This is a genomic window from Pontibacter sp. SGAir0037, from assembly GCF_005491705.1.
GTDB lineage: Bacteria > Bacteroidota > Bacteroidia > Cytophagales > Hymenobacteraceae > Pontibacter.
This window is the reverse complement of record NZ_CP028092.1, coordinates 2,824,346-2,882,016: the sequence shown is the minus strand read 5'-3', so window position 1 is coordinate 2,882,016 and position 57,671 is coordinate 2,824,346. Positions and strand designations below refer to the sequence as shown.

The following is a 57,671-nucleotide window of genomic DNA, read 5'->3' as shown; positions in this document are numbered from 1 at the left end:
ACGACTCTGATAAAAGTAATGATGCTATCATATATGGGAATTTTGTACAGAGACTAGGTTTTAGCAGTGGTGGGTTCGCGCAAGATATCAGAATTGTAAATGTTGAGACCAATGAAATTCTCAGCTTTCGTGTGAAGCCGACATTCAAATCAGCCAAGGAAAATACTTTTTGCTTTTACATAAAGCCTGGAACTTATAAGATACTTAATTATTGGTGGACTCAAAGTAAGTGGTATGGGGGCAAAATTTTTACAGAATATATTTTTAAAGGAGTAGAATCGTCGAAAGTTGCTGACGAATTAAAGAAAGGACAGGTTCAGCAAGCTGACTTAGAACAATACTCATTTACAATTGCGGATAATGCTGTTTATTATCTTGGTACCTGGCATTTTGATAAAGAATTGGTGTCGTTCAGCAATGAAAAGGAAGAACTTGATAAAGCTATGCAGGCAGAATATCCAAACATAAACACCAAGCAGGCAAAAGTAGAGATACCGGAATAATAACAGAGTCTAACAATTATACCACAGCTGAGGACCTCGCGTGCTGTTTACCTGAGAGACTTGTAAGTTATCAATCTAAAGGTGTTGTAACGCTAGCAAAAATATTGTTTTATAGCTATTTTGATGCAGGTTTAACCTGTTGGAGCATACGCTTAATGCTGCAATAGTTTAAGATCAAAGCTATACCTGACAAGAAACACATGGCAAGAAAAATCGTCTGTATACTGGTGAGTGTGGCTCTTGCTTCATGTGAGGCGGGAACTGAAAATACGGGGTCAGTGGCAGAGGCCACACCAATTGTTGGTACCTGGCAGTTGCTGAATGGTACCCTGATTGAAAACGGTGATACAGTGATAACAGACTATACCGGAGACAAATCTTTTATTAAAATCATCAACAACACACACTTTGCCTTTTTACAGCATGACCTGAACCAGGGAAAAGATTCTGCTGCTGTTTTTGTGGCTGGCGGAGGTACCTACAAGCTAGAAGATAGTGTATATACCGAACATTTAGAATACTGCAGTGCAAGAGAGTGGGAAGGGAATGACTTTACGTTTACCATCTCCATTAAAAATGACACACTTCTGCAATATGGCATAGAAAAGGTAGAAAGTGCAGGCGTAAACAGGCTGAACATAGAGAAGTATATCCGGGTAAAAGAATAGCTACTATAAAGTATAAACCCTTCTCCATCTGAGCGTACATGTTTGCATCCCTTTCCAGACATCAAATGAATATATTTCCGGTAACCGAATCGACACTCTCGGCATCTCATCTCGGGCAACTGCTGCAAAACAACTATCACCTCAGTTCCGGTGCTGTATGTAAACTGATCAGAACCGGAATGAATCACCTGTACCTGGTGACCGACGGAGGCAACAGGTATGTTTTTAGAGTATATACATTTGATTGGCGTACCAGAGAAGAGATATCGGAAGAAGTACGTCTGTTGCACTACCTCAAACAGCAACACCTTTCTGTTTCTTATCCGATTGCCGATGCCAGAGGAGAGTACCTTCAGGCAATACAGGCACCTGAAGGCTTAAGGTTTGGAGTACTCTTTTCGTTCGCAGAAGGTAAAAAGAATGCAAAGTTTAGCCAGCAGCTAAGCTACCTGATTGGAGTTGCCATGGCGGGTATACATCAGGCTACAAAAGACTATAACCTAAATCGGGTTAGCTACACTTCCAAAACTTTACTTACCGATGCATACCAGACTACAGCAGCTTTCTTTGGTGCTGGTTCAGAAGAGATGGCTTTTGTGGAGAAACTGACAGCTTACCTGGTCGGGGAAGCTGAAAAGGTAGAGCAGGAGCAGGTGAGGAAGGGTGCTGTGCACCTGGACATGTGGTTCGATAACATGCACTTTGAGGGTGAAAGCAGGGTTACCATTTTTGACTTCGACTTTTGCGGGAATGGCCTGCTGTGTTACGATATCTCCTATTTCTTATTTCAACTCTACCATACAAACCTGGACGAAGCAGCCTATGAACTTAAAGCAGAAAGCTTCCTGAGCGGGTATGAATCTGTGGTGCAGCTATCTAACGAAGAAAGGCGGCTTTTGCCTACGGCCTGCCTGAGTGTGATGCTCTTTTTCCTGAGTATGCAGTGTAAAAAGTTTGATACCTGGTCGAATATTTTTCTGAATGAAGATCATCTGAAAAGATTTATCGGCTCTTTGAAAAAGTGGATAGCTTTCCATCAGCTGGAGGTTGTATAAAGTGCCTCAACAGAAATATTTACTTGGAAGGCTCTTTTAAGTCATTGATAATTATATATTTGATGGTTGCTGCAAACAGTCGGTACTATACATAACGTAATTTATGTTCGAAATAATAGACCTGAGCCAGGAGATATTTTCCGGAATGCCTGTTTATAAGGGGCTACCGGAAGTAAAAATAACAATGCACAGCTCGCACGAAGAGTGGGAGGGAATTACAAACTCTGATATTGTTTCGCCAAGTGTAAACAGGCTGGAACTGGGGGAGCATACAGGTACGCATGTGGATGCTCTAAACCACATGGGCCGTCAAAACAGGGGGCAATCTATCGAAACTATGCCGCTTTCTATGTTTTATACAGAAGGTATCTGCCTCGACTTTTCACACAAAGGCATCAGAGAATTAATAGAACCATCTGAAATAGAAGAAGCCTGTATAAAAGCTGGCGAAGAGATAAAGAAGGGTGATACGATTCTGCTATATACCGACCATTACCGAAAGGCGTTTGGGGAGGAAAATTGGATCAACGGTCCAGGTGTAAGTCCTGCGGCAGCGCGCTGGTTAGGCAATCAACATATCGCTGCCTTTGGAGTGGAAACCATGTCGCCCGGCGTTTCCGGACTAGGTAATAAAGAAGTGCATGCAATCTGTGGCGAACTTGGTTTTACCCACTATGAAAACATGATCAACCTGCACCTTCTGGTAGGGCGCGGTCGGTTTCGCTTTATCGGCCTGCCTTTAAAAATCAGAGGAGGTACAGGTTCTCCCGTAAGAGCAGTGGCTGTATTTGAGAGGTAATCAGGCTTTGTAGATAGCCACAACTGCTTCTTCATTGTTTTTTCTGTAGCCACGGTACATGCCTGCCGAATTGAAAGGTAAGGCAACAGCGCCTGTGGTATCTATGGCAATTAAACCGCCTTCTCCACCAAATTTTACCAGTTTGTCGCTTACTACATGTTCACAGGCCTGCTGCAGGCTATACCCTTTGTATTCCATCAGGCAGGAAACGTCGTAGGCAACTACCGCCCGAATAAAATATTCGCCGTGGCCGGTGCAGGAAACAGCGCAGGTGGCATTGTTGGCATACGTACCGGCACCTATAACCGGAGTATCTCCAATACGATTGAAGTTTTTGTTCGTCATGCCGCCGGTTGAGGTAGCAGCTGCCAGATTACCCTTTACATCGAGGGCTACTGCTCCGACTGTTCCGAACTTTTTACCTTCTCCGGTTTCCGGTTCCACGGTATGGTCTAGCATGAACCTGTCAGAATCACGGACTTCCCGCCATTGGTCGTAACGCAAGGCATCAAAAAAATACTCTTCCGGCTCAAAGGCAATACGGTGCTTCCTGGCGAATTCTTCCGCCCCGTGTCCGCTTAAAAACACATGATCGGAGTGCGTAATAATGGCTCTGGCCAGTTTAACAGGGTTCTTGATATTGTAAACACCTGCCACGGCACCGGCTTCAAGCGTTTTGCCACACATGATAGAGGCATCCATTTCGTGCTTGCCTTCTTTGGTAAACACAGAGCCTTTGCCTGCATTAAAGAGCGGACAATCTTCTAGTAGCTGTACCGCCTGTTGCACTGCATCCAGCGCATCGCCACCTCCTGCCAGTATAGTATAACCAGCACTCAGGGCATCAGTCAACGCTTTTTTATATGCTTTTTCTTTATCTGGCGTCATAGAGGAAGGAGTAATTGTGCCTGCTCCTCCATGTATGGCAATAGAAAATTTATTCATCGGCCTGTATGTTAACTGCAATTATGAATTACTATCTTGTCTCAGCTCTCCAGATATTGCTATACTTCCAGAATAAGAACTCATAACTCTTAAAAACCCTCTACGCCTTCTTTTGTCGTACTGTTGGTTGAGACAAAAAAAATTATGGTTTTTAAACCTTTCGTCCTCAAACCTGAAGCTAAAATTGAGTATCTTTGTTATTATACTTACAATTAAAATTAGTTAATTATGTCGTTTGATATCCAAGGAAAGCTGTACGAATCTTTTGAGGAGCAACAAGTTAGTGATAAGTTCAGAAAGCGCGAATTTGTGCTGGAGATTCCTGACGGTTCTTATACTCAGTATGTTAAGTTTCAGCTAACGCAGGACAAGTGCAGCCTTCTTGACCAGTACAAAGCAGGTGACGAAGTAAAAGTAACATTTAATTTAACAGGCAAGCCATTCGTGAAAAATGGTACTACCATGTACTTCACTAACTTACAGGCATGGCGTATCGAGAGTGCCTCTAACCAGTTTGGCGCACCGGCCGGAGCACCTGCTCAGGCAGAAGCAGCCCCATCTTTCTATAGCAGCGATGCAGACAATGATCTGCCATTCTAAATAAACGATACGAAAAGCGAGCCTAGCTCGCTTTTTTTATGGCATAGATTTTTAACTCCATCAGCATCAACTCTCTCTGCCTACAGGCAGAATGAATAAGTGGCCCGCTTAAACTTTTATAGCTCATCTTCCGAATGATAGAATAAGAAGCAATGGTTTTAGGCGTTAAGCTTTAGATATCGCTTTCATTTTACTTGTATTCTATGGAAGAACTGCAGCGCCTTATATTGCTTGGAGAGAACGATAGGGTAGATTTTAAGCAGCGCGTTACACAACCCGAAAAAATAGCCAGAACAATGGTTTCTTTCGCCAATACAAAAGGCGGAATTATCCTGATCGGGGTAAAAGACAATGGCCGCATCAGCGGTGTAGATCCCGAAGAAGAAAAGCATACCCTGGAGCTGGCGGCTAATTTCTACTGCGATCCGCCAGTGGCTATGCTGTACGAAGAGGAAGAAGTAGATGGGGCTACGGTGTTAAAAGTGATTATCCCGGAAAGCAGGTATAAACCACATTTTGCAAAAGTAAAAGACGACGACTGGCGTGGCTATGTGCGGGTAAAGGATACCAGTGTGCAGACGAGTAAAATGGTAAATAAGGCGCTGGAAGTGGAGGAGGAGCGGGCAGAATTGCTGCCCCTGGACAGGCTTGAGAACGCTGCCATTGAATACCTGCAAACGAATCCCCGCCTCACACTCCGGCAATATATGAAACTAGTGAATATTTCCCAGCGCAGAGCCTATCGCATTTTGGTAAAGCTGGTGATACATGGTTATCTACGCCTGCACGATAAAGAAAAAGAAGAATTTTATACGTTGAGCTGAGGCTTAACTTTCAGATCTGCTATCGCCGCGAAGCATGGCTTCTTCGTCCTTAAAGAATTCCCGCGTCTCTATATTATAGATGTTGCCTTTGGCAAGAACATGCATCACCATGTTTTCGATCGCAACCGGTTTGCCAACCTCAACATCCTTAATATTGGTATAGCCAACACTGTGTCCATCTACAATTACAACTAGGTTAGAACCAATTGTTTCAATAATATGCCCTTTACTGATGAGTACTCCGGTGTCTTCTCCCAAACCGATGCCAATGGTTTTCGGGTGCATTACCACCGATTCCATTAATCTGCCGAACCGGCCCCGGGCAATAAAATGAGAATCGATGATTACTTCATCAATAAAATTCAAGCCTTCCCCAATTTTAACAGAGCCTCGTAACAGCGACTCAGTAGAGCTGCCACCCTTGATCATCACCTCTGACATGGCCATAGCGCCTGCACTGGTTCCTGCTATTACAAACTCTTCGTGCCAATAGCGGTTTTTCAGGATATCCAGAAATTCTGTATCACCAAAAATTCGGGTGAGCCTCGATTGGTTGCCTCCGCTAAACATAACCGCATCTGCCTTCCTGATCCGGTTCAGGTACTCCGAACTGGCTGCATCTGCTTCGTTCCGGATGTGCATCATGTGAATGTGTTGTGCACCCAGTATGGCAAAGGCCTCTGCATACCGTTCACCTACTTCTTCCGGAATCATAGAGGCTGTGGTAATTACTTCTATAACAGGATCCGAAGAAGGTATTTCATTTAAAAATCGCTTGAGAATGCCAAGTTCAAAAAAATCGAGGTAATACTTATTTTTGGACTTCGGGTTTGGGTAAGTTCCTTTGTCTTCATTTCCGCCAACAGCTATTAGTTTTCCTTTTGGTTCTCTCACTTGTTATGCTATTCTGAATTTGTTGTATAATTTTTACCGGCCAATAAAAGCGCTACTTCTATTAAAAGTAAATCTGCAGCTTATAGCAGGCATACCTGTTTCAAGTAATTACGTTGCGTTTAGCCGCAGTGGTGCCAAAGGCTTCTGCTGCTTTTACGTAAGCGGCTGCACCTGTAACTAAAAGTACCGCTTGTAAATTAGTTTATATAGATAATATTATATTGGCATGTTGGTCAACTATAAAATTAAGGCTGTTTACCTGATTTTATTTAAATTTTTTAACCAACCTTAGAGCCTGCCGTATAGAAATTTCACAAGCTTAATACAAAAACTATTGTTCGATAAACCTTTCCAAGCTATGAAACTTAACAATTTAAATGACCTTTTTCTTCATGAATTAAAGGATCTCTATAATGCAGAGCACCAAATCACAAAAGCACTTCCAAAAATGATGGAACAGGCTTCTTCTGATAAACTTCGTTCTGCTTTTGAGATGCATCTGGAGGAAACAAAATCACAGATTGAGCGCTTAGAGAAGGTGTTCGACATACTGGGAGAAAAAGCATCCGGCGAAAAGTGTAAAGCCATGGAAGGCATTATTCGTGAAGCCAGCGATATGATGAGCGAAGATGCTGACCCTGCTGTAATGGATGCGGCGCTGATAGCTTCGGCACAACGTGTTGAGCATTACGAAATCGCCGGTTATGGTACGCTTTGCACTTTTGCGAAGCAGTTAGGGATTGATGGTGAAGCCATTGGTTTGCTGGAGTCTATTCTAAGCGAAGAAAAAGACACAGACATGAAACTGACTCAGATTGCAGAGTCTTCTGTAAACACGAAGGCAGAAAAATAATCTTTCAAAATATCAGGAACGAAACTCTGTGCTTTCGCCTGGCTCTACCCAGCAGGTATGAAAGAAACAGGGTTTTGTTCACATAAGAAAGGCTGGTACACATTTCGTGTACCAGCCTTTCTTGCTTTAAAATCATGAGATAGATGGTTTAAGTATTGCCCTGTTTTATCTTAACAAAAACGAAAAGAAGGAACATTTTTCTAAACCTACTGCATTTGAATCTGCTCGTATAGTAGCATATAAGTTTAAGCGATAAATATGAGCAGTCAAATTATAAAGAGTACGATAGCAGTTGGAAAAGGCAGGCGTTATAGCGTAGCGCAAGCTTTTATCAGGTATGTGTCCGGGTTTGTGTTCTTGTTTGTGGCAACACATTGCCGGCAAGCACAGGATATCAAAGCTTTTACAGAAGCTACTTACAGGCTGGAAAGTGTTGAGGATGTGCAGCTGAATGGGGTAGATATGGAGCAAAGGCTTCAGACAGGGCAAAGGCTAACGGCAACCGAGCGCGATAGTTTGCTGCTGACTTTAACAACAGACCGCCTGCGCCTAAGTGCTCGGCTAAGCCTGCATGTGGCGCTACAAGAACCTGGTGAAGACAGAAGCCTGACTGTTACCAGCCTGAGATGGCTGCTGCAGGTAGATGGCGATGACGCACTCACAGGTATAGTAGAGGAGACGATGGTGCTGCAGGAAGGACTTAATACAATACCCATTAATACACCTGTACTGCTAACCCAGGAAGAAGGGCAGCCTAATTATGCTGGCCTGAACAGATTAATTACCCTGATAGCACAACAGGGAGATATCAGGCAAAACATCACTTTCAAAATAAAGCCTACTGTAAAAACACCAGTGGGAAACATAGAAGCTCCAAATTACATAACAGTATCTAAACCAGCAGGTAGTTGAGGTGAGACCTCGTATAGGGCAAAAATACAGCCCCTTTTGCTTAGGCTTGCTTATAGGGTTGCTCTTTGCGTGTTGGCTGTTGAAGGGCAACAGACGATGAGGGAAATAACATGCCGAGCAATAAGCCTGCCATGCTGCCTGCCAGTCCGTAAAGCATAGGATTAATGGCGGTATCCAGGTACAGGGCCAGGAGCCAGGCACCCATACCTGCAAAAATAGAAAAGATGGCAGCGGCAGAAGTGGTTCTTTTCCAGTACATGCCTGCCACCAGCGGCACAAACAGGCTTACCAGGCTCAGGGCAGACGATTCACTTACCAACTCATAAATATTGCTGCGCATTAATGCCATTGCCAGCGAAACCAAAGCTACTAAAAGCACACTCAGGCGCGAGAGAAGAAGCAATTGCTTGTCCTTGTTGATTTTCAGTAATGGGCGCAACATGTTCTCGCTTAGAATGGAGGCAGGGGCTAAAATACCACCGCTGGCCGAGCTGATAATGGCTGAAAGCAAGGCCCCGAAAAAAAGCACTTTCACCCATAAAGAAGAAAAGCCAAGTATCAGGCCTGGCACCAGTAGCTGGGCGTCCTGCTCCAGCAGTTCCGGGTGTAGCGTTTTGGCATAAAGGGCCAGCAGCAGCGGCAGGAAGGCTACGGTCAGGTATAGAAAACCGGCTCCTATAGAGGATGCAACAGCCACACGCTCCGTGCGGGCCGACATTACCCGCTGAAACACATCCTGCTGAGGGATAGAGCCTAAGCCAATGGTAATCCACATGGCAAAATAGTTCAGCCATGTCACAGGACCGGCAGCGCGGGGCGTAAAGTCAAAGAAATTGGCTGGCAGTTGCTGCGTAAGCTGCTCAAGCGGCGTTTGAATAAGCAATGTACCTGTAATCAGGAGAAGGCCACCTATGATCATGAGCATCTGCACAAAATCGGTAATAGATACTGACCACATGCCACCCATAAACGTGTAGCCAACTACTATCAGGGAGCCACATATAATACCTGCCATTGTCGAAAGTCCGAATACCTGGTTAAGTACAATACCGAGCGCTACCATTTGCGCGGCTATCCAGCCAAAGTAAGAGATAACCATGAAGAACGACGAGATAAGCTCTGTGCTCCGGTTAAAGCGTATGCGGTAATAGTCGCCTATGGTAAGCAGGTTCATGCGGTAAAGGCGTTTGGCGAAGAACAAACCCACCAGCACCAGGCATAAGGCAGCTCCGAAAGGATCTTCTATCACACCCAGCAGCCCATGCTGAGCAAACTCCGAAGAAGCTCCTAACAACGTTTCGGAGCCAAACCAGGTAGCAAAGACAACAGCAGTAGATATATAAAATGGCAGCTTCCGGCCGGCCAGCAAAAAGTCCTGTGTGTTATGAACTCTTCTGGAGGCCCAGTAGCCAATACCAACATTAACAAGCAAGTAAAGCAGGATGAAAAGTGCCAGCATAAGATTTTCTTTATCCTGCGAAAATAAAGATAAATCTAACTTATGCCGGCATTGCCTGCCATCATACTTTTACCGGCGCACCTTTTCTGGCCGATTCGTAAATAGCCATCATCAGCCTGATGTCGCGCAGGCCTTCTTCGCCGGGTGTTTTAGGCTGTTTGTTTTCCAGGATACATTCAGACATGTGGTCTATCTCCAGGGAGAACTGGTTGTCCTCTTTTATCTTGCGCTGCTCTTCTGCATCTTTTGTAGCAACATGCATATTATGTTCATAATAATCAGTTGCCGGGTCCAGGTCGAGGCGGGCATCGGTACCAAAAACAGAAAAGCGCTTGGTTTCGTGGTAGCTGTAGCCGGAGGATAAATTCGCCTGTACGCCACTTGGGAAACGGAGCATAAAATTCACCCGGTCTTCTACTTCTTTAAACCTGGGGTCTTTCGGATCGGAGTAGATCATTGCCATTACCTCTTCAGGTTCTTCGCCTGTTATATAGCGGGCTGCCTGGAGGCTGTAAATGCCAATATCCATCAGCGAACCACCGCCAGCCATTTTTTTCTGGGCACGCCACTTATCGCTAGGCTCCTCCGGCTTCAGGTGGCGGCCATGTTCGGAGGTGATCAGGCGTAGTTTTCCCAGTTTTCCCTCTCTGGCCATTTCTATAGCTTTCAGGTTATAGGGTTCGTATTGGGCGCGATAGGCAATCATAAGCTTCTTGTTCGCCTTTTTGCAGGCATCTATCATCTTCTCACAGTCTTCCACAGAGGTGGCCATTGGCTTTTCGCACATAATGTGCTTCCCCGCCTGTGCCCCACGCACAGTGTATTCGGCGTGCATGCTGTTGGGCAGTACGATGTAAATAACATCTACCTCAGGGTTATTACGAAGATTGTCATAATTCTGGTAGTTATAGGTGTTCTTTTCAGCTATGCCATATTCTGTAGCGTATTTCTTTGCTTTTTCGGCATCGCCACTCACCAAGGCTACCAATTTAGACTTTTTACATTGTGAAAAAGAAGGCATTAGTTGCTGCGTCGCAAATTTGCCGAGGCCAACAATGGCCCACCCTACTTTTTTCTCTGGTGCTATCATACCTGATGATTGATTTTGTGCCCTGGCTTCAGAGCCTGTTATAGATGGAACAAGGCTGGCTATGCCTGCTGCTACAGCGCCATATCCTGCCTTCAGCAGAAAGGTTCGTCGCTGGTTTTCTTTGCTTGGTTCTGACTGTGGCATCTTAATAGTACGTTTAATTCAAAAGAATAACGTGGTAGCGGAATCCGCAGTTGCCGTTAATGTGCTGCTAACGATAGAATTGCAGGTATAAAAGATTCTGTGTTGTTCGTACCGGCTTTTTACCCCGCAGGTATTTTTGGCAAAATACTTGCATATAGTTTCATACATCCGGTAAAGCATTTTTCGTTTAGAAAGATGACGGACATTTATAAAAACAGGGAAAGCAAATATGACATACATGAAGAAACTGGCATTTATGGTGGCGCTTGTAGTTGCTCCTCTTTTAGCATCTGCGTTACCTGTAGCAACAACGGCCGACGCATACGAGGCTATAAGACCCGCACCACGAGATATCATAGATGAAATTATTGAAGTAGTTGGCCTAAAACCAAGGTTCGAGCTAAGGGCAGCAAACATAGAGAATGCAGCTGCGGTAGTATATAACGGCAAACGTTATATACTCTACAACGAGCAGTTCCTGAATTCGATAAACAATGCCGTCAGAACCGACTGGGCAGGTGTAAGTATACTGGCGCATGAAATTGGGCATCATTTAAATGGCCATACTTTATCACGTACGGGCAGTAATCCGGCCGACGAACTCGAGGCTGATGAGTTCTCTGGTTTTGTGCTGCGAAAAATGGGGGCGAGCTTAGAAGATGCACAGGCAGCCATTAAACTCTTGTCAGAAGAAAGAACCTCCAGTACACACCCGGGCCGCAGCTACCGTTTAGCGGCTATCAGCAAAGGCTGGAGCAGTGCCGATGAGCAGATTGTAGCCAGTGCCGGCCAGACAGGTAATGCCCTTCGCCCTTCACAGGTAGCTTCCAGGGCTGCAAAGCCGGAGGTGTCGGAGCCGGTAGCAGTGCAGACACAGCGCACCGATAGCCGCCAGGTATTGGACAGCAAGTATATTTTGCGAAAAGTTAACTTTTCGGCAGCGCCAAACGAGCAGTTCTTCCTGACAACACGCATGCACCTGGTACATGTAACCAAAGACGGGCTGAAAGTAATTGGCAAGCTGGCGCGCACCAATAGCCGGGAGGTGCCTTTTTATTTTGAGAGTGATTACCTGAACGCTCTTTTCATAACAGATAAAGGAGTGCTTATTAATAAAAACGGGCAGCGGGTTGGCTATTTAAGCTAATATGCTGCCTGGTTCCATCTGCAAAGGCAGGCACTCGCTTGCAGTTAGTAGAAAGTGCTTATCTTTGATTCCTGTATAAAGGAGGAAATTTTTTCCAGCCTGTTTTGTTTACAAAAAATGATGAATAAAAAGATTTTTATATACCCGCTTTTGTTGCTCCTGGTCCTGTTTAGTGCAGCCTGTAGTACCAAGAATGATGTTGATGCCTTCAGAGATGCAACCTATAGTTTAAGTGGCATAGACGAAATGCGCCTGAACGGAATTAACCTGCTGAATAAAAAGCGGGCAGAAGACTTTTCTTTCGGGGATGCCGCTGTACTGTTTTCTGCCATCTCCGAAAATAAGTTATCAGCCTTTTCTAAGATCGGCTTAAATGTAGAGCTTGGCGAAGGAAGTAAAGATCGTACCATGACAGTTACACAATTGAAGTGGCAGCTACTAGTAGACGGACAGCATACTTTAAGCGGCCTGATTAATGAGCCGGTAGAACTGCACGATGGGCTGAATACGCTTGCTGTAACTACTCCCATTGTGTTTGCCCAGGAAAACGGTCGGGTAGACTTTAACAGGATTATTCAGCTGGCTACTTTGCTTTCGCAGGAAAATAAAGAAAACAGGCCAGCTATATCGCTACAGATCAAGCCTACCATTCAAACTTCGGTAGGGCCTTTTGAGTTGCCTCGTTTTATCAGCATTAACAAATAAGAAAAGCCAGGTTTTACCTGGCTTTTTTGTTGAGATACCCTTGCAAATTCTTTTAGGTAGATTAGGCTAAAATATCTAATTTGGAAGCCATATAAAATAAAGTATTGTTACCTGTAAAAAGCCTTTAGCTCCGTTTTCTGCTGGTTTAGCAATTCTTCGCAACCTATACCTGTCAACTAACCCGATACTAAAACTCTTTTACCTTATGAGCAAAAAGCTGTTTGTTTTATTATTTCTGGCTATACCCTTTGCAGGACTCGCACAAAAGGCGGTACTGAAGCCACAGCAATTATTACAGGATGTGAAGGTGCTTGCTGCCGACTCGATGGCGGGCAGGCGTAGTGGCACTGAGGGTAACCGTATGGCGCAGGCTTACATTGTTTCCAGATTTAAAGAGATTGGCCTGAAGGAGTTTAAGGGCACTTATGAGCAGCCTTTTAAAATTGATTCAAAGCGGGTGGTAGTAGATAAGGCCACTAACCTGATCGGCTATATTCCCGGCAAATCAGATAATGTAATTGTGATCTCGGCACATTACGACCATATTGGCACTAACAAGGGAGAGGTATTTAACGGGGCCGACGATAATGCCTCTGGTGTGGGGGCTTTACTGGCTGCGGCAACTTATTTTAGGCAGCACAAGCCCCGGCACACACTCATTTTTGCAGCTTTCGATGGAGAAGAACTTGGCCTGCAGGGCGCAAATGCTTTTCTTGAAAGTGCTCCGGTGCCGCTTCAGCATATACTGCTGAATGTAAACATGGACATGCTCAGCATTAACAGCAAGGGCGAGCTTTATGCCAGTGGCACGCATCATTACCCTTTCCTGAAACCTCTCCTGGATAAAGTTGCACCGAGAGCCAAGGCAAAGCTGGTGCTGGGACACGATAAGCCTGAGCAGGGGCACGACGACTGGACCAACCAGTCAGACCACTACCAGTTTCATAAGCGCCAGATTCCGTATGTTTATTTCGGTGTGGAAGATCATCCGCATTACCATAAGGCAACCGATGAATTCAGCAATGTAAATGCAGCTTTTTATCCGGATGCTGCTGCCCTGGTTATCGATTTTATTAAGCTGGCAGATGCCGAACTGGATAAACGGAAGCAGTAGCTTTTACTTTATTCCCGATACTCTATTAAATACCTGGTATAAAACATTAAAGCTATTGTACTGAAGGCTGTACGATAGCTTTATTTGTTTACGTTCTGGAGCTGTGGGTATTCTCATCCTGCTATCTTTTCAGGGATAAGTATATTATCTTTTTTTTATATAAGCCGTACTATCTGTAGAAGACAAAGGTGCTACATCTTTGTCTGGCCTGAAAGCTGCACCAGTATGTGTATGTCTCTTTCTTCGTTATGTAAAGTGTAATTGCTTCTGTCAGGAGCTTCAGGTACTACCTTTTACTTTATAATCTATTGATATTATGGGCAGGAAATGCTTTGTTTTCCTTCTGGTTTTCCAATTATTTACTGTATTACCTGTTGCTGCGCAGTCGAGTTTCCTGCGGAAAGTTGGCCGAAGCAATATACCTGAGCAAGGGCTGGTGCTATATGCCGGAGTAGGGGCGACAGGGGTAAAAAGTGATATATGCGGCAGCTTGCCATGCAACAATATTGGGCCTTATGTGAGCCTGGGAGCTTTGTATAAAATGACGAGCACCTGGGGAATAAATGTAGAGGCAAATTACCTGCGCCTGGGCGCGAAGGAGAAAGTGCCTGAACTGAATGTTGCTTTTCAGAGCGAAGTAATTGAAGTGTCTGGTTCTGTTATTATTAATTTGCTGGATAGCTATAGCGGCTCCGGCAATTACAGATCTTCCAGAAAGCGCTTTGTTGTACCTTATGTAAAAGTAGGTGGAGGCTTTATATACTATACAGCCACTTCATACCCGAGTGAAAGTAGTAGCCTGAACGAATCCGGAATGACCTATGATCCTGAGCGGAAGTATCCTGCCATTGCGGGTGTAGTACCCTTTGGAGGCGGGCTTCGGTTCAGATTTTCTGATTATATAAGTGTGGCGCCTGAGTTGATGTACCACTATACCACATCTGATTACCTGGACAATATAGGACCTCGCATTATGGCTGGAGGGAAATCAGATCATTTTGCTATTGCTGCGATCAGGGTAATGTATACGCCCAGCAAGATCAACGATATCTTCTCAAAAAAGAGATAAAGAAGCTGTTATTTTTAAGTTCAACTACTGCTACTGCCTGCCGTATTGTAATGCAATAAGGCAGGCTTTTGTATGTAAGGGCCTGTAATGCATAAAGAACAGGATAACAGATGAGATCTACAGACAAAAGAAATTTATGGTGGCTGGCTGCAGGAGCAGGAGCTTTGCTGGCTGCCAGGGCCATTTCAAGAAAAGCCAAAGCCTACAGCTTTAAAGGGAAAGTTGTACTGATAACAGGAGGTGCCAGAGGTTTTGGCCTAGTTATGGCAAGGCTGCTGGCTGCCGAGGGTGCAAGGCTGGTGCTATGTTCCCGCACCAGGGCACAACTCGAAAATGCCCGGCTGGAATTGGCCGGAAACGGTGCCGATGTGATAATAGAAACCTGTGATGTTTCTATAGAAGAGCAGGTAAAGGGCATGATTGAGAAAGTAGAAAAAGAGTTTGGCCCTATTGATGTGCTGATCAATAATGCCGGGATGATTCATGCTGGTCCGGTGGCAGAGGTTACCGTGGAAGATTTTAAAGAAGCAATGGATGTGCATTTCTGGGGACCTGTGTATACAACGCTTGCTGTACTACCCGGCATGAAGAAGCGTGGCGGCCGTATTTTAAATGTTTCCTCTATCGGAGGTAAGGTTAGTGTACCGCACCTGCTCCCATACAATGCAAGTAAGTTCGCTTTGGTAGGGTTATCAGAAGGCTTTAGAGCGGAGTTGAAACAGTACAACATTTTGGTTACTACAGCCACTCCCGGACTGATGCGTACAGGTAGCACTGGACAGGCTTTTGTAAAAGGCCAGCACAAGAAAGAATATGCCTTGTTTAAGATACTGGACTCAAGCCCGCTTACATCTAACAGTGCAGAGCAAACGGCACGCACTATTTTAAATGCGCTGCGCCATGGCGATGCTCAAGTAACTACTACACTGCCTGCCAAAGCTGCAGCCCTGCTGCATGGCATTTCTCCCTCAGTTACAACAGATCTACTTTCGCTCGTAAACAAGGTGCTACCGGGAGAGGGTGGCATTGGTAAAAACAGGGTGAAAGGGTCTCAGAGCGAGTCGGCCTTATCTATGTCTGGTTTAACCTCGCGTACGCAAAAAGCAGCACAGAAAAACAACGAGTAAGAAACCGGAAATTGAATAACACAATTTCATGTTAATTTTGGGTATGCAGATGGAGCCGCTGGTAGTACAGCTGCAATGGCATAACCTGCCTTATGAGAAATTTATGTAGAATATGCAGATAAAAAAACGTGAAAGAGCTTACGATGGCTTTTTTAAAATCGACAAATTAACTGTGGAGCAGGATGGGCAAAGCTTTGTGCGGGAACAGTTTATTAGAGGAGAAGCGGTAGCCGCCTTGGTCTATCATACAGGGGAGGGTAAGTACATCCTGACGAAGCAATATAGGGTTGGCCCCGAATCTGATCTGATAGAGATAGTGGCCGGCATGGTGGATGAGGGAGAAGATCCTGAGAAAAGTATCCGGCGCGAAGTGGAAGAAGAAATCGGGTTTGCTATCGATAAACTGGAATACATCTGTTCCTTTTACTCTTCACCCGGGGGCATTACCGAAAGAGTGCTCCTGTATTATGCAGAGGTTTCGCATCAGCATAGCAGCGGAGGAGGGAAGGATGAGGAAAACGAGCAAATCGAGATTATCACCTTTAGTCCGAAAGAGCTACAGGAACTGGTAACAGAAGATGCCAAAACTATTATTGCGCAGCAGTGGCTGCAGTTAAAAAACAGATAAAATAAAAGTGCCTGCGCTATAACAATCGCAGGCACTTTTACAGTTGCCGGTTCTAGTTGCGCATATCACGCATCAGGCTGCGGGCATCTGCCGTGCCTTCTAATGTCAGGTACTCTGCCTGCAACGAGCGGATTTTAAGTTTATCACCGCTGGAAATGTTACCTTCGAGCTGCCGCCTGCGCTGGTTTAGCTGGCTGTACACATGGTCTACATAATCCCAGTCGCTATCCGACCAGTTCTGGCGCTTTGTCCGGACTGCGCCAATAAAAGTTAAATAAGCTTCCCGCACATTCTGAGTAGTAATGGACCCCGGAGCAGCATATTCCCGGAGCAACTGCTCTTCCCACTGGTTTACTTTCTGTGGGTCAAGGGGTGTTTGCTGGCGGCGCTCCTGCCTTTCTTCCCATTGGCTGTAGCGGTCTTTCAGGCGCTTATACTCTTCTTTCGATTCGGTGGTCAGGCTGTCGAAGCCTTGTTCGATCTGTGCATTACGTTCGCGCAGCTTTTCCCTTACCTCTGGCCAGTCAGCCCGAATGGCTGTGTCTGCACGGTCGGTTTTTTCGTTCATCCAGGCACGAAGCTCTTCCAGCCTGTCCTGTGCAGTTTTTCCGGTCTTCATCACCGATACGGTATCTTCATCTGAGTGAGGGTCTACTGTTATTTCCCGGTTCTCAGAAGCCGGGTTTCCATCACAGCTTATCATACAGCAGACAACAGCTAATATGGCTGCTGATTTAAGTACATTGTATATAGTGGGTAGCATAGTGTTTCTGTTATTTATCAATCTTTTCCTTACGTATTGCAGGCTTACAAGATACTAAGCAGGTCAATCAGTGGTTTATCTTTGTTGATGCCGTCGCCTAACAAGAAGTTAGAATTAACAGTTACCGGCAACTTCCCCCTGGCGGGTATGTCTCCGGCCAACAATTTGGCGGCTGCTTCCTGGGCGTGAAAGTGAGCCTGGTATGCTACCAGTAACACCCGGCTTTGCTCGATGCCAGCAAATTGGTTGAGTGCATAGGCGTTGTCAAATAACGTAATCAGGGCTTTATTGCCTGCCGCCAGTTCTGTAACCAGCGCCGCAGCTTCTTTTGAGTATCCCAGGTTATTGCTGGGTCTGGTACTTGGGCCATATAACGCGACAACTACCAGGTCAAAATTGCGGAGTTGTTGCCGGAGTTTCTGGACTTCCTTCGCATTCGCTTTCCGAGAAATGATAAAATCTGTAGTGGTATACTGCCTCTTGAAAAAGCGCTGGAAAGCGGTTGGGCGCACAGCGCCAAACGAAACAGTGGCAATCCTGGTGTTTCTGCGTTGTTTAACCGGAATACTGTTTTTAGCATTGCGCAACAGCGTTAGCGATGCCTCTGCCAGCGCTCTGTTGGTACTGTCAGCCACAGGTGGGTTCAGGTCCTCGTAAAGGTTGTTGAGGTCGATAGGCTTATACTTATCCAGGCCTACCCATTGCTTGGCAGCCAGCATACGTTTGCAGCGCCTGTCTATTTCGGACTGCGTTAGCTCACCTCTGGCAATGGCTTGCTTTATTTCTCTGATAGCACGGGGCACACTGTTCAGGCGTTCGAGTATATCGTTGCCAGCCTGCAGGGCACGGGCCTCAGCCTCGCCGGGCGGAAAGTACTTGGTTACACCCTTCATGACCATGGCATCTGTGAAAATAAGCCCTTTGTACCCTAATTCCTGTTTCAGAAGCCCCGATACAATAGGTTTGGAAAGGGTAGAGGGAAGGTTACTGGTAGAGTCGAGTTGTGTAATGTGCATGTGTGCCACCATCATACCTCCTATGCCTTGCTTTATAAGCTCTCTGAAAGGATAGAGCTCCAGCGAATCCAGCCGCTCCCTGCTATGCGGAATAATAGGGAGGTCGTAATGCGAGTCAATATCTGTATCTCCGTGCCCCGGAAAATGCTTGGCGGTGGCAATGATGCCGTTATCCTGCATACCCTGCATGTAAGCCAAGCTTTTGGCAGTCACAGCCAATCTGTCTTCTCCAAAAGACCGGTAGCTGATAATGGGGTTAAGCGGATTATTATTGATGTCAGCAACAGGAGCAAAATTAACATGCATGCCCAGCCGCTTAAATTCAGAAGCCACTTCGGCACCCATTTTATAGATAAGGCCATTGTCTTCCAGGGCACCTAACTGCATCTGGAAAGGGTACTGTACAGTGCTGTCGAGGCGCATGCCCACACCGGTTTCTGCATCCATCGAAATAAGTAAAGGCACTTTTGAGGCAGCCTGAAACCTGTTGGTAAGCTTTGCCTGCCTGACAGGGCCCCCCTGGAAAAAAATAATGCCGCCAACCTTATACTCTTTAATGAGGCGCATCACATCGGCTTCGTAGCCAGGGCCTTTATCAGAAAACGCTTCGATGATGATAAGCTGTGCAATTCGTTCGTCCGGCGTTAGTGTTTTGAATACAGAATCTACCCAGCGGGAAGGGCTCTCCAGTGCCTCTATGACATTGGCCGGAGGATGGGTGGCATACGTTTCTTCTGGTGGAATATATTGCTGCTGCTGACCGGCCGTAGCTGTTGGTGCTTGTTTGTTATCGGCCCCGTTACACGAAAATAAACTAGACGCCAGTAAAATAAAACCTGCCTTTAATAATAATGTATATTGCCTGTTCAGAAGGAGGTGCCAGTGGTCCATTTGTATTGTAGAAGCTGAATGCCACATGTAATACTTGCTTTAAATTAATTTGTTGTGCCTCTTTGCTGCCCGCAGCTTTACATCAGCAAAGCTGCGCCGGAGGAAATGTAACGTACGAAATTTTAAACGGCAGGTATTGTTTTAGTAGAGATCTGCATGCACCAGAATAATAATGAAGGAAGAGAATTCTCGTTTTGCTTATAGTTTTTTACCAGGAACATTGTTTGTTCTGCTTCTTTGCCTGATCAGCTTTCTTACTTATCTCACTGATGCTGACCTGGTATGGTTAGGTGTATTACCACGCCACTTTTTTGGACTGATAGGCATCGTGACGGGGCCACTGGTACATAGCGGTCTGACGCACTTGCTATCAAATGCTTTTCCGTTGGTATTACTCTCAGGCTTTATTCTGTTTCAGTACAGAAAAACAGCCGGGCAGGTATTTTTGCTGGTGTATGTGCTAAGCGGTGTGCTCACCTGGTTTATTGGCAGGCAGGCCTATCATATAGGTGCAAGTGGAGTGGTATACGGGTTGGCCGGTTTTCTTTTATTTAATGGCCTGATCCGGCGCGACAGAGGATCATGGGCTGTATCGCTGGCGGTGCTGTTCTTATACGGCGGGCTGTTCTATGGCCTGTTCCCGAACGAAGAGCGCATCTCCTGGGAAGGGCATATAGGCGGAATGATAGCAGGACTGGTGGCTTCTCTGGCAACCGATAGCCGGCAAAAGACTACACCGGCAGGTGAGCCTGATGAACCGGCCAGCAAACTAAACCTGAACCATCCGCACCTGAGCAGTACTCTTGGTGCAGCATACAACAATATACACATTATTTATACCATTACCTCTTCATCTGAAAAGCCGAAAGTTATATATGCCGGTTCTGCCGGCCCGGAAGAAAATACCACGACGAATATCATAACCCCTGCTTCTCCTCCTGCGTCATAAGTACATATTGTTACGATACCTTATGACAGAAAATAAAGGAGAAACCAAGCAGAGCAAATGGCCATTAGTCTTAACGGGACTCATTCTTGTTGGCTTAGTAGCGTCTTATTTTTTTATACCGGCTTTTCAGGAAACCATAAGGGAGGGATGGCAGGTAATGACCAGCGGCGAAGAAGAACGGATCTCGGAATGGGTAAATCAGTTTGGTTTTTGGGGGCCTTTCTTTATTATATTAGCTATGGTGGCGCAAATGTTTCTGCTGGTAGTAAATGTCGTATTATTGATGCTGGTTGCCATTCTTGCCTATGGGCCAATATGGGGTTCGCTAATTGCTATCGTAGCTGTACTGGTGGCTTCTACCATTGCTTACCTGATCGGTCATGGTTTAGGAGAAGCGGGGGTGAGCAGGTTAATTGGCAGTAAAGCAGAGAAAAAAGTAGAAGGCTTTGTGGAAGAGTATGGCATATGGGCGGTAGTTATTGCCAGGATTTCCCCTTTCCTTTCGAATGACGCTGTAAGTTTTGTGGCAGGTCTGGCGGGTATGGGATACATCAAGTTTATAAGTGCCACACTGGGCGGCATTATACCGCTTACGGTGTTACTTGCCTGGCTGGGAGAGAATAACGACCGTTTAAAATCAGGTTTAATTTGGGTTTCGGCTGTTAGCCTGGCTGGGTTTATTGGCTATGTGCTGTACGACAAATACGTTCGGAAGAAGGACTAAGAAATGCTGTTTATATGTCCGTTTCTAAGCAGAGCAGGTGAAAAAAATCCAACCCGTTTTAGCAAAATCTTAACAGCACATTTTGCCTGAAATAAGGCTCCCTGAAAAAATATTTTAAGAAAAATAACCTCATATGCACAACCAGTTATATAGCCTCCTGTGCATTTTGAGTAAACAAGCCTATATATAAGTAATTCCTGCCTGGAACAAGAGCTGAAAAAAGAATTGTGCTTTAATTTCAAATATTTGATAATCAAATACTTGTAATGAGATTTAACAAAAAGAGCTGCAATAATTCTAGTAACCAGCCGCAGCCACCTGTTTACCTATATAGTTAAAGATTTATTTTGAATTTTTAAATAATATTTTGCAGAATACTTATTGCATCTGTTTGTATTAAAATATTTGATTTATATGCTAGAGGAGTAACATAGTATAACTCTTTCAATTAAGTTCCGTTTAAGCGGTTTATTGTTTTAAAAATGATGTTCCACTAAACGGATTGCCTATGTTAAAGTATAAATTACTAGCGACTGCATTTTCCATTTTTGTGGCCTTTGCTGATGAGATTTCAGCATTTCAAGCAGAACCTTCTGAACCTAAAGCAGAAAATATTGAACTAGAATGGCCCCCTAATGATGTTGAAGAACCCCCTGTTGATAAAGCCCCTGCCACTTTTACAGTTTCTGCTTCAGTTTACTACCCGGAAGTAGGCCAGACGCAGGGAGATCCCTTCACTACGGCAGACGGATCCAGAATCAATAAAAAGAACCCCGGCAAACACCGTTGGATAGCAGTCTCGAGAGATTTGCATAGCCGCTGGGGTGGCGATATAGAATACGGTGATTCTCTGTGGGTAACAGGTATTTCAGATGAACTTGATGGACTGTATATCGTAAGAGATACCATGCACAGAAGAATTAAAAACAGAATTGACATTTTAGTTGGCCGTCAGGATGGGGTGATGGGCTTCTGGAATGAAGTGAAAGTAGCTAAGCTTGATTAGCAGCCTCAACAGCCTCTCTCATTTCCCCTTCATCTCTAACTTAAAATACCTCTCCGTTTTGCCATTGGTGTAGATAATCCATTAATTTGAAGATTAAAGGTATGATGATGTCTATAACCAGAGAAGAAGCACAAGCTTTGCTTCAGCAAATGACAACAAGTGAAAGTCTTCTGCGCCACGCTCGTACTGTTGAGCTGGTTATGAAAGCCTATGCAGAAAAGTTAGGAGAGGATTCACAAAAATGGGGAATAACCGGCCTTTTACATGATGCCGATTACCAGGCCTATCCGGAACAGCATCCGAAAGTTATTGTAGGGTTGCTCGAGGAAAGAGGCGAAACGGAAATGGCCCATGCCATATCGGCGCACTATACAAAATGGGGCGTATCTTACGATACCTCGTTGGATAAGGCGCTGATAGCCTGTGATGAGATAACAGGCTTTATAGTAGCCTGTGCCCAGGTAAGGCCAGCCAGGCTGAGCGGACTGGAAGCTAATTCTGTTCAGAAGAAACTGAAGCAAAAAAGTTTTGCCGCATCCGTTGATCGTGATGAAGTACGCCTGGGAGCTGAACTTTTCGGGGTGGAGCTGAAAGAGCATATCGCCTTTATTATACAGGTGTTGCAACAGCACCAGGAAGAGCTTGGCTTAGAACCCCAGCTTCAGGGAGAGGCATAACAAAAGCGGCTGCCTCCAGAGGAAAGGTAGCCGCTTTTGTTATAATCCTGCATCAGGTATAAGGTTTGGTTAGCTCAGGTGCTGTAGTATCTTAAAACCTCCAGCCCTTCTTTATTGTCACTGGCCTCCACTACTTCATCTATCACGGTTTGAATTTCTGCTTCAGACCAATTCTCTTTTTCAGCAGCTTTTACGAAATCGTTCAGGGCCTCGAAGCGTGAAGCGGCAGGAGCCAGATTCATTTTTACTTTCTTCTTGATTTGCATGTCTGTTGTTTTGCCAATTAGTATTGGTTCTGATAGCTCTGCTCCTGGGTACTTCTGGACGGATTACTCTGTGCTTCTTTAGGTACACCCATTTTCTCTTCCCGCCTTTGCTGGTACTGTGCAAACTGCTGTGGAGTAAGCACATCTTTGATTTGTGAAAGCCTTGTCTGGCTGATCACATCCATCTGTTGTGCAAACTGCTTGGGATCTGTTTTATACTTTAGTCTGGCATCTTCCACCTGCTGCATGCTCAGCAGGTTAATAGACTGCACCTTTTTAACCTGGGCAGCAGTTAAACGAAGGTTCTTTGCCATGCCGGCTGTTAGTTCTTCGGCCCGTTGCTCCAGAGATTTAGAGGTCGTTTGGGTTGCCTGTGTGTTGGGGCCTTGTGCATACGAGGCAAAGGCTATAACGGTAAAAAGTATAGCAAACGTTAACTGTTTCATAAGCTTATTCTTGTTTTCACTCCTACTGCAAATTCTGTTCCTAAATAACAGCACTAAGCTAGCTTAGCTGCATAAGTGCGGGTGTTGTTTTTTAGATCAAACTTTATTGGGTTACGATTCGCTATGGAAAAAGACTTTGTAAAAGTGCATGCCTCGTTCTTCGTCGAACCCACGCTCTACATACTGCTCACTTTGCTCCGGATTGTAGCCGCTAAACTTAATTTCTATCTGTGTGTCCAGCTTTATAAAATTTCTGAACTTCCGTTTCATATTACGCACCGTATTTTTGTTGATGGCAAAATCCTGGAAACCTTCAATGTCTCTTTCCTCAGCAAAAGCCTGGCTATAGTTCTTGAATCTTTCTGCCGACTCAGGCTCATCGATCACGCTGCTGGTAAATTCTTCCAAATTGAAGTTATCGTTCTTGGAGAAGTAATCTACGGAGCGGCTGATAAAATCTATTTGTTCTTTTTTACTTTCACTTTTTGCAAATACTTCTTCTGAAAAGTCTTTGCAAAGGTTTAAGTACGTTTTTGTATTAAAGTTGGTGTCTTTAATTTCAGCAACGCCCAAAAAATCCTCTTTCCAGAAAAGGGCATCGGTGCTGTTCGCATCTACCAGTTTTACACGGTACCCATCTTCTGCTTCGGTATTAAATATCAGGCAGCCTTTGTCTACGCTTTTCAGGTTGATGCCTGCATGGTAGCTCATGCTCAGGTCGCCGCCAGCTTCTTCAAAAGAGAGGAAGTTATCTTTGTTTTCTGATTTGAAAATGCCAATGGCATCCACATAGTCTTCTTCCATTAAGCAGCCTGAAAAGTAAGCTACGTATAGCTCTCCGCTTTTTACCTTCGGATGGTCAGACTGCTCATACAGGTGGTTGAGAATATGTACAGTATAGGCATAAAATTTTTCCGGTTCGTTAAACATGAGCGTGGCATATGCAAACAACTCATTTAAAGCCAGATCAGAGGTGTGCGTAAAGCGGAAGTATTCTTCTTGTTTGAAAGGAGATAAGAAGTAGCCTAAGAGTAGCTGGCTAAGCTGCTCATCGCGCAGGTCTACCAGATCTTTTGCTATCACAACGCCTTCTTCTTTCGATTTATTTCCTACCCGGTGTACTGCTAATGTATTCAGGCGAACCTGTACTTTTTCGTTCATACTTTAATTTTCAAAACTGCTATAGCAGCCCAGAACTGCTATAGTTGCAAAGGTAAGGGAGCAGAATCATAATGTTAAAGTTTTTATTGATCAGGAACTGTTGCAACATGCAGAATATAGGTTGCTAAAAAATAAGCGCTTCTTCTTCAGCAATATACAATGATGTGTATACAGCTATTTCCACTGATTTAAATTTCTTGGCACGGTTTTTACATAACTCTATGTAAGCGGCGCGGCTTAAATTGAACAAGTTAAATGGAGGAAGTCATGAAAAAGATATTTTTACTTATAGCGGTGGTGCTAGGGATTGCAGCAACTAAAGTGAATGCACAGGACCAGCCAGTTCGCTTTGGGATTAGAGCAGGTGTTAACTTAGCCGACTGGCAAGGAGAAACAATGACAAGTGTTACAGATCTGATAGAATTATCTGACGGAGCCGTGAGCCGCAGCATGCGCGAAGGCTTTCATGTGGGTGGATATGTAACAATACCTGTATTACCAGGATTTGAAATTGAACCGGGCTTACTGTACTCTCAGAAAGGAACGCGTATTACAGGTACGTTGCCTATAGAGCAGGTTGACTTTTTAAATGCGAGAGTTAATATAACCAATAAAGCTGAGTATATCGATTTACCGGTGCTAGCTAAATTATATGTGGCCGATGGGCTGTATCTGTTTGGAGGCCCGCAGTTCTCTTACCTGGTATCCAATAAAGTAAAAGTACAGGCAGGTGCTCTTGGTTTTAACGCGTTGAACCGTGAGTGGGATATGAAAAGCGGTTTCCGCGAATTTGATACCGCCTTAACAGGTGGTGCAGGCTACCAGTTTACAAATGGTCTTAATTTAAGTGTTGGTTACGACCATGGTATGAGTACTGTAGATCAGAATGGAAACTTCAATACCTATAATCGTGTTGTTAAGGCATCAGTTGGATTCACATTCTAAGCTGATGTAGATAGTTAAGTGTTTTAGTGATAAAACCCGGTTGCTGCCCTGGCAGTGGCCGGGTTTTTAATTTACAGCATAATGCCACTCTGGACGCACAGTCGGTAGCCTTGCCCGTGCAGGTTTACAATCTCTACAGAAGCATCCTCTTTTAAATATTTCCGAAGTTTGGCAATATATACATCCATGCTGCGGGCGGTAAAGTAGCTGTCTTCATGCCAGATGCGCTGTAAGGCTGTTTCCCGTGGCAATACATCGTTTATATGCTGGCAAAGCATAGCCAGTAGTTCAGATTCTTTAGGCGAAAGCTTCTGTTCCTGCCCTTTAAAAAAGAGTAAGCGTAGTTTAGGCTGAAATGCATACTTCCCGATTCTATACTCCGATTGTTCTGTTCTAACGGCTGGTGTTCCTGTTTTGCGGTTAAGTACAGCTTTAATTTTGTAGAGCAGTACTTCAGAATCAAAGGGTTTGGTTATATAATCGTCAGCCCCGATCTTAAAACCTTCCAGCATATCCTCTTTCATGGTTTTGGCAGTCAGGAAGATCAGGGGCACAGCAGGGTTGAGCTTCTTTATTTCTCTGCCGAGTGTAAAACCGTCTTTTTCGGGCATCATCACATCCAGGATGCACAGATCATAGTCGGCTTTACGAAATGCTGTAATTCCCTGGCAACCGTCTTTGCAGAGCGTAACATCATAGTCGTGTAGCTCCAGGTAATCTCGCAGCACAATTCCGAAGTTCGGATCGTCTTCGGCCAGCAGAATTTTTTGGATAATTTCAGCCATAGGTTTTATAGGTATGATGAGGTGTAGACTAAGTAAAGGAATTTAAGGCAGTTGCCTGGTTAGCTCAACGGTAAATAAATTTCAAACCTGCTGCCTCTGCCTGGTTCGCTCTTAAGTTTAATGTCGCCGTGGTGCGCCTGCACAATAGCTTTTACATAGCTAAGGCCTAAGCCAAAGCCCTTTACATTGTGCAGGTTGCCTGTAGGTACCCTATAAAATTTATCGAATACACGCTGCTGTGTATCTTTCGTCATACCAATGCCCTTGTCCTCTACTGCAATCAGAATGCCGCCATTAATGTTCTGCGTACTCAGATTTATTTCAGGACTGCCGGGAGAGTATTTGTTAGCATTGTCGATCAGGTTGCAGATCACATTATATAAATGCACCTCATCCGAACGTAGCTCGTGTTCCAGGGCGTTCAGTTGCATCGAAATATGCCCAAGCCGCTGCTCTATCTGTAAGTTAATGCTTTCAATAGCTCTTATAATGAGGGTATGAACATCAACTTGCTGCAAATTCATTTTAAACTCGTTTTTTTCGAGCAACGCAATCTGCAGTACATTCTCTACCTGTGCATTCATGCGCTTGTTCTCTTCCCGGATAATGTTGGTATAGTACTTTATCCTTTCCGGTTTCTCATAAACCTTTGGATTGGTTATCGAATCAGTGGCAAGTGAAATGGTGGCTATAGGAGTTTTAAACTCATGTGTCATGTTATTGATAAAGTCGTTCTTCATATCAGAAAGCTTCTTCTGCTTGTAAATAATATGAATGGTAGTGCCAAAGGTGGCAATAATTACAAGTGTGAACAGGCAGGAAAGCGCCATCATACCCCACAGCGAGCGGAGGGCATAAGTTTTACTCTGTGGAAAATATATACCTAAAGCGTCTGACTTGTCAAATATGTCATTCGGAAATAAGCTGGCGCTGTAGCTATGCGTAAGATCGGATTTGGCCAGGCGCTCCACATGTTTTACAGCAACCGTATCCTGGTTGTTTGAAACTATCCAATAGCCAAAGTCCAGGGTAATGCCCTTGTTCTGTAGTTCAGTTTTTAAAATACCAGGCAGTTCAGTAAGGTTTAAGCGCTTTTCCAGTGGAACATCTTTTACCACATATTCCACCACCATCTTTTGAGCTACATCAAGAAGCTTGTCTTTCTTAATATCAACTCTTTCGATACTGGCTACGTTTTTCTTCAGGTTTGCCAGCGTTGGATTTTTCAGTTCTGAGGCTGGCTTAGTTATAAGCACAGGCGTTGCTGTTGCCTTTTTTATAGATGGTTCAGGGCGTGGTGCCGTAGCTCCCTGCCAGAAAGTAACGCCGGCACCGGGTGTGTTTCTTTTACCATGCACATAAACAGGAGGTACAAGGCCTTTCTGATAAATTAAAATACTGTCTGCGGATACGCGTATAGAAGCAATGTCGTCTGCTTTAATACGCTCAAAGAATTCGATATGCTTTAAGCTGTCCAGCTTGGTGGCCATGTGGCGCAGTGTATCAAAAGAAAACTGAATAAGCCTGTTGTTGATCTTTAAGCGATTGTTTTTTCCGTTGCTGAGCAGGCTGTCCAGTTTGGTTGATGTTAAAGGAATTTGCCTGCCCTGAAGGCGGTTAAAGAAAATGGTATCGGACTGTACTACTCTGAAGGTTGGCTCTTTTCTTTCTGCCTGAGCAGGAGAGGCTGCTAACTGCCTTACCCCGCGTAAAGATAAACTTCGTTGTGCAAGCGCTGAATCAGCGCGCGCGGTGCCCATGATGATTACCTGATCCGTTGCACCATTTGCTTTATCGGGTGTAAAAGTACTATAAGTAGTAATAATCTCTTTCCCGTTGAGCTGCTTCAGCACCGTTGTTGATTGTGAGCTCTTTTGAGGAGCCGTGGCTTGTTTGGGTGGGGCTTGTGTGGGTGTAATCTGTGCGGCAGGTTTTGGTTTGGTTTCGGTTTGCGTTGGTTTTACCTTAACAGGCGAAGCTGGTTTGGGTGCTGGCACAGTGGAGGAATCTTCGAGCGAAGCCATCTGGTTGGTAACCACCGATACTGCTTCGTTTGTCTCCAGTTTTTCCACTACTTTGGCTAGCGCCTCATTCACGCTCCGGTCAAACTGCTCCTGCTTTACTTCAATGGCATTGTTAATCCAATACAGCTGCAGCCCCACTACGCCCAGTAGTGAGATGCTCATCAGCATGATTACTCCTATAATGGTATACTTATTCACAAACCAAATTTACATTATTTGCTGCGTACTTTTAATTTTTTAACTTTTCTTTAACCTTCTGGCCTTAAGGATGCTGTAGTAGTTTATATGTGCCTTTCGTGGTCTGATTCAGGCAAGGCAGTATGGGCAGGCAGACACATGTGAGATCCGGCTTTTCGCTTGCTAAAACCTTACATTAGCTAATTTCAGGCGTAGCTGATAAGTATAATTTAGTGTTCGCCATGGCTTTTTTGAGGCGATGTATCGTACATATTTTAATGCGCTGAAATAATTTTTTAAATAACTGATATTCAATACAATAAAATGAATATTTAAAGTCATTTTTTGCACTATTTGTGAGCTGACTATGTTTCTAATATGAACTAAAACACTGAAAGCTAAAGAGAATGAATCAACCAAGTAAAGAAACAAAAGTGCTGAAACGTTCAAAAATTGAAAGCTATGATATAGCAAAGTCTGATGAGACGATGCACCTGGCTGTTGACCTGGCTAAATTCATTAAAGAGAATAGGTTATACCAGAACATACAAGGCAAAGAATATGTGAACGTGGAAGGCTGGCAATATGCGGGTGCGCGTTTGGGTATTCTGCCTGTGGTGGAGCACCTGATCAATATCAGCACAGATGATGAAATTAAATACCAGGCGAAGGTTAACCTGCTTGATTTGAGAAGTGAGCAGGTGGTAGGGGCAGGTTTTGCGATTTGCTCTAACCGTGAGCAGGGTAAAAAGTACTACCAGGAATTTGCTATTGCTTCTATGGCACAAACCCGTGCTATTGGTAAAGCTTACCGTAACATACTGGCCTGGATTATACGGGCTGCCGGTTATGAGCCTACTCCTGTAGAGGAAATGGATTATAGTGGCAACGAGCCGGCTAAAGTAGAACAGCGACAGGTAGAGCCATCTGAAAAGAAAGCAACTATGAGGGCTGCATCTGCATCTGCATCTGCGAAGGAGGTTGAAGCATCAGCTCCGGCAGCAGCGGCAGAAACTCCTGCAGTAAAATATGCTTCGGCGAAACAGAAAGAGGAAATCATACGCCTGTTAAACAACCCTGTGATTACACGCCAGGAGAAAACTAAGATGTTGCTTAACATCAACAGGCTTGACGAAGAACGTGCTTCCCAAGCTATAGAGAAACTGAAGAAAGTAATAGAAGAGCGGGAAGACGGACAGTCGGCCGCAGCTTAAGGAACATGTGTACAAACAAGAAGGCCCGCTACTGTTTAGTGGGCCTTCTTGTTTGGGCGGTATAGCAACCGAGGCGGCTGTATGTGCCGCTACACTGGCACATCTCAAAAACAATTATAGCTTTTCAACAACCAGTTTTACCTGTTTGGGAGCATTATCCTGGCCTGTGCCCGGAAATGGGTTAACTTCTAACAAGGTAAATTGATAGGTGACATCTGCAAATTCTATAGCTGTTTGAGCTGTTGCTTCTATTGATGCAGACTGGCAATCTCCGGTGCAGAGCAGCAGTTGTTTGTTTTCTCCTTTCTTATCAGAAGCAAACAGCTTTACAGAAGCATAGCCGGCCCAAATACAGTTCGAATTAGCCGGGCATCTGCCATCTATAATTTCCTGTACCTCCAGCGACAAGGCAGCCTGGCCATTCGCACCCTTTAAAATAGCCTTGTCGCCTTGCCCCATGTTAAATTCCTTACCCAACTGCAGGTTTTTTAGGTTGCTGTAGGTGTCTGCTTTTCGGCATTGGCAAAAAAGTAAACACAAGAATAGCGGAAGTAGTATTGCTTTCATACATGGTGGTGGGTTTGTTTATAAGATACTTTAAGATATAAATTGGTTGCACAGGCTGCAAAGTTTTAAAGGATATTCGTTCTGGTTTAAAACGGAAGCAAGTAATCTTATAGCGTAGGAACAGCACAAGCAGCTAAAAATTAGGTGTTTTTAATTTGATAAGCTATATTCATACCATCTATAAAACCCCTAAATTATGAAAAAGATACTATTATGGCCCTGCCTTCTGGCGCTGCTGTTTACCTGCTGCTACTTTACAGAAAATGATGAGCCGGTTGCTGCTAAAGAAGATAAGATCCTGGTTTTTTCTAAAACAGTCGGTTTCAGACATGAATCAATTCCGGCAGGTGTGGCAGCTTTAAAGAAGTTGGGGAAAGAGCACCAGGTACAGGTAAGTGCTACAGAAGATGCTGCTGTGTTTAATGCTGATTCTTTAAGCCAGTATAAAGTTGTTGTTTTTTTAAGTACAACGCAGGATGTGCTGAACGATAAGCAGCAGGCTGCCTTTGAAAACTATATCAGAAAAGGAGGTGGATTTGTGGGTATACACGCTGCAACCGATACTGAGTATAACTGGCCATGGTATAATAAATTAGTGGGAGCATATTTTGTAAGTCATCCTGCTACTCAGAAAGCCGCTATCGATGTAGTAGATCATACCCATGCTTCTACCAAAGCACTTCCTAAACGCTGGGAACGTGTTGATGAATGGTATAATTTTAAAGATATGAACCCGGATGTAAAGGTTTTGGCCAAACTGGATGAAAAATCTTATAAAGGGGGCGAAAATGGCGACAACCACCCGATTGCCTGGTATCATGAGTTTGACGGGGGCAGAGCTTTCTATACTGGTTTAGGTCACACAACTGAAAGCTACAGCGAACCACTCTTTTTGCAGCACATCTGGGGCGGAATTGAGTACGTTATGGGAAAATAAAGTGGTGGTATCCGAAGACATGAAAAGCAGGCAAAGCGCCTGCTTTTCATGTTTATCAGAATCGCTTTCTTCCTGAAAATGTTCTTGCTTTCGTGCCTGCCGCCGTTAGTCCTTTTAATGTACTCACCTCCTCAGTAGTCAATTCTCTGTATTCACCTGGTTGTAGTGCAGCGAGTGTAAGTGGGCCAATAGCGGGGCGTATAAGGCGAAGTGTTGGGTAACCAACCGCAGCTGTCATGCGGCGTACCTGGCGGTTCATGCCTTGCGAAATTTTAATTTCTACCCAGCAGGTAGGTATGTTCTTGCGGAAGCGGATAGGCTTGGACCGTTCCCATACCTGCGGTTCATCAGGCAGCAGCCTGACCTTGGCAGGAGACGTTTTAATATTTTTAATGTATATCCCCCGCCTGAGTTCTTCCATTGCTTTTTCGCTGGGTATGCCATCTACCTGTACCCAATAAGTTTTCTCAATTTTAAATTTAGGATCGGAAAGGCGGTGTTGCAAGGCTTTATCGTCGGTAAGTAATACCAGGCCCTCACTGTCGTAATCGAGGCGGCCAACCGGGTAAATGTCCGGGATGTTTACAAAGTCTTTGAGAGTTGCACGACCCGTTTCGTCGGTAAACTGGGTGAGCACTTCGTAAGGTTTATTTAGTACAATGTATTTCAAAAAGAGCGGGTTTATAGTTACATGAGATTACCTGCTTTTTAAGCGTGAAGGCACCAGCAACTTCTTAATTCTTCGTATTCCGGGCGAAGCAGCGAAAGAATCAAAGAATCTTCAAGTATACCATCTACCATGTAATGACCACGCAAATTGCCTTCTTCAGAAAAGCCGTAGTACTTTAATAATTTGGCTGAAGGTATGTTATATGATGCTATCAGTGCCTCGATACGATACAGGTTCATCTCTTCGAAGCCAAAGATAAGAATTGCTTTTAAAGCCTCCTTCATTAAACCTTTGCCTTTGTCGTTATCACAAAAAAGCTCGTATTCAATTTCAGCGCTGCGATTAGCTTTTACCCATGTATGGTAGCCGCATTTACCAATCACGCTTCCGTCGAGCTTGTCCAGCAAATGAAAGCTTTTAAAATTAAATAAGTCGGTGCTATAGTCTTGGTAAAAGCTTTTCTTTTTTTCCTGCAGTGCTTCTTCAGAAGAAAGTCCCATATAGTCTTTTATTTCTTCATCGGTGCAGGATGTGAAAAGGCGCTTATACATTTCAGGATTCAGTTCCCTGAGATAAAGCCTTTCAGTCTCCAGGAAAACTGGTTTTATTTCTTCAGCGGCAATCATGTTACTTGCAGTTACAGCCTTGTAATTTATGAACCTAACTACTTAAAGCTACGAAGGAATAGGTTTTTTAATGGGATTTTAATCAATTATTTTATTAAATATTACTAAAAAGACTTAAAACTTAACAAATTAGTAACTGCCATTGTATTTCCTGATAAACCATTCGGAACAAATCAGAAACAGGATCACGAAGAAAAGCCACTTCATGTCTACCAGATCATTAAGTTCTTCAGAGCTATAGATAACATTTTTATAGTCGGCATTCAGTATGGCAGCTTCCAACTGACCGAACTGGGCGGGATAATATAACCTGGAGTTGGTATTGCTGGCCAACTGGTAAAGCAGGTTATGGTCTGCTACTGCATTTAAGGCCTCTAGTTGCAGTTCATCTACTATAAATTCGCCCTTATCCTGCTGTAAAGAATTGTTGATGCGGGCCGAAGCTGCATAGGTATAGCGCCCGCCGGGCAAAGTGCCGATATTTACGCCAGCCTGGTTTTCACCGTTAGCAAAATTAAATGTTTTCTTTTCACCCGCTTCATTTCTTACTTCAAGGGTAATATTCTGCCCGTAAATAGGTTCCAGCGCCTCATTATAGGCCTCTGCCTCAAAGCGTATCTCATCGGAGTTGGTGTACTCATTTTGCACCGGGTACACGTTCAGGCGTTTCTTATTACGGGGAGCACTCAGAAGCTGAACCAGGTTGGTGATTAACTTATCGTAAACAGCGGCTTGTTCGTGGTTAGCGGCTTCAGTTAAACGCCATTGCCAGGTGCCTGAAGCCAGCAGTGCCGCGTTTCGCTTGTCACCCACCGTTTGTACTGTCAGTAAAGGTTTGTTGGTACGTACACGCCCTACCTGCTGATATAGCACGGTTTCGGTGTTTGGGGTTAGCTGGTAATCACCGTAGGGCACAGTGGCCGGAGGAAACTGCTGCAGGCGTTCCGTTGCCTCCTCTGCCACCTTAAATGTGCTGAAATTAGGATTGATAGCGCTGGTAACCTCATCCGTTTGCCCGGGAGAGTTAATCCGAATGCCCACATTAAGATTATTGAACCCACCCAGATCACTCTGCGGGCCTACTATGTAAAGGGCGGGCAGATTCTTTTGCCGGACCAGGTTCAGGGCAGCTTCTCCGCCGGATGTGCGGCCTGGTAACTGGTGGAGTACCGCCACATCGTAATCCTGCTGTTTTAAAGTTGTAAGCCCTGGAATAAACAGTTCGGTTTCGTAGTTCTCGTTCGACTCAATGGCTGCACGAAGGGCTTTTATATCAGGGTGAGGTGCGGCGGCGGCTACAAGTATCTTTATTTTTCCTTTAACAACATCAATATATGCATGTTTGGTATTGTTAAGAGTAGTAAACTCTCCCTGCTGCGGTACTACCTCTACCTCATAATGACGTTTGCCCAGGCCACCGGCCATCACCTGGAAAGGCACCTGTTGGATTGACTGGTTTGCTTTGAGGCTGATTGTTTTTCGCTCCAGGGTTTTGCCGTTTTCCTTTAGAACCACCGTAGCTGTTGCTCCGCCGAATCCTTCGTGCAGCAGTTCAGCCTCTAACGGAAATCGGTTGCCGCTGTAGGTTACTTTGTTATAGCGCAGGGATGCCAGCACAATGTCCTTTTTGGGAACAGTATCGCCGACAGCTATTGGGTAAATAGTATAGTTGTAGTTTGCATAGGTGGGGGAGGTGCCCTGGTTAATGATACCATCAGAAAGTAAAACAACACCTGCCAGGTTCTGTTGCGCATACTCGTTGCGAATGTTGCTTAGTAACTGGCTCAGGTTTGTAGCCTCTGCTTCGTACTGCAGCTCTTCCAGGTTTTGAGGTGGCGCAGTTGTGCCAAGCGTTTTTACATTTGTTAGAAAGCCCTCGCTTTCTAATTTTGATCGTAGGTTCTGAAGGTTTGTTTGTGCCTGTTTGAGTTGCACCGAATCAGTAAACAGCGAAACAGATTGCGAGTTATCTACTGCAAATACTATTGTAGGTTTTTGGGTAGAGTTGGAGATATAGCGAACCAGAGGCCCCAGGAGCAGGAAGCACAAAAAGCTGACTACAGCAAATCGTAAAAAGGCAAGGCCGTAGTTAACTGATCTGGGCCAGGGGGTACGCTTACTGTACAGCAGCCAGGCATAGAGCAAACCTGCCGCTAAACAAGCCAACACTAACCAGGGCGAATAGGTAGTTATCAGTCGGAACGAAGACACTTATTTTGAATTATGAATTTCGAACTATGAATTGCTTGCGGGAGTGGATGCTGTTTGCAGTTTTGTTCTTGTAATGCTGCTTCCAAACACACAGATACTTAAAGATAAAACAAAAAGACCAATGCTACTAACGCAAAAGTTATAGCATTGGTCTATATTATAGTTATTATAGTTCTGGGTTATGAATTCTGAGTTTCAAAACATACCAACTCAGGACTCATAACTTAATCAGGTTAGCATTCCACCATCTACCTGCAGTACCTGACCAGAAATATAAGAAGACTGATCAGAGGCCAGGAATACGGCACAGTTAGCTACATCCTCAGGTGTTCCGCCTCTTTTCAGCGGAATAGCCTTACGCCATTCATCTACTACTTTCTGATCTAGTTCACCTGTCATTTCGGTTTCGATAAAGCCTGGTGCTATGGCATTGCTGCGGATGTTTCGGGAGCCCAGTTCCAGGGCAACAGACTTGGTAAAACCAATAATACCTGCCTTAGAGGCAGCATAGTTGGCTTGTCCAGCATTACCTTTGATGCCTACTACCGAGGTAATGTTAATGATAGATCCGCTTTTAGCACGCATCATGTGCTTGGTAGCACCTTTGGTCAGGTTAAAAACAGATTTCAGGTTCGTGTTAATCACCGCATCCCATTGGTCTACTGTCATGCGCATTAACAGTCCGTCGCGTGTAATGCCGGCATTGTTTACCAATATGTCTATTTTGCCGAACTCAGCCACTACATCTTCAATAAGCTTTTCTGCCTGTGCATTGTCTGATGCATCTGAGCGGAAGCCTTTTACTTTTCCGCCACTGGCAGCCAGTTCCTGCTCTAAAGCTTGCCCTTTTTCTACACTTGATAAATAGGTGAATGCCACCTGTGCGCCCATCTCAGCAAATTTCTGAGCAATGGCACGCCCTATGCCTTTGGATGCTCCCGTAACGAGAGCTACTTTTCCTTCTAATGCTTTCATAAAGCCAAAGTTAAAAAGATTTTTTTATCTGAAAGAGCGAAGCGGAACAAGAACTATAGCTTTTTACAAATATTTGATTTGTAATACTTTATTAACTTGAGTGTCAGAAAGATAAAGATAGGTTGGAAGAAGGGTATTGATGGGGAAGTGCTAATTTAATTTGTGTGGTTTGGAGTGCAACATGTTTACAATCTGAATATTGTGTGAATTCCTATTTTTATTTCTATGAGTTTAACTATATTTTCGTGGCGATCTTCGAACCAAAGATATTCTGTAATGATGAAGCGTAGTATCGGCTTTGTAGTATTGGTTGCCTTGTGGTTAGGCATTATTATTACAGGCGCGCAAACACTCGAGTTTATTCCCTCCAGTACCGTAGAAGAAAATAATAGTCCTCAACCCCGTCCTGCTGCGGCTATTGTAAAGAAACCGGCTCCTGTTCTATATGGCATTGCGACCGACTCGCTCGAAATAGTGGAAGGGGTAGTGGAAAGAGGAGAGACTTTATCTGAGATTCTGGGTGCCTACAATATTTCACCAACGGTTGTGGCTAATCTGGTTGACAAGGCCAGAAATATCTTTAACGTGCGGAAAATCAGTGCCGATAGAAACTATACCATTTTACACGCGCTGGACTCTGCACAAACAGCTCAATACTTTATTTATGAACCCAGCCAGGAAGAGTATGTTATTTATGACCTGCGTGGTGAGCTGAACGTGCTCTTGGAAAAGCGCAAGGTAGATACAGTAGAAAGAGTTATTTCCGGAGAGATACGAAATTCGCTTTACATGGATTTGGTGGCGGCCGGCGGATCTCCGCAACTTGTAAACCGTTTTGCCGATATTTATGCCTGGCGTATAAACCTGAACCACCTGCAGCCCGGAGATAAGTTTAAATTAATTTATGATGAGCGCGTATTGGATGGCAACACCATTGGATTTGGGAATTTGAAAGCCGCCTATTTTGAGCAGAATGGTAAGCCGATTTATGCCATACGGTTTAACGAAGGCAACAATACAGGTTATTTCGATCAGGATGGAAAGAGCCTGAAGAAAGCCTTTCTGCGTGAGCCGCTTGAATTCAGTCGCATCAGTTCCCGCTATACCATGAACCGCTTTCACCCGGTGCAGAAAATAAACAAGCCTCACCTGGGTACCGACTTTGCCGCACCAAGAGGCACACCTATCCGGACTGTGGGAGACGGTGTGGTGTTAGAAGCTACTTTTACCCGTGGGAATGGGTATTACGTTAAAGTTAAACACAATAGTACCTATACGACCCAATACCTGCACATGTCTAAATTTGCCAAAGGCATTAAAAAAGGTGCTCGTGTGCAACAGGGCCAAACCATAGGTTATGTAGGCAGTACTGGTCTGGCTACAGGACCTCACTTGTGCTACCGGTTCTGGAAAAACGGGAAACAGGTAGACGGCCTTAAAGTAAACCTTCCTTCTGCAAATCCTGTCGAGAAAAAGTATATGCCTGCCTTTACAGCTTTAAAAGAAGAAGTAATGCAAAAAATGGAAACCATTCCGGTAAATACCACTCCATCTGATTTAATAGCAACCGATAAGGAGGTAACTTCTAAGGATGCTTAAACGGCTTTTGTTTTATATACAGTAGGAGAGGCGCTTTTAAAGCGCAGGCAGGAGGCTTTTACGCTAGAGTAATTAAACAAGCTATCGTTTTAGAATTGGCAAGCCTAAGTTAGGATTCTAAACAGCTATACTTATTTGCAATAGCTTTGCAGATAGTGGTCTACGTCTTTAATGCCAAGGGCTTTGGCTCTGTTCCAGTCGGTGCAGGCATTGGCTTTGTCGCCGAGGTTGTAACGGGGTGCACCTCTGTTATAATAAGCCTCTGCATATTTTGTATTTAACGAAATAGCCTTGGTATAGTCGCTGATAGCTCCTGCATAATCTTTAATACCATAGCGGGCCAAGCCTCGGTTATTGTAGGCTTTCGCTTGTGTTCCGTCCAACTCAATAGCTTTATCAAAATCCAGGATCGCGCCCCGGTAATCTTTTAAATTATACTTTGAGAGGCCGCGGCTAAAATATGCTTCTGCGTGGGCGGGATCTAATTCTATTGCTTTCGTAAAATCCTCGATGGCACTCCGGTAGTTAAGCAGGCGATCTTTGGCTACGCCCCGGTTTGTAAGCGTTACGACATGCCCGGGTTCCAGTTTTAGAACCTCATCATAATCTTTGATAGCGTCTTCGTACTTTCCGGATTTAAACTTTTTATTGCCGCTTAAAAACATATCTTTTGCAGATTGTTGCGCAAAGCCTGAAATGGTAAGCAGCAGGGCAAGGGAAAGAAGTAGAATTTGCTTCATACTAATAACTTTTGATTAAGTCAAACGGGTGCAAAGTACAGCATATCAAAATAATCTTGAAAGTAAAAATAGCTGTTTTTATATACATAATTTTGCATGTAGTTGACATATAAGTTTTTATGAAATTTGTGAATTTGTTTAACAGGGCGACTGGGTTTTGGTAAGTTAGTATTATCGCTTATTTTTGTCCATCACTTAATTAACAGACAATATGGCATCAAAATATGATTTAGTAGTGCTTGGTAGTGGCCCTGGAGGTTATGTAGCAGCCATTCGTGCTTCTCAACTAGGTATGAAAGTAGCCGTTGTAGAGCGCGAGTCTCTTGGCGGTATCTGCCTGAACTGGGGTTGTATTCCTACAAAAGCATTGCTGAAAAGCGCAACAGTTTTTGAATATATTAAGCATGCTTCTGACTATGGTATTACTATTGGCGAATCTTCTGTAGATTTTGGTGCCGTGGTAAAGCGTAGCCGAGGCGTTGCCGATGGTATGAGTAAAGGTATACAGTTCTTGTTCCGCAAAAACAAGATTGATGCGATTTTTGGAACAGGTAAACTGGTTGCCAAAGGCAAACTGGAAGTTACGAATGCCGAAGGAAAGAAAGATATTGTAGAGGCAAATCACATTATTCTGGCTACTGGTGCCCGTTCCCGTGAACTGCCTAACCTGCCAATCGACGGCAAAAAGATTATCGGCTACCGCCAGGCTATGTCTTTGGAGAAAATGCCAAAGTCTATGGTTGTTGTAGGTTCCGGCGCTATTGGTGTTGAGTTTGCTTACTTCTATAACAGCATGGGTACAAAAGTTACCATTGTTGAGTACATGCCAAACATCGTGCCTGTAGAAGACGAAGAAGTTTCTAAGCAACTGGAAAGATCCTTCAAAAAATCAGGTATCGACATCATGACCAACGCCTCGGTAGAAGCAGTTGATACGAAAGGCGATATCTGCCAAGTAAAAGTAAAAACAGCCAAAGGAGAGGTATCGCTTGAGGCGGAAGTTGTGCTTTCGGCAGTAGGCATTCAGACAAACCTGGAAAACATTGGTTTGGAAGAACTAGGTATAAAAGTAGATCGTGGTCGCGTTCTTGTTGACGATTACTATAAAACAAACGTAGATGGTATCTATGCGATTGGTGACATTGTTCCCGGACCTGCTCTGGCACACGTTGCTTCGGCTGAAGGTATCATTTGTGTAGAAGCTATTGCTGGCCACCATCCGGAGCCTTTGAACTACGGTAACATACCTGGCTGTACCTATTGCTCTCCTGAGATCGCATCTGTTGGCTTAACAGAGAAAGCTGCTCGTGAGCAAGGGTTGGATATCAAAGTAGGTAAATTCCCATTCTCGGCTTCTGGTAAGGCAAGTGCTGGTGGCGTGAAAGATGGCTTTGTGAAAGTGATTTTCGATGCCAAATACGGCGAGTTCCTGGGAGCTCACCTGATTGGTGCTAACGTAACAGAAATGATTGCAGAGGTTGTAGTTGCCCGTAAGTTGGAAACTACCGGTCACGAAATCATTAAAGCGGTACACCCTCACCCAACTATGAGTGAAGCCGTAATGGAAGCTACGGCTGCCGCCTACGGTGAAGTAATTCACATCTAGCAATAGAAAACCGGTATAAGATCTATCCGGTAAATAATAAAAGGCCTCTTGCACCAGGTGTAGTTCTATCGCCGAAGCAGGAGGCCTTTACTGTTTCAGAAAAATTTCTTGCTACTGTTGGCTTTCTGTTAAAGCTATAAAAGCAGCAAAGGGGGCAGTTAATTAAACTGCCCCCTTTGCTTTTTAAGAAATATGAGGTGTTCTATACGGAGAAACTATCGCCACAGCCGCATGTACGGGAAGCATTCGGATTGTTGAAGAAGAAGCCTTTTCCGTTTAAGCCGTCTGAGAAGTCAAGCTCAGTGCCTGCCAGGTAAAGGAAGCTTTTCATGTCTACAACCACTTTTACCCCTTTATCTTCGAACTCCTGATCCATGGGTTTTACCTCATCGTCGAAGTCCAGTTTATAGGAGAGGCCTGAGCAGCCACCGCCCGCAACAGATGCACGCAGGCGGAAGGTGTCATCCAGATGAGCATCCTGCTTTAGCCTGATAACCTTTTCTTTTGCCTTGTCTGATACTGTTATCATATTGTTTATAGTTTAGGAGAATGAATGCAGTCCACACTAAATGCAGTCGTGCAGGTTCATATCTCTACCATATTATAATTTACCTTAATCAGGTTCAGACAGGTTTTGTTGTTTACCAGCCTGAACTCAAAAAGCAGACTGTTACCACCTGTACAAGTGGTTTTCAATCTGCTTCTGAATGTGTACACTTCTTACATGTACTTTTGTTGTTGACTCCATCGAGTCAGGCTCTTAGTGGTGAGACTTCGGCATTTCTAAAGCTGGTAAGCCATTCTTAACTCTGTAGTCGTTGATAGCAGACTTAATAGCGTCTTCTGCCAGTACAGAGCAGTGAATTTTTACCGGAGGCAATGCCAGTTCTTCCACAATATCCATGTTGTCGATAGCCAGTGCTTCGTCAACAGTTTTACCTTTTAACCATTCAGTAGCCAGCGAAGAAGATGCGATAGCAGAACCACAACCGAAAGTTTTAAATTTCGCATCTGTGATAACCTGGTTTTCGTCAACTTCAATCTGAAGGCGCATCACGTCACCGCACTCAGGAGCACCTACAAGGCCAGTACCCACACTGTTTTTGGATTTGTCTAGTGTACCAACGTTACGTGGGTTGTTATAATGATCAATTACTTTATCTGAATAAGCCATAGCTGTATTAATTACGAATTAAAAATTAAGAATTAAAAATTGAACCAGGAATTAAGAGGTAGGTGTCAATAAATCATTCCTCATTCTTAATTCCTAATTCTTAATTAAATTTTAGTGTTCTGCCCACTCAATAGAGTTCAGGTCTATACCTTCTTTGTACATTTCCCAAAGCGGAGACATTTCACGCAGTTTAGACACCGCTTCTTTTACGTGGTTGATAGCATAATCCACTTCTTCGTCGGTTGTGAAACGGCTTAAACCGAAACGCAGCGAAGAGTGAGCCAGGTCGTCACTTAAACCTAACGCTTTTAATACGTAAGAAGGTTCTAAAGAGGCTGAAGTACAGGCAGATCCTGAAGAAACAGCCAGGTCTTTCACTCCCATCATCAAACCTTCACCTTCTACATATTTGAAGGAGATATTGGCAACGTGGGGTAAGCGATGCTCACGCGAACCGTTCACGTAAGACTCTTCAATTGTAAGAAGCTCTTTCTCTAAACGATCACGCATAGCAGAGATACGAGCAGTATCAGACTCCATTTCCTGTCTTGCCAGTTCGCAAGCTTTGCCTAAACCAACAATACCAGGTACGTTTAAGGTACCAGAACGCATGCCACGCTCATGGCCACCACCATCCATCTGAGCAGTTACCTTTACACGTGGGTTCTTACGGCGCACATAGAGAGCACCTACACCTTTAGGACCATACATTTTATGCGCAGAGAAAGCCATTAAATCAATGCCATCAGCCTCTACATCTACCGGAACCTTACCTACAGCCTGTGTGCCGTCGGTAAAGAACAGGATACCATGCTTTTTAGCAATGGCAGATATTTCGCGGATAGGCTGAATAACGCCCACCTCGTTGTTGGCATACATGATAGAGATAAGAATCGTCTTATCAGTGATTGCTTCTTCCAGTTCTTTCAGGTCGATAAGGCCTTCTGCATTTACCTGCAGGTAAGTAACTTTACCGCCAAGTTTTTCGATATGCTTGCAGGTATCCAGTACCGCTTTATGCTCTGTGGTAACTGTAATTACATGGTTACCTTTAGATGCATACATCTCAAATACACCTTTGATAGCCAGGTTATCAGACTCCGTAGCACCGGAAGTGAAGATAATCTCTTTAGGAGAGCAATTGATAAGTGATGCTATTTGCTCACGCGCATAATCTACTGCCTCTTCTGCCTGCCATCCGAATGCATGGTTACGGGATGCTGCATTGCCAAACATGTTGGTCATGTAAGGTAACATTGCTTCCAACACCCGGGGATCAAGTGGAGTTGTGGCGTTGTTATCTAAATATATAGGTAATTTTAACATATTACTCATCGATTTATCTCTTTTTTGTACCTGTAAAATAACAGCTAATAGAAATTATTAGTTTTAGATTTGCCACAAAATTACAAAAAAAAGGTTACTTAGACTAATTACATATTAGAAATGATTAATGTAGAGCACATAGGTATTGCAGTTAAAGATTTTTCTGAGGCAAATAGTCTGTATTTCAAACTACTGGGGGTGGAGCCCTATAAGACAGAGTATGTAGAGTCGGAGAATGTAAATACTTCTTTTTTTAAAGTTGGAACCACTAAAATAGAGCTTTTAGAGGGTACTACAGAAGATAGTGCAATCTCTAAATTTATTCAGAAAAAGGGAGAAGGCATTCACCATATTGCCTTCGAGGTAGAAGACATCTTAGCTGAAATGGAGCGCCTGAAACAGGAAGGCTTTCAGCTTCTGAATGAGTGCCCGAAAAAAGGGGCCGACAATAAGCTGGTGTGTTTCGTACATCCTAAAAGTGCGAACGGAATTTTAATTGAACTGACGCAGGAAATACGTTAAACTGGTTCTGGATCTGTACCGGCTGTAAATGAAGTTTCAGGTAAATAACAATGTAATCGTTTTGCTATGAGCGAGAAAGAATTAATAAAAGCGATACAGGCAGCAGAGGAAGAACTGCTGCTGGGCAACACTATTCTTTACCCTACCGACACAGTATGGGGAATTGGCTGCGATGCTGAAAATGGACAGGCTGTACGTAAGATATTTGCAATAAAGGAGCGCGAAGAGTCTAAAACCATGATTGTTTTGGTAGCCGACACAGAAATGCTGCAACGGTACGTAGAAGATATACCCGCGGCTTTTTCTGAACTGGAAGAGAAGCAGGAGCGGCCAACAACCTATGTCTTTCCCAAAGCTAAAAATCTTCCCTCAGAAGTTATTGCTGCCGATGGATCTGTTGCTATCCGGGTTGTAAAAGATGAGTTCTGCCTGCGCCTGATCCGGCAGGTAGGCCGCCCGATTATTTCTACTTCGGCCAATATTAGCGGAGAGCCTGCCGCCCCATCTTTCAAAGATGTTTCTGATAAGGTAAAAGAGCGGGTAGATTATATTGTAACCTGGCGACAGGACGAGCAAATAACGGCCGTACCTTCCCGCATCATTAAAATAGATCCTAGCGGTGAGCACCAGGTGCTGCGGGATTAATGCCTCTGCTAATTAGAAATTAAAAATTATGGATCAGAAATGATCTTTTTGAAAGAGCAATTCTAACATTTAACAAGAGAATCTCTGACAGTGGGCATGCATGTGTTTGGGATCTGTGCCAGCCTGAATCTGGTATAGCAAAATTAGAATTGCCAACTCTATGCGGTTTTCCTCTTTTGTCTTTCGTCAGAAGATCTTCTGTCCGGCTATGCAGAGGTGCTTTAAATTTATTCTCCTTACTTTTGTACCTTAACAAAGAACGGTTCCAGAGGATTGGAAGAGAATATGGATACAGTAAAATTACCAGAACACCCCATTTTTGAAGTAGTGGCCGCGGCAGCTGCCGAACTAGGAGTAGATGCTTATGTGATTGGCGGCTTTGTGCGGGACCTGGTACTGAAGCGCCCTTCCAAAGACATAGATGTGGTGTGTGTAGGTGATGGTATAGCCTTGGCTGAACTGGTCGCACAAAAGCTGCCGCACAAGCCAAAGGTGTCTGTGTTCAAAAATTTCGGAACAGCTATGCTGCGGGCCGGCGAGTGGGAAGTGGAGTTTGTCGGAGCCCGGAAAGAGTCTTACCGATCTGAGTCACGCAAGCCGGAGGTAGAGCAGGGAACGCTGGAAGATGATTTGCAGCGCCGTGATTTTACGATCAATGCCTTAGGCATCAGCCTGAACAAGCATAGTTACGGGGAGCTGATAGATCGGTTTAATGGGCTGAAGGATTTGAAACGCAAAATTCTTCGTACCCCTTTAGAGCCCGGTATTACTTTCTCGGATGATCCGCTGCGTATGATGCGTGCCATACGCTTTGCCAGCCAGTTAAACTTCGATATTGATCCGGATACCTTTGATGCCATTACAGATCATAAGGATCGCATAAAGATAGTATCGCAGGAGCGGATTACAGATGAGCTGAATAAAATTGTGCTTTCACCCGTGCCTTCTTATGGCTTTAAGCTTCTTTATGCTGCTCAGCTGCTCCAACTGATCTTTCCTAAAATGGCAGAGCTACAGGGTGTGGAAACAATCAACGGGAATTCGCATAAAGACAACTTTTACCACACGCTGCAGGTGCTGGATAATGTGGCGCAGGTTTCCGACGATTTGTGGCTCCGTTGGGCTGCTATTATGCATGACATAGCAAAACCAGACACCAAACGCTTTTCCCCGAAAGTAGGCTGGACCTTTCATGGCCATGAAGACCGTGGTGCGCGTATGCTGCCGAAACTCTTTAAAGACCTGAAGCTGCCCCTGAACGAGCACATGAAGTTTGTGCAAAAGCTGGTGAAGCTGCACCTGCGCCCTATTGCCCTGGTAAAAGATACCGTAACAGATTCTGCCATCAGGAGGTTGTTGTTTGAAGCCGGTGATGATATTGATGCGCTGATGAAGTTGTGCCGGGCAGATATTACCTCCAAAAACGACACAAAAGTAAAACGTTATCTGCAGAATTTTGATAAAGTGGAGAAGCGCCTGGTTGAGGTAGAGGAGAGTGATAAACTACGTAATTTTCAGCCGGTTATTACCGGAGAAATTATCATGGAGACCTTTGATCTGAAACCTTCTAAAACGGTAGGAGAGCTAAAAGAAATGCTTACAGAAGCTATACTGGAAGGAACTGTAAAAAATGAATATGACGAAGCCTATGCTTTCCTGCTCGAAAAGGGGAAAGAATTGGGGCTCCGCCATACGCATTCTTCAAAAAACTAAACTAACTAACCTAATCTTTTTCAAATAAGTAAAATTTCTGTTTAATATCCTATTAAAATATTAATTTTTTATAGCTTTACTTAAATATTTATACTTAAGTAAACTCGCAGATTATCTTTTTTACAATCCGGAAAAATAAGTAAGTTGTCTTAAAATCGCCTAGGTAATGCCGCGGCCTGGTAAAAAGCCAGAAAAGCATTTTTCAGCAGGTATCGGCAATAGAAATAGGAGAGGGCAAATTCCAGCTTTAGTTCAACTTTGCATGAAGTCCTGGAATCGCAGCATGTTTCAGGCTAGATTGTATTAGCCAGCACGGGATGTGAAGTTTTATTTTGTACTAAGGCGGTTGTAAGAAGTCTGCTGCGCCATAAGAAAGTGGCGCAGCAGACTGAAAAATTATTTGCGTTTTACTTTGCTCGCACCCGAAACATCTGTTTGTACAGAGCCTGGGTTGCCACCGTAAGTGATGGAACTACCTCCAGAGGCATCAACTTCGAGAGAGTTATTGGCATACACATTGGCATCGCAGGCACCGGAAGCACTAAGCCTTACATTTTCTGAAATCATGTTGGCTGCATCTATTTTGCTTGCTCCGGAAGCATCCAGTTCAAAATGATTCGCCCTGCCTGCAAACGAAGTATGGGAGGCGCCTGAAATATCAGCTCGTATTCTATCGGCGCTAACGTTCATGGCTGCTTTTGTAGCACCTGATAAAGATAATTCCAGGTCACTTACCTCAAGCCTTCCCACATCGGCTTTTACAGCACCACTCAATTGCAGGCTGTTAAGATCCGGTACGGTAATCTGAACCAAAATCGGGTCTTTGCTGCTGAAGATATTGCTATACCGCTGCTTGGTTTCTATAACCAGTTCATTACCGTCTTGCTCAACATTGATTTTCTCCAGTTGCTCGTTGTCGGCATGAACACGCACATCATAATCTCTACCCTGACGGATCTGCACATGGAACATGCCTCTGATATCAATTGCGTCAAAATCTCTTACTTCAAACACTTTCTCGTTTTTATTGTACTCATCCAGCGCAAGTAAAACACTTCCGGCGCTCCCAACTGTTTCAGAAAATCCTTCGGCATACTCAGTTGAGTTTTCCTGGTCCAGCGTGTCAGCTTCGCAGGTAAGGCAGGTTAGGTAAGCGCCTTTAGCCTGCCAGGTGTTGCGTAATACTTTTTCACGGCTGTACTCTACATCAAACACTGCGTTCGGTAACAAGTATAAAAAGTTGCTGGTCAGGCGCAGTGGTTTGTTCTGAGGAAGCATGAGCAAGAGGTTTACCTTTTGCTCCCTTAGTGCTGCTCCTTTTTTGTACTCAAACGTGTTATCGAAACGGATGACAGAATCTTTCTGCAGCATCCGGTAGCTAACCATCTGGGCGTTCTGGCGTGCATCAGCTTCATCTTTTCCCTTGGCGCTTACCCGCTGAACTACCTCCAACGCGTTTCCGGTATGGCTTTGCAGTTCTATATCCACTCTGCTGTAGTCCAGGCTGGTGTCGAAAGCATCCAGTGTAACTGTGTTGTAACGGTCTACATTAAAAGATTTGGTAGACTCTATTTCACCGGTTCTTCTGAAGTTCTGGGTGTACATCATAATAATGGCTATCATGGTGAATAAACTTACCAGCCACACCGCAAACATGGACCAGCCTACAATCTGGCGCAGGAAGAACTGTTTGGAAATAAGGGCAATGCTCAGTATCCATAAGAAGGCAACCGGAATCAGCCCCACCAGAAAACCTGTAACCAGTCCGAGCCGGGGAAAGCCCTCCAGTAAAATGGAGGCCGGATAGTCACCTAACATAAAATTTTGTGGTTCATCAATAAGGCCTAGTCCGGCAAAGAAGGTCGTAAACAGGGCAATGGTAAAGCCAATCGAAATAATGAGTAGTATAACACCGGCCGCCACCCGGATAAAAGTGATCAGGAAGGCCAGAATGGGACCAAGTGTTCTGCCCAGCCAACTGAAAATTTGCGATATAAGGCGTATGGGCAGTAGAATTAATCTGGCAAAGGTGCTTTCCTCACCGTTGCTGTCTTTCATGTTCAGGTTATCTTTCAGGGTCTGCTCAATTCCTGAGAGTGTAACAGGATTCCCCTGCATCTGCATCCGCTCTGTTAAAGTAACGGCCTCGGGCACAGCAATCCAGATAACGATGTAAATCATTAAACCAAAGCCTCCCAGAAAGACCGATGCCAGGAACAGAATACGTACCACAGCCACATCAACACCAAAGTATTTGGCAATGCCACTGGCTACGCCGCCGATCTTTTTATCTTCCGGGTCACGGAAAAGCTTTTTCACAGTTGTTTCGGGCAACAGCGAGCTTTGCGGCATGGCGATCCAGAGAATAAGGTAAAGAACAATGCCAAAGCTGGTGAAGCCGTGTGTAAACGGAATACCTATCACCAATACCACAAACAGCAGGCGCACCCAAAGACTATCCACATTCAGGTAACTGGCAATGCCGGCGCAAACCCCTGCAACTACTTTGCGGTTTACATCGCGGTAAAGCCTCTTAGGACCACTTGTGCCTTGTGTATAGGCATGATCGCCTGTTCCGGCTCCGGAAGCTGCAGCACCGGCCGCGTGCGGTATCTCTTCTTCGGCCGTGTCTAATAATTCAAAATCTGTTACATCGCCCATTTGTGTAATCAGCGACTGCACATCTTCCTGGGTAATAACCTGTTTGCCAGGTGCAAGCCGGGCAGAGAAGATCTCAGCTATACGCGCTTCGATGTCCGAAATAATTTCCTCATGGCCTTCATAGTTGGAGAAATAGGTTCGGATGGAGGCCAGGTATCTGCTCAGCTGCTCATATCCATCCTCTTCTATATGGAAGATGATGCCTTGCAAGTTGATGCTTATATTCTTTTTCATGATTACTTAGCTTTCTTGTTTTGGATGATATATTCAGTAGAGGCTACCAGTTCCGACCATGTTTCCCTGAGTTGTTCGAGAAAGGTTCTGCCTGATTCCGTGAGGGTATAGTATTTTCTTGGTGGTCCGGAGGTAGACTCTACCCAACTATAATCGAGAAGCCCAGCATTCTTTAGCCTGGTAAGCAAAGGGTAGAGTGTACCCTCCACTACTATCATTTTTGCTGCTGTAAGCTCTTCCAGCATGTCAGATGCATATACCTCACCACGAGCGATAATCTCCAGTATGCAGAATTCCAGAATTCCCTTCCGCATCTGCACTTGTGTGTTTTCTACTTTCATGATGATCTGCTTTAATTTATGAACCAAAGATAGTATATAGTACTATGTAAAACAAGGTACTGTTTAAAATTTTTTTTGTTCGCCCGGAAAAGAGATTTTAATCCCGCGCTTTATTGTAATATTTCGTTAATTTTGATCCAAAATTTTTTAGCACAATAGTCAACTAATCAGTCGCTAAAGATGTTAGGCAGGCACGTTGACTTGCACTTTTCCCTATTCTTTTGAGGGGAGGAAATGGTGTTTTAATCTTTTAGCCAAATTTATTATTCGTATATGCCGAATTTTACCCTCCGATTGCTGTGGTCGGTATGCCTGCTTTTCCTGTGGTCAGCCGCTTCAGCCCAAGTTTCAACTCCTAAGTACAGTAACGAATTTCTTCATGTAGGTGTAGGTGCGCGTGCCCTGGGTATGGGTAACGTGCAGGCTGCCCTGGCCGATGATGCCACGGCCGGCTACTGGAATCCGGCAGGTTTGCTTCGGCTGCAGAACCGATATAACATCGGGTTGATGCACTCTGAGCTTTTTGCCGGTATTGCCAAAAACGACTTTGCCAGCTTTGCCATGCCACTTGATTCGAGCAGCGCACTGGCAGTTTCTGTTATCCGCTTAGGCGTAGACGACATTGCAGATACCCGCCGGCTGCAGAATGAGTTCGGTTATATACAGTACGATAGCATCCGGTTTTTCTCAGTGGCAGATTATGCCATGTTGGTGTCATACGCCCGTAAGAGCAACCTGATACCTGGTTTGCAGCTGGGTGCCAATGCCAAAATTATTTACCGCAATGTGGGTGAGTTCGCCAATGCCTGGGGCTTTGGCATTGATGCCGGTGCGCAGTTGCAGCGTGGCAACTGGCAGTTTGGGCTAATGGCGAAAGATATTACCACCACCTTTACCGCCTGGACGCATAATGTGGAAGCGCTGGAGGAGGCGTATTTGCAGACAGGAAACGATTTGCCTCAGAATACAGCCGAACTAACATTGCCGCGTGTGGTGCTGGGGGTAGGTAAAAGCTTCCGCTTCAACGATAAGTTTACTGCGCTGTTGGCTACCGATATCGATTTTACATTTGACGGAAAGCGTAATGTTCTTCTTAAATCTGATGTAGTGTCAGTTGATCCGCATGTAGGTCTAGAGCTGGCTTATGCCAACACTGTGTTTGTGAGAGGAGGCTTTAATAATTACCAGGAAACAAAGAATTTCGATGGCGGCTATACAAAGCGCATGCAGCCTAACTTTGGCGTAGGCTTTAAAAGCTATGGCTTTCATGTCGACCTTGCCATGTCCAGAGTCAGCGACAGCGAAAGCAATTCTATTTCGAGCATCAACACATCTTCTGTCATAGTTTCTTTAGGATATTCCTTCAACTAAGCCTTTTCCTGTTTAATAAAAACAGCCATGAGTCAGTATCGCTTCTTCAGGCACTTCATTTTTGTAGTTACACTTTTATTAGCCTTCGGCACCTTAGGTAAGGTGCAGGCGCAGAGTACCTACGGCAACGAATGGATTAACCATTCCCAAACATATTATAAGATCAGGGTGTTTTCTGATGGCCTTCACAGGTTAAACTACACTTACCTGGATAGCCTTGGTTTAAAAGGCGTGGATCCGCGCCATTTCCAAATATTCAGAAAAGGTAAACAGCTAGCCATTTATGTAGCAGGCGAAGAAGATGGAAAGCTGGATCAGCAGGACTTTATTGAATTCTTCGGAGAAAAGAACAATGGTGCCCTGGATAAGGAAATGTATAAAGATCCAAAGCACCAGATACACCAGTTGCGCAGCATCTATACTGATACGGCCGCTTACTTTCTTACCTTCTCCGCAGCAGGAGGCAAGCGTATGCGCGTGGCGAACACTGTTTCTGCTGGCAGAACCGCCGAGCCTTATCACATCCAGAAAGCAGCAACGGTATTCTTCGATGCTTTTTACAGGGGCAAAAAGTATGAAGAGAACATGATGCCCTGGCTGGATCTGGGGCAGGGCTATGTAGGCTCTACTTCCCGCAACCCCAAAAGCTGGAACCTGGATAACATTATCAATCTGGAAACAACGGGTTTTAAGCCGCAGCTGGCAATCAGTGTTTATACCCGGAACAATATTATCCATAATGCCTCCGTAAACCTGTTACCGGCAACAGGAGGGAGCAGGTTGTTGTCGAGGTATACCTTTGATGGCTTTGGGTTTGAAGTAAGCAAATTTCCGGTTGAGTTTTCTGAGATCAGCTCTGCCGGTAGGCTGGTGGTACAAACGGTGCCTGACTATTATGCCCCTTCCACCGAGAACCAGTTCAGCCTGGCGCATGGTATCGTTACCTTTCCGCAAAAGAGTATTGTAACAGGTAACCACATGCAGTTTTATACCGACTCTGCCCGCACTCTGAATCCTTATTATGAGTTTACCGGGGCAACTGCTGCAACTGTCGCTTATGATATTACAGACGAGGGGAATATTACCAGAATAGCAGGCGTAGCTGTGGGCTCGAAATTTGGCTATGCTATTGCGGCAGAAGATGGAAAAAGCCATCGGGTTTTACTGGCAAATACAAGCCGGGCGATCAGGCCAAAGGTAGCCCGAACAAGCCCGGTAAAATTCAGAACTATACAACCCGAAGCTTTTAACTATATTGTTTTAACGAACAAAATACTAATGCAGGCAGCAGGCGAGAGTACTTTGCCTGCACCAAAAGAGTATGCCGCTTACAGAGCATCCGAGGCAGGAGGCAGCTATGATACTTTACTGGTGTTTGTAGATGATCTTGTGAACCAGTTTCACTACGGTGACTTCTCATCGAATGCGATAAGCAGGTTCTTAAAGTTCATGTCCTCAACGCCGCGGGCAAAGCAAATGCTGATTTTAGGGAAAGGGGTTGAGTTCGACAGGATAAATTATCGTAATACGGCTTCCCGCGCCCTGGATCTGGTACCTACGGCAGGTATACCTGGTTCTGATGTGATGTTTTCGGCTGATTTCCGAAATAATTCCTTTGTGCCAGCTGTACCTACAGGAAGGCTTTCGGTAACCACTCCGCTGGAGATAGTGCAGTACCTGAATAAAGTGAAAGAATATGAAGCTGTTCCGCTGGGAGAGAAATGGCAAAAGAACATTCTTCATTTAGGTGGCGGAAAGAAAACAGAGGAAATAAACCTGCTGGCCTCTTACCTGAGCGCTTACGAAGGCATAGCTCAAGGGCCTTATTTTGGCGCGAATATCATCCGGAAGACAAGGAAGAACATAAGCGAAGTGGTTGAAAACATAAATGTTTCGGATGAAATAAACAAAGGTGTTTCGTTGGTTACTTTCTTCGGGCATAGCGCACCTGGTGCTACTGATTTAGACATCGGGCTGGCCTCAAATGCGATCAATGGTTACTCCAACAAAGGGAAGTACCCGATCATGCTGATGAATGGGTGCAGTGCAGGTAATATTTTTGTGCCATCGAGTGTCTCTTTCGGAGAAGACTGGGTTAAAACACCGGATAGAGGTGCTATCAGTTTTATAGCACACGTGGAAGCTGGTTATCCTAACTTCCTGAATATGTATAGTCAGCACTTGTACAACCTGGCTTTTCAGGATGTAAACTTCTACGGAAAGCCTATCGGGTTAATTCAACAGGAGGTGATCAGGAGAGTAAAAGCTTCTGCATCCAGTGATCTGGCAACGGCTATGGTGATGGAGATGGTGCTGCAGGGCGACCCGGCTGTCAGGTTTGCCTCGCCAGCCAAGCCTGATTACCTGGTGCAGGAAAACAGCATGGATGTTGCTCCCGTTGATGATACGGCTGTTACGGCCACGTCCGCTGAATTTTATGTGACATTAACCGGTGTAAATTATGGCAAGGCCATTACAGATTCTGTGCGTGTATCTGTGGTGCGTACACTGGCCGATAACACGGTGCTGGCTCCGCAGGTGATAAAGGTAAAACCTATCATATATGAAACGGCTCTGCAACTGAAGCTAAGTAATACCGGCATAGAGGCACTGGGCATGAATTTCTTTGAAATCACGCTGGATGATGACAATAGCATTGCAGAACTGAATGAAGGTAATAATACCGGGCGGTTTCAGCATTACTTTCCTGCGAGCGGACTTACGGCACTAAGTCCTTCTGCCTACAGTATAGTGGGTTCGAAGGATGTAAAGCTAATAGTGCAGGCCACAGCAGCCCGGAGCGACAGGCAGGGCGTTTATTTTGAACTGGACACAACGCAGCATTTCAACAGTAGTTTGAAAAGAACACATATCGTAGAAAACGCTTTGCTGCCTACCTGGGAGCTCTCATTACCTGCTGTTGGTTCCGATCGTGATAGCACAGTCTATTACTGGAGAGCGCGTTTTCAGTATTATGAGGCAGGTGAGGATACCTTATGGGCTTCGAACTCGTTCCGGTATATACCAGGCGCAAGCAATGGCTGGTCACAGAGTCACTATGGCCAATTCGATAAGGCAACAACTGCCGATATCAGTAATGAAGGCAAACAAAACCTGAACTGGCAGTTCAGCCCCTTGGTATCCAATATTGAAATACGGACTGTAGGCGGAAACATCCGGTATTCTACCCCAGCTTACGGTCTGGTGGTAGACGGAAAACCCGTAATTGAGTATTGGTGCTCTGATCCAGCCGCCTCTGCTACACCGCGTATGTATATGGTGGTGATAGAGCCTAAAACCTTGAAAATGGTGGAAAACCTAATCCCGGCTTATGCCTGTTCCCTAGAACCACATCTGTATGAGTTTGGTGATCTGAATAACGCTGGGAACAGAGCTAAGATAGAAACATTTTTAAAAGCAGTGCCGGCAGGATATTATGTGGCGGCTATCAGCATTAACAGTGTTCCTTTTGCAAGCTTTACAACTTCTCAGAAAGATGCCTTCAAAGCTATTGGTGCTGCTATGATAGATAACCTTAAAAATGGGTACCCTTATGCTATTGTCGGTAAAAAAGGTGCGGCCGCAGGTACTGCTGATGAACTTTCGGCCCTGGAACTGGAGACCTCGAATGCGCTAACAAAAGCTATTTTATTGAAATCAACGATCAGGTCCAGAAAGCAGGCTGGTACGCTTACTTCTACTTTGATAGGTCCGGCAGAAAGCTGGGGAACGCTGCACCATCATGTGGAGCGTACAAGCCTGGATGATAAGTACAAGCTAAGCCTTTTAGGTATAACACCTGCTGGTCAGCAGGTCGTGCTACAGCCTGAAATAACAGGTAAAACTTTCGATCTGTCCGGTATTGATGCCAAGGTTTATCCTTCTATCCAGCTTTCAGTTGCTCTGTCAGACTCAGCTGACCGTACTTCGCCACAGTTAAAGCAATGGCTGGTATACTATAATGCAGCGCCAGAAGGTGTTATACGCCCTGACCTGGTAGAGGTGAGTGAACAGATTTTAACAGACCAGGCAAATAAGAAGGGGTTGATTACCCTGCCAATGGCTTTCCAGAACATTACCTCATTCGCTTTTAAAGATTCTATTCTGGTAGAGGTGACCCTAACAGGAGACGGCATACAACGTACAGTGGCTTCTTTTAAAATTGCACCGCTTGATGCGTATAAAACGGCTAATTTTAGCTATAGCCTGAGTACATTAAACTTAAGTGGAAGCTATAAGCTAAGTATGTTTGTGAACCCACGCGCGCAGGCTGAGCAGCAGTATTTTAATAACGTTTATGAAGTGCCGTTCAAAGTAAAGGCGCTGCTTCACCCAATCCTTGATGTAGCTTTTGATGGCCTGCACATTATGGATGGTGATTTAGTGTCGCCAAGCCCGCTGGTAAGTATTACCGTTAAAGATGAACATAAGGAGACTTTTTTACAGGATCCTGCCGGCATGTCGGTTATTTTAATAAATCCGGAGGGGCAGGAGCAGGAGGTAAACCTGATGAGTAATGACCAGGAAGTCCGTTATTTTCCGGCTGATGAGAAAAACGACTTTAGAGTAGAGTATAAGCCTGCGAAGCTGGCAGACGGTAAGTATAGTCTGGTTGTACGGGCTAAAGATGTAGCAGGAAAAGCATCTGGAATATCGCCTTACCAGATCGGCTTTGAGGTAGAGAACCAGGCAAGCGTCACAAATTTCTATCCATTCCCCAATCCTTTCTCTACCAAAACACAGTTCATCTTTACTTTAACAGGAAGTACTGTGCCAGACAACCTCAAAATTCAGATCCTGACAGTAACAGGCAAAGTAGTAAAGGAGATTGAAAAAGAAGAGTTGGGGCCAATCCGGATCGGGAATAACAAAACGGAATATGCCTGGGATGGAACTGATACTTATGGCGATAAATTAGCCAATGGTGTATACCTGTACCGTGTGGTGATGAGCAAGCTGGATGGTGAGGAAGAAATGAAGCACCGCAACAGCTATGGCGATAAAGCATTTAAGAACGGTTACGGCAAGTTATACATTCTGAGGTAAGCCAGCCCCAATGGCTACCACAAAAAAGGAGCACTAAATCAGTGCTCCTTTTTTGTGGACGGTGGGTTTATTTTCTTCGTTTTAATTCAATAAAGCTATAGCTATACTTATTTTTCTCATCCGGTTCGTGAAACGCTTCTGCTACCTGTTGCCAATCTTCTGCCGGCAGCTCCGGGAAAAACGTGTCGCCTTCAAAAGTATGGTGCAGGCGGGTCAGGTAAACAGTGTCTGTAAAAGGTAAAGCCTGCCTGTAGATTTCTGCTCCTCCTATAATACTGGCCCGCTCATCGAGTTCTTTTGCTTTTGCCAGTGCCTCTTCAACAGAATGCACTACAACACAGTCTTCTACCTGGTAGTCTTGCTGCCTGGTAATAATGATAGAAGTTCGGCCAGGCAGGGGCTTGCCAATCGATTCGAACGTTTTACGGCCCATAATGATCGGGTGCCCTAACGTAAGCTGCTTGAAATGGCGCAAGTCGGCAGGCAGGTGCCAGATAAGCTGGTTGTCTTTTCCGATTACATTATTTTCAGCGATGGCTACAACAATGGCAATCATGGCGATACGTGAATTAGAAATTATGAATTATGAATGGGAGAAGAAGGTGCTGCCAACACATCAGGTAACCTTAAAACTATAGCCCCGGAGCAAATCCTGTATCGGCATGCGTTTTTTGCCTTCCATCTGCAGATCCAGGATAGCAAGTGCGCCAGAGGCTGTTTGCACGTGCAGGTATGTTTTGTTGTCTGTCTGCAGTTGCCCCGGCTCTACATCATAACTGGCCTCTATAAGTTCTGTTTTAAAGATTTTGAAGGTTTTATCACCTAGGCGCGTCCAGGCGGCAGGATAGGGGCTGAGACCTCTTATAAAATTCCGTACCTGTTCTGCCGGTTGGTTCCAGTTAATATGGCAGGTATCTTTAAATATCTTGGGCGCGTGCTTTGTATCCGCTGTGGTTTGCTGTGGCTGTGGCTGCACTTCGTCTCTTTCGATGGCCTGTACGGTACGCACGGCCAGTTGTGCGCCTAAATGCTTCAGCTTTTCATATATGCTGCCAAAATCATCCTCCTCCAGAATAGGCAGGCGCTCCTGAAATATCATATCGCCGGTATCAATCTCATGTTTCAGAAAGAAAGAGGTAACGCCGGTTTCTTTCTCGCCATTGATAATAGCCCAATTGATAGGGGCTGCTCCGCGGTACTGGGGCAGCAGGGAGCCATGTATGTTAAAAGAGCCCAAGGCCGGCATAGACCACACTACCTCTGGCAGCATTCTGAAGGCAACAATAATCTGCAGGTTAGCCTTGTAGCTGCGCAGTTCTTCCAAAAAAGCCTCCGATTTCAGGTTAGTTGGCTGTAATACAGGTATCTCCTGCGCTACGGCATATTCTTTTACAGGTGATTGATGTAGCTTCTGGCCACGGCCTGCAGGTTTATCAGGAGCTGTAATAACAGCTACAACCTGATACTGATTTTCAACAAGGGCTTGTAAAGTGGGTACCGCAAAATCGGGCGTACCCATAAATACAATGCGAAGGTCTTTTGGCATGGTTCTATTTAAAGTCTGGGTAAAGCAGGTACTGCTTACGTAGTTGTTTATAGTTTGTGAGAGCCGGTTCCCAACTGGCTTTAATCTCTGCCTCTGTTTTGCCTGCTTTTATCTGCTGGCGCAACTCGTTGGTGCCAACAAGCTTTTCAAAAAAATTATTGTTGATAAAGAATTTATCCTGGTTAGTTGAGTTCTTGTAGAAGTCTAGTATGTAAGCCAGTGTAAATGGGCGGGCTTTGGCAGGTGAAGTTAAATCGAGGCCATAGCACTTCTGGTTTTTGAGCGGAGGATCTTGAGCACCAGGGAGCGGAACGGGCGTGAATGAAAAGCTTTTGTCTTTATAGTAAGGGCTGCCGATTACCTGAAATGGCGTAGGTGTACCCCGGCCAAGGCTCACGTTAGTTCCTTCGAATAAACAAAGCGATGGGTATAAAGCGATTGCCTGTGCATTGGGCAGGTTTGGTGAAGGGCGCACAGGTAATACGTAAGGTGTGCTGTGGGTGTAGTTGGCGGCAGGTATAACTGTTAACTGACACTGTCGCTTTCCTTCCAGCCACTTTTCGCCATTAATCATGTTAGCCAACTCACCTACGGTAAGTCCGTGCACAATCGGAATCGGGTGCATGCCAACGAAGGACTTTAAACTCATATCCATCACAGGGCCGTCTACATAATGACCGTTCGGGTTTGGGCGGTCCAGCACGAGCACCTGTTTGTTGTTTTCAGCGGCTGCCTCCATAACATAGTGCATGGTGCTGATATAGGTATAAAAGCGTGCGCCTACATCCTGTATGTCAAAAAGCAATACATCCACATGCTGTAGCTGTGAAGGCTGTGGTTTCCGGTTACTCCCATAAAGTGAAACAATAGGAAGACCTGTGCGGGTATCTTTAGAGTCTTTAACATGGGCACCTGCATCGGCTTCGCCACGGAAGCCATGCTCAGGCGCAAAAATAGCGGTAATTTTTATGCCGTGGCTCAACAAAGAGTCCACCAGGTGCGTTTTGCCGATAACGGAGGTCTGGTTTACCACCATGCCTACCCGTTTGCCCTGCAGCAGAGGCAGGTATCTGGCTGTTTGTTCGGCTCCGGTTTGCAAAGGCGTTGCCTGTGGCATGGCTGTAACCTGTTCAGATGTATGGCTGGCTTCTGCAGAAGCACTAGCCTGTGGTTTAGAAGCACAGCCTGCCAGGTTCAGAAGCAGCGAAGTGTATAGCAGGATAAATGTGTATGTCATAGTAATAGAACAGAAATCAAAATTCATACCTATCTTTAAGGCAATTTAGCAACAAGGCGAGTGAACATCTCCAAATATATATCAGATAAAATATCTAAAGTAAAGACTGGCTCATTTACCTCGTCGGTCACAAAAATAGCAATTATAAGCATAGCGGCAGGCATTGCCATTATGATTGTGTCTTTTGCTATTCTGGAAGGCTTCCGTAGCGAAATCAGGGAGAAGATTTTCAGCTTTGGAGCGCACCTTCAGATCAGTAAATACGATACGAATAATTCTTACGAAGGAGCACCGATTAGCCGCTCTACAGGTATAAACAGCACCGAGGATATTCCGGGTATACA

At 44.7% G+C, this 57,671-nt stretch carries 54 protein-coding genes (2 of these 54 running past the window's edge); 29 read left to right on the top strand and 25 right to left on the bottom strand.

Features of this window, described 5'->3' with window-relative positions; all coding sequences use genetic code 11:
• From C1N53_RS11735 to C1N53_RS11720, 4 genes are all read left to right on the top strand, one after another.
• On the top strand, positions 1–503 hold the 3' portion of the coding sequence (locus C1N53_RS11735) for a hypothetical protein (RefSeq protein ID WP_137759489.1). The gene continues 28 nt to the left of window position 1, outside the view; the window shows 503 of its 531 coding nt (coding positions 29–531); the start codon falls outside the window, past its left edge; it ends in the stop codon at positions 501–503.
• 200 nt (positions 504–703) lie between these two features.
• On the top strand, positions 704–1,171 hold the full coding sequence (locus tag C1N53_RS11730; protein WP_137759488.1) for a lipocalin-like domain-containing protein: 468 nt from the start codon (positions 704–706) through the stop codon (positions 1,169–1,171).
• Between the two features lie 65 nt (positions 1,172–1,236).
• Positions 1,237–2,226 carry a phosphotransferase gene (locus tag C1N53_RS11725; RefSeq protein ID WP_137759487.1) on the top strand — a complete coding sequence of 330 codons (990 nt, stop codon included), beginning with the start codon at positions 1,237–1,239 and terminating at the stop codon, positions 2,224–2,226.
• Between the two features lie 103 nt (positions 2,227–2,329).
• Complete coding sequence (locus tag C1N53_RS11720) at positions 2,330–3,025, top strand: cyclase family protein (protein ID WP_137759486.1); 696 nt, start codon at positions 2,330–2,332, stop codon at positions 3,023–3,025.
• Here C1N53_RS11720 and C1N53_RS11715 read toward each other — a convergent pair whose 3' ends face one another.
• Entirely contained in the window at positions 3,026–3,970 is a 945-nt protein-coding gene (locus C1N53_RS11715; protein WP_137759485.1) for an isoaspartyl peptidase/L-asparaginase family protein, read from the bottom strand.
• 228 nt (positions 3,971–4,198) lie between these two features.
• On the opposite strand from C1N53_RS11715, the gene C1N53_RS11710 reads away from it, so the two are divergent.
• Together C1N53_RS11710 and C1N53_RS11705 are read left to right on the top strand one after the other, a co-directional pair.
• Positions 4,199–4,570, top strand: coding sequence for a DUF3127 domain-containing protein (locus tag C1N53_RS11710; protein ID WP_137759484.1), 372 nt, complete (start codon positions 4,199–4,201; stop codon positions 4,568–4,570).
• A 203-nt stretch (positions 4,571–4,773) separates the two neighbouring features.
• Positions 4,774–5,394, top strand: a complete 621-nt coding sequence (locus C1N53_RS11705) for a helix-turn-helix domain-containing protein (RefSeq protein ID WP_137759483.1) — start codon at positions 4,774–4,776, stop codon at positions 5,392–5,394.
• 3 nt (positions 5,395–5,397) lie between these two features.
• On the opposite strand, the gene C1N53_RS11700 is transcribed toward C1N53_RS11705, so the two are convergent.
• A complete protein-coding gene (locus tag C1N53_RS11700; RefSeq protein ID WP_137759482.1) occupies positions 5,398–6,288 on the bottom strand; it encodes a cyanophycinase in 891 nt (296 codons plus the stop codon).
• A gap of 358 nt (positions 6,289–6,646) precedes the next feature.
• Between C1N53_RS11700 and C1N53_RS11695 the strand changes: the two genes are divergently transcribed.
• Together C1N53_RS11695 and C1N53_RS11690 are read left to right on the top strand one after the other, a co-directional pair.
• On the top strand, positions 6,647–7,141 hold the full coding sequence (locus tag C1N53_RS11695; RefSeq protein WP_137759481.1) for a ferritin-like domain-containing protein: 495 nt from the start codon (positions 6,647–6,649) through the stop codon (positions 7,139–7,141).
• Between the two features lie 258 nt (positions 7,142–7,399).
• Positions 7,400–8,053 (top strand): hypothetical protein, encoded by a 654-nt coding sequence (locus C1N53_RS11690; RefSeq protein ID WP_240773205.1) that lies wholly within the window; start codon positions 7,400–7,402, stop codon positions 8,051–8,053.
• A 40-nt stretch (positions 8,054–8,093) separates the two neighbouring features.
• Here the strand turns inward: C1N53_RS11690 and C1N53_RS11685 are convergent, their stop codons facing one another.
• Positions 8,094–9,512 (bottom strand): sodium:solute symporter family protein, encoded by a 1,419-nt coding sequence (locus tag C1N53_RS11685; RefSeq protein WP_137759480.1) that lies wholly within the window; start codon positions 9,510–9,512, stop codon positions 8,094–8,096.
• Between the two features lie 61 nt (positions 9,513–9,573).
• Positions 9,574–10,746 carry a Gfo/Idh/MocA family protein gene (locus tag C1N53_RS11680; RefSeq protein WP_137759479.1) on the bottom strand — a complete coding sequence of 391 codons (1,173 nt, stop codon included), beginning with the start codon at positions 10,744–10,746 and terminating at the stop codon, positions 9,574–9,576.
• Positions 10,747–10,984: 238 nt separating this feature from the next.
• Between C1N53_RS11680 and C1N53_RS11675 the strand changes: the two genes are divergently transcribed.
• The 6 genes from C1N53_RS11675 (at position 10,985) to C1N53_RS11650 (ending at position 16,536) form a co-directional block, all read left to right on the top strand.
• Positions 10,985–11,893: a membrane-binding protein gene (locus C1N53_RS11675; protein WP_137759478.1), complete on the top strand. Its 909-nt coding sequence runs from the start codon at positions 10,985–10,987 to the stop codon at positions 11,891–11,893.
• A gap of 117 nt (positions 11,894–12,010) precedes the next feature.
• Positions 12,011–12,598, top strand: a complete 588-nt coding sequence (locus tag C1N53_RS11670; protein ID WP_137759477.1) for a hypothetical protein — start codon at positions 12,011–12,013, stop codon at positions 12,596–12,598.
• 205 nt (positions 12,599–12,803) lie between these two features.
• Positions 12,804–13,712 (top strand): M28 family peptidase, encoded by a 909-nt coding sequence (locus C1N53_RS11665; RefSeq protein ID WP_137759476.1) that lies wholly within the window; start codon positions 12,804–12,806, stop codon positions 13,710–13,712.
• A gap of 316 nt (positions 13,713–14,028) precedes the next feature.
• The gene (locus C1N53_RS11660) at positions 14,029–14,781 is read left to right on the top strand and encodes a porin family protein (protein WP_240773204.1); all 753 of its coding nucleotides are present in this window, start codon (positions 14,029–14,031) and stop codon (positions 14,779–14,781) included.
• Positions 14,782–14,891: 110 nt separating this feature from the next.
• Positions 14,892–15,908 carry an SDR family oxidoreductase gene (locus C1N53_RS11655; RefSeq protein ID WP_137759475.1) on the top strand — a complete coding sequence of 339 codons (1,017 nt, stop codon included), beginning with the start codon at positions 14,892–14,894 and terminating at the stop codon, positions 15,906–15,908.
• A 112-nt stretch (positions 15,909–16,020) separates the two neighbouring features.
• Positions 16,021–16,536 carry an NUDIX domain-containing protein gene (locus C1N53_RS11650; protein ID WP_137759474.1) on the top strand — a complete coding sequence of 172 codons (516 nt, stop codon included), beginning with the start codon at positions 16,021–16,023 and terminating at the stop codon, positions 16,534–16,536.
• 52 nt (positions 16,537–16,588) lie between these two features.
• Here C1N53_RS11650 and C1N53_RS11645 read toward each other — a convergent pair whose 3' ends face one another.
• Positions 16,589–17,239 carry a hypothetical protein gene (locus tag C1N53_RS11645; protein WP_240773203.1) on the bottom strand — a complete coding sequence of 217 codons (651 nt, stop codon included), beginning with the start codon at positions 17,237–17,239 and terminating at the stop codon, positions 16,589–16,591.
• A gap of 104 nt (positions 17,240–17,343) precedes the next feature.
• A complete protein-coding gene (locus C1N53_RS11640) occupies positions 17,344–19,233 on the bottom strand; it encodes a glycoside hydrolase family 3 protein (protein ID WP_240773202.1) in 1,890 nt (629 codons plus the stop codon).
• Positions 19,234–19,378: 145 nt separating this feature from the next.
• Between C1N53_RS11640 and C1N53_RS11635 the strand changes: the two genes are divergently transcribed.
• The 4 genes from C1N53_RS11635 to C1N53_RS11620 all read left to right on the top strand — a co-directional run bounded on the left by C1N53_RS11635 (position 19,379) and on the right by C1N53_RS11620 (position 22,562).
• Positions 19,379–20,155, top strand: coding sequence for a rhomboid family intramembrane serine protease (locus C1N53_RS11635; protein WP_137759472.1), 777 nt, complete (start codon positions 19,379–19,381; stop codon positions 20,153–20,155).
• 22 nt (positions 20,156–20,177) lie between these two features.
• Positions 20,178–20,879, top strand: a complete 702-nt coding sequence (locus C1N53_RS11630; protein WP_137759471.1) for a TVP38/TMEM64 family protein — start codon at positions 20,178–20,180, stop codon at positions 20,877–20,879.
• Positions 20,880–21,387: 508 nt separating this feature from the next.
• The gene (locus tag C1N53_RS11625) at positions 21,388–21,885 is read left to right on the top strand and encodes a hypothetical protein (protein ID WP_206077569.1); all 498 of its coding nucleotides are present in this window, start codon (positions 21,388–21,390) and stop codon (positions 21,883–21,885) included.
• A gap of 101 nt (positions 21,886–21,986) precedes the next feature.
• Entirely contained in the window at positions 21,987–22,562 is a 576-nt protein-coding gene (locus C1N53_RS11620; protein WP_240773201.1) for an HD domain-containing protein, read from the top strand.
• 74 nt (positions 22,563–22,636) lie between these two features.
• Here C1N53_RS11620 and C1N53_RS11615 read toward each other — a convergent pair whose 3' ends face one another.
• The 3 genes from C1N53_RS11615 to C1N53_RS11605 form a co-directional block, all read right to left on the bottom strand.
• The gene (locus C1N53_RS11615; RefSeq protein WP_137759470.1) at positions 22,637–22,828 is read right to left on the bottom strand and encodes a hypothetical protein; all 192 of its coding nucleotides are present in this window, start codon (positions 22,826–22,828) and stop codon (positions 22,637–22,639) included.
• Positions 22,829–22,845: 17 nt separating this feature from the next.
• A complete protein-coding gene (locus C1N53_RS11610) occupies positions 22,846–23,274 on the bottom strand; it encodes a hypothetical protein (RefSeq protein WP_137759469.1) in 429 nt (142 codons plus the stop codon).
• Positions 23,275–23,385: 111 nt separating this feature from the next.
• Positions 23,386–24,435, bottom strand: a complete 1,050-nt coding sequence (locus C1N53_RS11605; protein WP_137759468.1) for a nucleoid-associated protein — start codon at positions 24,433–24,435, stop codon at positions 23,386–23,388.
• 267 nt (positions 24,436–24,702) lie between these two features.
• Between C1N53_RS11605 and C1N53_RS11600 the strand changes: the two genes are divergently transcribed.
• Complete coding sequence (locus C1N53_RS11600; protein WP_137759467.1) at positions 24,703–25,380, top strand: porin family protein; 678 nt, start codon at positions 24,703–24,705, stop codon at positions 25,378–25,380.
• A gap of 71 nt (positions 25,381–25,451) precedes the next feature.
• Here C1N53_RS11600 and C1N53_RS11595 read toward each other — a convergent pair whose 3' ends face one another.
• The gene (locus tag C1N53_RS11595) at positions 25,452–26,165 is read right to left on the bottom strand and encodes a response regulator transcription factor (RefSeq protein ID WP_137759466.1); all 714 of its coding nucleotides are present in this window, start codon (positions 26,163–26,165) and stop codon (positions 25,452–25,454) included.
• 59 nt (positions 26,166–26,224) lie between these two features.
• Complete coding sequence (locus C1N53_RS11590; RefSeq protein WP_137759465.1) at positions 26,225–28,387, bottom strand: ATP-binding protein; 2,163 nt, start codon at positions 28,385–28,387, stop codon at positions 26,225–26,227.
• 386 nt (positions 28,388–28,773) lie between these two features.
• Between C1N53_RS11590 and C1N53_RS11585 the strand changes: the two genes are divergently transcribed.
• Positions 28,774–29,580 carry a hypothetical protein gene (locus C1N53_RS11585; protein WP_137759464.1) on the top strand — a complete coding sequence of 269 codons (807 nt, stop codon included), beginning with the start codon at positions 28,774–28,776 and terminating at the stop codon, positions 29,578–29,580.
• A gap of 114 nt (positions 29,581–29,694) precedes the next feature.
• Here the strand turns inward: C1N53_RS11585 and C1N53_RS11580 are convergent, their stop codons facing one another.
• Positions 29,695–30,057: a hypothetical protein gene (locus C1N53_RS11580; RefSeq protein ID WP_137759463.1), complete on the bottom strand. Its 363-nt coding sequence runs from the start codon at positions 30,055–30,057 to the stop codon at positions 29,695–29,697.
• Positions 30,058–30,343: 286 nt separating this feature from the next.
• Between C1N53_RS11580 and C1N53_RS11575 the strand changes: the two genes are divergently transcribed.
• Positions 30,344–31,084, top strand: a complete 741-nt coding sequence (locus C1N53_RS11575) for a ThuA domain-containing protein (RefSeq protein ID WP_137759462.1) — start codon at positions 30,344–30,346, stop codon at positions 31,082–31,084.
• Between the two features lie 55 nt (positions 31,085–31,139).
• Here the strand turns inward: C1N53_RS11575 and C1N53_RS11570 are convergent, their stop codons facing one another.
• The 4 genes from C1N53_RS11570 to fabG all read right to left on the bottom strand — a co-directional run bounded on the left by C1N53_RS11570 (position 31,140) and on the right by fabG (position 35,566).
• Positions 31,140–31,754, bottom strand: coding sequence for a pseudouridine synthase (locus C1N53_RS11570; protein WP_137759461.1), 615 nt, complete (start codon positions 31,752–31,754; stop codon positions 31,140–31,142).
• A gap of 38 nt (positions 31,755–31,792) precedes the next feature.
• Positions 31,793–32,380 (bottom strand): GNAT family N-acetyltransferase, encoded by a 588-nt coding sequence (locus C1N53_RS11565; protein ID WP_137759460.1) that lies wholly within the window; start codon positions 32,378–32,380, stop codon positions 31,793–31,795.
• A gap of 129 nt (positions 32,381–32,509) precedes the next feature.
• Complete coding sequence (locus tag C1N53_RS11560) at positions 32,510–34,591, bottom strand: VWA domain-containing protein (protein WP_137759459.1); 2,082 nt, start codon at positions 34,589–34,591, stop codon at positions 32,510–32,512.
• A 228-nt stretch (positions 34,592–34,819) separates the two neighbouring features.
• Positions 34,820–35,566 (bottom strand): 3-oxoacyl-[acyl-carrier-protein] reductase, encoded by a 747-nt coding sequence (gene fabG, locus C1N53_RS11555; RefSeq protein ID WP_137759458.1) that lies wholly within the window; start codon positions 35,564–35,566, stop codon positions 34,820–34,822.
• 276 nt (positions 35,567–35,842) lie between these two features.
• Here fabG and C1N53_RS11550 point away from each other — a divergent pair, with 276 nt between their 5' ends.
• Entirely contained in the window at positions 35,843–37,165 is a 1,323-nt protein-coding gene (locus tag C1N53_RS11550; RefSeq protein WP_137759457.1) for a peptidoglycan DD-metalloendopeptidase family protein, read from the top strand.
• A gap of 131 nt (positions 37,166–37,296) precedes the next feature.
• On the opposite strand, the gene C1N53_RS11545 is transcribed toward C1N53_RS11550, so the two are convergent.
• Positions 37,297–37,905: a tetratricopeptide repeat protein gene (locus tag C1N53_RS11545; protein ID WP_168194017.1), complete on the bottom strand. Its 609-nt coding sequence runs from the start codon at positions 37,903–37,905 to the stop codon at positions 37,297–37,299.
• A 211-nt stretch (positions 37,906–38,116) separates the two neighbouring features.
• Here C1N53_RS11545 and lpdA point away from each other — a divergent pair, with 211 nt between their 5' ends.
• Positions 38,117–39,511 (top strand): dihydrolipoyl dehydrogenase, encoded by a 1,395-nt coding sequence (gene lpdA, locus C1N53_RS11540; RefSeq protein ID WP_137759456.1) that lies wholly within the window; start codon positions 38,117–38,119, stop codon positions 39,509–39,511.
• A 202-nt stretch (positions 39,512–39,713) separates the two neighbouring features.
• Here the strand turns inward: lpdA and C1N53_RS11535 are convergent, their stop codons facing one another.
• The 3 genes from C1N53_RS11535 to C1N53_RS11525 form a co-directional block, all read right to left on the bottom strand.
• Positions 39,714–40,040: an iron-sulfur cluster assembly accessory protein gene (locus tag C1N53_RS11535; protein WP_137759455.1), complete on the bottom strand. Its 327-nt coding sequence runs from the start codon at positions 40,038–40,040 to the stop codon at positions 39,714–39,716.
• Positions 40,041–40,271: 231 nt separating this feature from the next.
• On the bottom strand, positions 40,272–40,685 hold the full coding sequence (gene iscU, locus C1N53_RS11530) for a Fe-S cluster assembly scaffold IscU (RefSeq protein WP_137759454.1): 414 nt from the start codon (positions 40,683–40,685) through the stop codon (positions 40,272–40,274).
• A gap of 111 nt (positions 40,686–40,796) precedes the next feature.
• Positions 40,797–42,011: an IscS subfamily cysteine desulfurase gene (locus tag C1N53_RS11525; RefSeq protein WP_137759453.1), complete on the bottom strand. Its 1,215-nt coding sequence runs from the start codon at positions 42,009–42,011 to the stop codon at positions 40,797–40,799.
• Positions 42,012–42,131: 120 nt separating this feature from the next.
• Here C1N53_RS11525 and mce point away from each other — a divergent pair, with 120 nt between their 5' ends.
• The 3 genes from mce to C1N53_RS11510 all read left to right on the top strand — a co-directional run bounded on the left by mce (position 42,132) and on the right by C1N53_RS11510 (position 44,891).
• Positions 42,132–42,533, top strand: coding sequence for a methylmalonyl-CoA epimerase (gene mce, locus C1N53_RS11520; protein ID WP_137759452.1), 402 nt, complete (start codon positions 42,132–42,134; stop codon positions 42,531–42,533).
• 66 nt (positions 42,534–42,599) lie between these two features.
• A complete protein-coding gene (locus C1N53_RS11515; RefSeq protein ID WP_137759451.1) occupies positions 42,600–43,178 on the top strand; it encodes an L-threonylcarbamoyladenylate synthase in 579 nt (192 codons plus the stop codon).
• Positions 43,179–43,463: 285 nt separating this feature from the next.
• Complete coding sequence (locus C1N53_RS11510; RefSeq protein ID WP_137759450.1) at positions 43,464–44,891, top strand: CCA tRNA nucleotidyltransferase; 1,428 nt, start codon at positions 43,464–43,466, stop codon at positions 44,889–44,891.
• A 396-nt stretch (positions 44,892–45,287) separates the two neighbouring features.
• Here C1N53_RS11510 and C1N53_RS11505 read toward each other — a convergent pair whose 3' ends face one another.
• Both C1N53_RS11505 and C1N53_RS11500 read right to left on the bottom strand, forming a co-directional pair.
• Positions 45,288–47,786, bottom strand: a complete 2,499-nt coding sequence (locus tag C1N53_RS11505) for a PspC domain-containing protein (protein ID WP_137759449.1) — start codon at positions 47,784–47,786, stop codon at positions 45,288–45,290.
• Between the two features lie 2 nt (positions 47,787–47,788).
• Positions 47,789–48,127: a PadR family transcriptional regulator gene (locus C1N53_RS11500; protein ID WP_137759448.1), complete on the bottom strand. Its 339-nt coding sequence runs from the start codon at positions 48,125–48,127 to the stop codon at positions 47,789–47,791.
• A gap of 273 nt (positions 48,128–48,400) precedes the next feature.
• On the opposite strand from C1N53_RS11500, the gene C1N53_RS11495 reads away from it, so the two are divergent.
• Complete coding sequence (locus C1N53_RS11495) at positions 48,401–49,498, top strand: PorV/PorQ family protein (RefSeq protein ID WP_137759447.1); 1,098 nt, start codon at positions 48,401–48,403, stop codon at positions 49,496–49,498.
• 27 nt (positions 49,499–49,525) lie between these two features.
• Complete coding sequence (locus tag C1N53_RS11490; protein WP_137759446.1) at positions 49,526–54,544, top strand: C25 family cysteine peptidase; 5,019 nt, start codon at positions 49,526–49,528, stop codon at positions 54,542–54,544.
• Between the two features lie 67 nt (positions 54,545–54,611).
• Here C1N53_RS11490 and C1N53_RS11485 read toward each other — a convergent pair whose 3' ends face one another.
• The 3 genes from C1N53_RS11485 to C1N53_RS11475 are packed head-to-tail and all read right to left on the bottom strand — an operon-like array spanning position 54,612 to position 57,327.
• On the bottom strand, positions 54,612–55,100 hold the full coding sequence (locus C1N53_RS11485) for a dihydrofolate reductase (protein WP_137759445.1): 489 nt from the start codon (positions 55,098–55,100) through the stop codon (positions 54,612–54,614).
• A gap of 60 nt (positions 55,101–55,160) precedes the next feature.
• On the bottom strand, positions 55,161–56,090 hold the full coding sequence (gene fmt / locus C1N53_RS11480) for a methionyl-tRNA formyltransferase (protein WP_137759444.1): 930 nt from the start codon (positions 56,088–56,090) through the stop codon (positions 55,161–55,163).
• 4 nt (positions 56,091–56,094) lie between these two features.
• Entirely contained in the window at positions 56,095–57,327 is a 1,233-nt protein-coding gene (locus C1N53_RS11475; protein ID WP_137759443.1) for an exo-beta-N-acetylmuramidase NamZ domain-containing protein, read from the bottom strand.
• Positions 57,328–57,387: 60 nt separating this feature from the next.
• Here C1N53_RS11475 and C1N53_RS11470 point away from each other — a divergent pair, with 60 nt between their 5' ends.
• A protein-coding gene (locus C1N53_RS11470) for an ABC transporter permease (RefSeq protein WP_137759442.1) crosses the window boundary here: on the top strand, positions 57,388–57,671 show its start. The gene runs 931 nt beyond the window's last position; 284 of the gene's 1,215 nt are visible here — the first part of the coding sequence; its start codon is at positions 57,388–57,390; the stop codon falls past the right edge of the window.

Bases quoted from the DNA above. Each gene is read 5' to 3' on its own strand.
- C1N53_RS11730 (WP_137759488.1), top strand. From the start codon at position 704: ATGGCAAGAAAAATCGTCTGTATACTGGTGAGTGTGGCTCTTGCTTCA.
- C1N53_RS11725 (WP_137759487.1), top strand. From the start codon at position 1,237: ATGAATATATTTCCGGTAACCGAATCGACACTCTCGGCATCTCATCTC.
- C1N53_RS11720 (WP_137759486.1), top strand. From the start codon at position 2,330: ATGTTCGAAATAATAGACCTGAGCCAGGAGATATTTTCCGGAATGCCT.
- C1N53_RS11715 (WP_137759485.1), bottom strand. From the start codon at position 3,970: ATGAATAAATTTTCTATTGCCATACATGGAGGAGCAGGCACAATTACT.
- C1N53_RS11710 (WP_137759484.1), top strand. From the start codon at position 4,199: ATGTCGTTTGATATCCAAGGAAAGCTGTACGAATCTTTTGAGGAGCAA.
- C1N53_RS11705 (WP_137759483.1), top strand. From the start codon at position 4,774: ATGGAAGAACTGCAGCGCCTTATATTGCTTGGAGAGAACGATAGGGTA.
- C1N53_RS11695 (WP_137759481.1), top strand. From the start codon at position 6,647: ATGAAACTTAACAATTTAAATGACCTTTTTCTTCATGAATTAAAGGAT.
- C1N53_RS11690 (WP_240773205.1), top strand. From the start codon at position 7,400: ATGAGCAGTCAAATTATAAAGAGTACGATAGCAGTTGGAAAAGGCAGG.
- C1N53_RS11685 (WP_137759480.1), bottom strand. From the start codon at position 9,512: ATGCTGGCACTTTTCATCCTGCTTTACTTGCTTGTTAATGTTGGTATT.
- C1N53_RS11680 (WP_137759479.1), bottom strand. From the start codon at position 10,746: ATGCCACAGTCAGAACCAAGCAAAGAAAACCAGCGACGAACCTTTCTG.
- C1N53_RS11675 (WP_137759478.1), top strand. From the start codon at position 10,985: ATGAAGAAACTGGCATTTATGGTGGCGCTTGTAGTTGCTCCTCTTTTA.
- C1N53_RS11670 (WP_137759477.1), top strand. From the start codon at position 12,011: ATGATGAATAAAAAGATTTTTATATACCCGCTTTTGTTGCTCCTGGTC.
- C1N53_RS11665 (WP_137759476.1), top strand. From the start codon at position 12,804: ATGAGCAAAAAGCTGTTTGTTTTATTATTTCTGGCTATACCCTTTGCA.
- C1N53_RS11660 (WP_240773204.1), top strand. From the start codon at position 14,029: ATGGGCAGGAAATGCTTTGTTTTCCTTCTGGTTTTCCAATTATTTACT.
- C1N53_RS11655 (WP_137759475.1), top strand. From the start codon at position 14,892: ATGAGATCTACAGACAAAAGAAATTTATGGTGGCTGGCTGCAGGAGCA.
- C1N53_RS11650 (WP_137759474.1), top strand. From the start codon at position 16,021: ATGCAGATAAAAAAACGTGAAAGAGCTTACGATGGCTTTTTTAAAATC.
- C1N53_RS11645 (WP_240773203.1), bottom strand. From the start codon at position 17,239: ATGATAAGCTGTGATGGAAACCCGGCTTCTGAGAACCGGGAAATAACA.
- C1N53_RS11640 (WP_240773202.1), bottom strand. From the start codon at position 19,233: ATGTGGCATTCAGCTTCTACAATACAAATGGACCACTGGCACCTCCTT.
- C1N53_RS11635 (WP_137759472.1), top strand. From the start codon at position 19,379: ATGAAGGAAGAGAATTCTCGTTTTGCTTATAGTTTTTTACCAGGAACA.
- C1N53_RS11630 (WP_137759471.1), top strand. From the start codon at position 20,178: ATGACAGAAAATAAAGGAGAAACCAAGCAGAGCAAATGGCCATTAGTC.
- C1N53_RS11625 (WP_206077569.1), top strand. From the start codon at position 21,388: ATGTTAAAGTATAAATTACTAGCGACTGCATTTTCCATTTTTGTGGCC.
- C1N53_RS11620 (WP_240773201.1), top strand. From the start codon at position 21,987: ATGATGATGTCTATAACCAGAGAAGAAGCACAAGCTTTGCTTCAGCAA.
- C1N53_RS11615 (WP_137759470.1), bottom strand. From the start codon at position 22,828: ATGCAAATCAAGAAGAAAGTAAAAATGAATCTGGCTCCTGCCGCTTCA.
- C1N53_RS11610 (WP_137759469.1), bottom strand. From the start codon at position 23,274: ATGAAACAGTTAACGTTTGCTATACTTTTTACCGTTATAGCCTTTGCC.
- C1N53_RS11605 (WP_137759468.1), bottom strand. From the start codon at position 24,435: ATGAACGAAAAAGTACAGGTTCGCCTGAATACATTAGCAGTACACCGG.
- C1N53_RS11600 (WP_137759467.1), top strand. From the start codon at position 24,703: ATGAAAAAGATATTTTTACTTATAGCGGTGGTGCTAGGGATTGCAGCA.
- C1N53_RS11595 (WP_137759466.1), bottom strand. From the start codon at position 26,165: ATGGCTGAAATTATCCAAAAAATTCTGCTGGCCGAAGACGATCCGAAC.
- C1N53_RS11585 (WP_137759464.1), top strand. From the start codon at position 28,774: ATGAATCAACCAAGTAAAGAAACAAAAGTGCTGAAACGTTCAAAAATT.
- C1N53_RS11575 (WP_137759462.1), top strand. From the start codon at position 30,344: ATGAAAAAGATACTATTATGGCCCTGCCTTCTGGCGCTGCTGTTTACC.
- C1N53_RS11565 (WP_137759460.1), bottom strand. From the start codon at position 32,380: ATGATTGCCGCTGAAGAAATAAAACCAGTTTTCCTGGAGACTGAAAGG.
- fabG (WP_137759458.1), bottom strand. From the start codon at position 35,566: ATGAAAGCATTAGAAGGAAAAGTAGCTCTCGTTACGGGAGCATCCAAA.
- C1N53_RS11550 (WP_137759457.1), top strand. From the start codon at position 35,843: ATGATGAAGCGTAGTATCGGCTTTGTAGTATTGGTTGCCTTGTGGTTA.
- C1N53_RS11545 (WP_168194017.1), bottom strand. From the start codon at position 37,905: ATGAAGCAAATTCTACTTCTTTCCCTTGCCCTGCTGCTTACCATTTCA.
- lpdA (WP_137759456.1), top strand. From the start codon at position 38,117: ATGGCATCAAAATATGATTTAGTAGTGCTTGGTAGTGGCCCTGGAGGT.
- C1N53_RS11535 (WP_137759455.1), bottom strand. From the start codon at position 40,040: ATGATAACAGTATCAGACAAGGCAAAAGAAAAGGTTATCAGGCTAAAG.
- iscU (WP_137759454.1), bottom strand. From the start codon at position 40,685: ATGGCTTATTCAGATAAAGTAATTGATCATTATAACAACCCACGTAAC.
- C1N53_RS11525 (WP_137759453.1), bottom strand. From the start codon at position 42,011: ATGTTAAAATTACCTATATATTTAGATAACAACGCCACAACTCCACTT.
- mce (WP_137759452.1), top strand. From the start codon at position 42,132: ATGATTAATGTAGAGCACATAGGTATTGCAGTTAAAGATTTTTCTGAG.
- C1N53_RS11515 (WP_137759451.1), top strand. From the start codon at position 42,600: ATGAGCGAGAAAGAATTAATAAAAGCGATACAGGCAGCAGAGGAAGAA.
- C1N53_RS11510 (WP_137759450.1), top strand. From the start codon at position 43,464: ATGGATACAGTAAAATTACCAGAACACCCCATTTTTGAAGTAGTGGCC.
- C1N53_RS11505 (WP_137759449.1), bottom strand. From the start codon at position 47,786: ATGAAAAAGAATATAAGCATCAACTTGCAAGGCATCATCTTCCATATA.
- C1N53_RS11500 (WP_137759448.1), bottom strand. From the start codon at position 48,127: ATGAAAGTAGAAAACACACAAGTGCAGATGCGGAAGGGAATTCTGGAA.
- C1N53_RS11495 (WP_137759447.1), top strand. From the start codon at position 48,401: ATGCCGAATTTTACCCTCCGATTGCTGTGGTCGGTATGCCTGCTTTTC.
- C1N53_RS11490 (WP_137759446.1), top strand. From the start codon at position 49,526: ATGAGTCAGTATCGCTTCTTCAGGCACTTCATTTTTGTAGTTACACTT.
- C1N53_RS11485 (WP_137759445.1), bottom strand. From the start codon at position 55,100: ATGATTGCCATTGTTGTAGCCATCGCTGAAAATAATGTAATCGGAAAA.
- fmt (WP_137759444.1), bottom strand. From the start codon at position 56,090: ATGCCAAAAGACCTTCGCATTGTATTTATGGGTACGCCCGATTTTGCG.
- C1N53_RS11475 (WP_137759443.1), bottom strand. From the start codon at position 57,327: ATGACATACACATTTATCCTGCTATACACTTCGCTGCTTCTGAACCTG.